Raw genomic sequence first — 56,497 nt, 5'->3', positions numbered from 1 at the left:
CCCGGGTCGGGCTCGTCGGGCAGCTCGCCGGCCAGCACCCGGCGCTCCAGTTCGTCCCACCAGGCGGCCAGCTCGGCCTGCTCGGCCTCCTGCCACGGCGTGCCCGTCGCGGCCGCGGTTGCGTCGGAGTCGAACCCGGCGAAGGCGCAGGCCAGCTGGCGAGCCATCTCCGCGGGCACCAGTTCCCCGTCCACCTCACCCGGGGCGTCCCCGCCGAGCGTGGTGGCCACCGAGGCGACGATGGTCAGCAGCACCCGCACCGGCGGCAGTTCGGTCTCACCGGGGCGCAGCACCAGGTCCAGCAGGGCGTCGACCATCTTCTGCCCGCGGGTGCGCACCGGCCCAGCGGGCTCGTCGACGATCGTGTCGGCGCACTGCACCAGCGCGGCGTGCAGCGCCTTGGCCTCCGGCAGCGTGCACACCACCGTCACCGCCGCCATCCCGTCGGCCCGCTCCGGCCGGATGGAGATGCCGCGCTCCTTCAGTGCCTTGGTCAGCCGCCGCGCCGCCGCGGCCGCATCCCGCTGGGCCACCAGCGTGCGGGCCTTGTCGCCCAGCTGCGCCGGGCTGGTCACCCGGTGCCGCTCCGCCATCCAGGCCAGCAGATCGGCCTCGATCTCTGCGCGGAGGGTGTCACTGGCGATCGGGGCGACGTGCTGGCGCAGGTGCCACAGGTGCCCGCGGTGCAGCAGCCCGGACTCCAGCGCCTGGAGGGGTGCCCGGCAGCCGCTGCACCAGGGTGAGGGATTCCTCGAGCAGGTCCTGCGCGGCCTGCTGGGTCAGGTTCAACGCGATCGCCAACTCCGGAGTGGCCCACTCCGACAACGGGCGCAGGACCTCCGGGCGCGCCGCCCACCGCTCGGCGCTCATCGCCCCACGCTCGCCCTGCTGGCGGTCCACCGACGCCGGCCGGGACGCGGCGAACTCCGCCACCGCCCGCGCCTTGACCGCCGTCTGCCGCGAGATCTCCCGATCCGCGGCCTGCACTGCCCCCAGCGGCCCGGTCGCCCACCCGACGACAGGCGCGTCAGCGGCTACAGCGCTATAGGCCGCCCTGTCGTCCACGTGTTCGATCATACGACCTGGGTATCTGCTTGAGTGAAGTAGACTTCGCGGATGGAGCAGCCCCGTCCAATCGCCGGGTCGGACTATCCGGGCACCTATCAGGAGCTGCTGGCCTGGTTTCCAGACGACGCTGCCTGCCGGGCTTATCTGGAGAGGTTGCGGTGGCCGGAAGGGTTCTCGTGTCCGGTGTGCGAAAACCGCGATCACTGGCGGACCAGCCGTGGGCTGCTGATGTGCGCCGCTTGCCAGAGAAAGACATCGGTCACCGCGGGCACCATCTTCCACCGCACTCGCACTCCACTGGCGACCTGGTTCGCGGCCATCTGGTTCATCACGTCGCAGAAGAACGGGGTGTCGGCGCAGGGTCTGCAGCGAGTGCTCGGTTTCGGGTCCTATGAGACGGCCTGGGCGTGGATGCACAAACTGCGGCGGGCGATGGTGCGCCCCGACCGCGAGCAGCTGGCCGGCGACGTCGAGCTGGACGAGATCTTCGTCGGTGGCCGCTCCACCGGCCGGCCCGGCGCCGGCACCAGCAAGGTGCCCATCATGGTCGCTGTCGAGCGCGGCGCGGGCCGGCGACTGGGCCGGGTGCGCATGCAGGTCGCCGATCGCCCCAACATGGCCGCCATCGTGGAGTTCGCCCACGATGTCGTGGCGCCGGGATCGACCATCCACACCGACGGCACGCGCCTGTTCCGCCGCCTCGGCTCGATGGGCTTCCCACACGAATACACAAACAGCTACCAGGCCGATGATCCGAACACGGTCATGCCCGGCGTCCACCTCGTCTCGTCACTGCTGAAGAGATGGCTGACCGGCACGCTGCACTACGCGGCAAGCGCCGAGCACCTCGACTACTACCTCGACGAGTTCACCTTCCGATTCAACCGCCGGAAGTCGGCCGAACGCGGCCTGCTCTTCTATCGGCTACTGCAGCAGGCGGTCGGCGCCGACCCGCATCCCCTGAAGGAACTGATCGGAGGCCGCCGACCTGGTCTACTGCACTCAAGCAGATACCCAGGTCATACGTTCGAGCGGGACGCTGGTGCAAGGGGAAAGCGCAGGTCAGCGGGGCGGAGCTTGAGGTCGTTGGTCGGCCCCCGCGAGACCGGTCGGCAGGCGAGGCGGGTGCTCAGGCCGGGGGCAGGTGGACGACGCTGGCCGCGATACCGGCGAGGTGGACCAGCCGCAGCAGCTCCGAGCGTCGGAACGCCGGCCCTCCGGAGCGGCCGAGGACCACCGCCGTCTGCGGGCTGACGAACGGGGTGGCCATCATCTCGATGGCCATCTCGCGCCAGCGCTCCGGCAGCCAGTCGGCCTCGCTCGGCAGCAGTCGAGCGCTGGACAGCGGCAGCCAGGGCAAGGTCATCCCGTCGAAGGACGGCGCGGCGTCGGACGCGGCGAGCACCTCGCACGGGCCGTCGGCGTCCCCGGAGAGGACGACGGCCCAACCGCTGTGGAACACCCGCGGCAGCTCGGCGGCCAGCAGCTTCGCCCCGGTGCCCTCGGCCGCCCGGGACAGCGCCTCCAGCAGCTCCAGCTCGCGGTGGGTGTCCAGCGGCCCGGCGAAGGGGCGCAGCGACTCGACCTGCACGCCCGGCACGGCCTGCGCAGCGGTGATCAGGTTGTCGGGCAGCCGATCGGGGGGCAGGTCCACGACGATGTCGTCGACCGCGACGTCCCCACCCCGCTCGAGCACGTCGACGGAGACGATGTCGATGCCCGCCTCGCCCAGCGCCGTGGCCACGGCGCCGAGGATGCCGGGGCGGTCGGGCACGACCAGCCGCAGGAGATAGGACACGGTGCCTCCGTGTTCGAGGGTCGGCCGATCTCCGTCGATCGCGGGCGGCGACAGCTTCCCCCATCGAGCCCCGACCGGTCGAGCGACCTCCCCGGACGGCCTCCGGCCGACCGGCGCCGCGGGCCCGGCACGTACAGTGGCTGGGTTCCGAACGTGGTGACGAGCGCCCGTCGAGCGCCGACCGAGGAGAGTCCCGCCCCAGCATGAGCACCCCCTCCCCGCAGGAGACGACCGGGTCGCAGGCGCCTGCCGCGCTCGGCCGCGAGGACACCACCGGACTCGGGCGTGGCGGCACCGCCGGACTCGGGCGCGAGGACGTCGCGCACCTGGCCCGACTGGCCCGGCTGGCCCTCACCGACGAGGAGCTCGACCACTTCGCCGGGCAGCTGTCGGCGGTGCTCGACGCGGTCGCCGAGGTCGGCAAGGCCGACGTCGACGACGTCCCCCCGATGACCCATGCGGTGCCGCTGACCAACGTCACGCGTGAGGACGTCGTCACCCCGAGCCTGCCGCGCGACGTCGTCCTCACACAGGCACCGGCGGCCGAGGACGACCGCTTCCGCGTGCCGCAGATCCTCGGGGAGGAGGAGTGAGCACCCCGGTGAACACCGACCTGACGACCCTGGACGCCGCCGAGCTCGGCCGCCGGCTGGCGGCCGGCGAGACCAGCTCGGTCGAGCTGACGCAGGCCTACCTCGACCGGATCGCCGCGCAGGACGACGTCCTCGGCGCCTACCTGCACGTCGACCCCGAGGTCGCGCTGGCCCGCGCCGGTGAGGTCGACGCCGCCCGTGCCGCCGGCGAGGAGCTCGGCCCGCTGGCCGGCCTGCCGGTGGCGCTCAAGGACGTCTTCGTCACCGAGGGCGTGCCCACGACCAGCGGCTCGCGGATCCTCGAGGGCTGGCGGCCGCCGTACGACGCGACCGTCGCAGCCAGGCTCAAGGCGGCCGGCACGGTGCTGCTCGGCAAGACCAACATGGACGAGTTCGCGATGGGCTCCTCCACCGAGAACTCCGCCTACCGCCCGACCCGCAACCCGTGGGACCCCGACCGCATCCCCGGCGGCTCCTCGGGCGGGTCGTCGGCCGCGGTCGCCGGCGGGCTGGCCCCGTGGGCGCTGGGCACCGACACCGGCGGCTCGATCCGCCAGCCGGCCGCGCTGACCGGGCTGGTCGGGCACAAGCCCACCTACGGCGCGGTCTCCCGCTACGGCCTGATCGCGTTCTCCTCGAGCCTCGACCAGGCCGGTCCGATGGCGCGCACGGTCCTCGACGCCGCCGTCCTGCACGAGGCGATCGGCGGGCACGACCCGCGCGACTCGACCAGCATCGACGCCCCCGTGCCGGTGCTCGTCAAGGCCTCGCAGGAAGGAGCACGCGGCGAGCTGGCCGGCCTGCGCGTCGGCGTCGTCCGCGAGCTGGGCGGCGACGGGCACACCGACGGCTACGACGCCGGGGTCCTCGAGCGCGTGCGGGAGACCGTCGAGCTGCTGGCGGGCATGGGCGCCGAGGTCCGCGAGGTGTCCTGCCCGGCGTTCGACCTCGCCCTGCCGGCCTACTACCTGATCGCGCCGAGCGAGGCCTCGTCCAACCTGGCCCGCTTCGAGGGCATGCGCTTCGGCCTGCGGGTGGGGGACGACGGCAGCCACTCCCTCGAGGAGGTCATGTCGCTGACCCGCGAGCAGGGCTTCGGCCCCGAGGTGAAGCGGCGGATCGTGCTGGGCACCTACGCCCTGTCGGCCGGCTACTACGACGCCTACTACGGGCAGGCGCAGAAGGTCCGCACGCTGATCACCCGCGACTTCACCAGCGCGTTCGACGACGTCGACGTGCTGGTCAGCCCGACCAGCCCGACGGTCGCCTGGCCGATCGGCGCGCGCGTCGACGACCCGCTGGCGATGTACGCCGCCGACCTGTGCACCCTGCCGGCCAGCCTCGCCGGGCTGCCGGCGATCTCGGTGCCGTGCGGGCTGTCCGAGGGCCTCCCGGTCGGCTTCCAGGTCATGGCCCCCGCGCTGTCCGACGACCGCTGCTACCGGGTCGCCGCCGCGGTCGAGGCGGCCCTGGACGCCGCCCGCGGCTCCCGGCTGCTCGACGAGCTGGCGAACCGGGAGGCCGCCGCGTGAACGGCGCGCTCAAGGCCGCATGGGCCCTCACCGCGTTCGTCGTCCTCGTGGGCCTGATCGGCTGGATCGCCACCGGCGAGGCGTTCTTCGCCGTCTTCATCGTCCTGGGCCTGGTGACCGCTGCCGGGGCGTGGCTGAGCGGCCGCAGCACCGGTCCGAAGGAGAACAAGACCCCATGACCGACACCCTCGTCGACTTCGACGAGCTCCTCACCCGCTACGAGCCGGTCATCGGCCTTGAGACCCACGTCGAGCTGGGCACCGCGTCGAAGATGTTCTGCGGCTGCGCCACCACCTTCGGCGCCGAGCCCAACACCCAGACCTGCCCGGTCTGCCTGGGCCTGCCCGGCTCGCTGCCGGTGGCCAACGCCGCCGCGATCGAGGCGACGATCCGCATCGGGCTGGCGCTGGGCTGCCGGATCGCCTCGTGGTGCCGCTTCGCCCGGAAGAACTACTTCTACCCGGACATCCCCAAGGGCTTCCAGACCAGCCAGTACGACGAGCCGCTGTGCACCGCGGGCCACCTGGACGTCGAGGTGGACGGCGAGACGTACCGCGTGGAGATCGAGCGGGTGCACCTCGAGGAGGACACCGGCAAGAACCTGCACGTCGGCGGGTCCACCGGGCGCATCCACGGCGCCTCGCACTCGCTGGTCGACTTCAACCGGGCCGGCATCCCGCTGGTCGAGATCGTCACCCGGCCGATCCCCGGCGCCGGCGCCAAGGCCCCCGAGGTCGCCCGCGCCTACGTCACCGAGCTGCGCGACATCATCCAGACCCTCGGTGCCTCCGACGTCCGGATGGAGCAGGGCAGCCTGCGCTGCGACGTGAACACCTCCCTGGCGCCGGTCGGCAGCCTCGAGTGGGGCACCCGCACCGAGACCAAGAACGTCAACTCGCTGCGCAGCGTCGAGCGGTCGGTCCGCTACGAGATGCGCCGGCAGGCCGCCGTCCTGGACGCCGGTGGCCGGGTGCTGCAGGAGACCCGCCACTTCCACGAGGACACCGGCAGCACCTCGCCCGGGCGCAGCAAGGAGGAGGCGACCGACTACCGGTACTTCCCCGAGCCCGACCTGGTGCCGGTCGCGCCGGACGCCGAGTGGGTCGAGAAGCTGGCCGCCGAGCTGCCGGAGCTGCCCGCCGCCCGCCGCGCGCGGCTGCAGGAGGAGTGGGGCCTGTCGCCGACCGAGATGGCCTGGCTGGTCAACGCCGGCGCGCTCGGCCTGGTGGACGCCACCGTCGCCGCCGGTGCCACGCCGGCCGACGCCCGCAAGTGGTGGCTGGGCGAGCTGGCTCGCCGCGCCAATGACGCCGGGGTCGAGCTCGCCGAGCTCGCCGTCACCCCGCGGCAGGTCGCCGAGCTCACCCGCCTGGTCGCCGAGGGGACCGTCAACGACCAGCTGGCCCGGCAGGCGCTGGACGGCGTGCTGGCCGGCGAGGGCGACCCGGCGCAGGTCGTCGAGGCCCGCGGCCTGGCGGTCATGGGGGAGTCCGACGAGCTGGTCGCTGCCGTGGAGGCCGCGATCGCGGGGGCGCCCGACGTCGTCGCCAAGGTCCGGGGCGGCAAGGTGCAGGCCCTCGGCGCGCTGGTCGGCGCGGTCATGAAGGCCACGCGCGGCAAGGCCGACGCCGCGACCGTGAAGCGGATGCTCGAGGAGCGCGTGCTGTAACACCGTCGGCCTACCGGCCGACACCGCGGCCACGTGCCGTCCCCTGCTGAGTTGAGCCGCTGCGTCGTCCCCGTCGGGACCTCTCCGGGGCCCACTCGGGCGCGACAGGGACTACAACGGGCTGTTCCGGGCTCCGCCGGGCGGGAAGACGCGCAGCACCCGGTCGTCGTCGGGGGCCGGGGTGCCGACGCCGTCCTTGTTGGACGTCGTGATCCACAGCGCGCCCTCGCCGTCGAGGACGACGGTGCGCAGCCGGCCGTACCGGTCGGTGAGGAACTCGGTGGGCTCCTCGCTGACCGCGCCGCCGCCGTCGAGTTGCACCGTGTGGATGCGCCGGCCGTCCAGCGCTCCGAGGAAGACGGTGCGCCCGGCGACAGCGCAGCCGCCGAGCCCGCCCTCCGCGGGGTCGAACTCCACGACCGGGTCGGTGCTGTCCGGCCCCGCCGTCGGCCAGCCGGCGTCGCCGCCCGCGGTCACGGCGTTCAGCTCGTCGGGCCCCTGCGCCGAGTCGTCGGTGGCGTAGAGCGACTGGTCGCCGCCCACGCACAGGGCAGTGACGTCGGAGTGGCCGGTGCTGTGCACGGGGCCGGCGCCCAGGGGGCGGCCGAAGACGTCGACGTGCAGCACCTTGCCGGCCAGCGAGGCGGGGTCCTGGGCCAGGGCGGCGTTCCCGGTGTCGCCGGTGCCGACGAACAGCGTGCCGTCGGGGGCGAAGACCAGCCCGCCGCCGTTGTGGGTCTCGCCGCGCGGGATGCCGGTGAGCACGGGGTTCGGGGTGCCGCCCATCGGAAAGCGGACCACCCGGTTGTCGGTGGCCGTCGAGACGTAGGCGTAGAAGAGCCCGTCCTCGGCGAAGGTCGGCGAGAGGGCCAGGCCCAGCAGGCCACCGTCCCCCGCGGTGTCGATGCCGCCGACGGTCATCAGCTCGCGGGCGGGGGAGTGGTCGGGGAAGACCTGCAGCAGTCGCCCGGTCTCGCGCTCGCCGACGACCGCGCTGCCGTCGGGCAGCACCACCAGCCCGGTGGGCACGGTCAGCCCGGAGGCCACCACGTTCGGGTCGCCGGCCTCCTCCTCGGACTCCGGGTCGGCCGGGTCGCCCGGACCGGGTGCCTGCGGGGACTCCGGAGGCGGGCCGACCTGCGGCGGCGGGCCCTCCGGCTGCGGTCGGAAGGGGCCGGCCGGCTCGTAGCCGTCGCTGCCGCACCCGGCCAGGACGACGGCCAGCAGGGCGGCGCCGGCCAGGCTCCGTCCCCGTCGCGCCCGCTGCCGGCTCACGCCTCGCACAGTACGTGCGCGAGCTGGGAGCACGGCGGCATCAGGCGGGGCCGGGCGCCGGGATGCGGCCACCGGAGACGGCGGACAGGCGGGGCAGGTCGCGGACCCGGAGCACCGGCAGTCGCAGCTCGGTGCCGCGGGTGGTCACCAGCGACAGGTCGCCGCGCTCGCGGACGCGGATGCCGGCCACCTCGTCCCAGGGCACGGCGCGCGAGCCGGCCAGCGAGCGCACCGTGACGCCGCTGTCGCCGACGTCCACCCCGGCCCGCAGCACGTACGCCGCGGCCAGGACGGGGACCAGCAGGAACACCAGCGTCCAGACGGCGGCGAACGCCAGGGGCAGGACGCAGACCACCAGGAAGACGACCGGCAGCAGCGCCACCCGGTTCATCCGCAGACGCGCTGTCGCCACGTCCGCACATCCTCCCAGACCGGCTCAGGCCGACAGCCGCGCCAGCCGGTCGGCCGCGTCCCCGCCCTCGGCGGCGGTGTAGACCACCAGCTGCAGGCCCGGGGCGTCGGCCGGCGTGAGCTGGTGGTGCTCGAGCAGCAGCGTCCCGACCCGTGGGTGCTCGAAGCGTCGCTCCGAGGAGCTGAACCGGTCGACGTCGTGGCTGGCCCAGCCGGTGCGGAAGTCCGGGCTGGCCACCTCGAGCCGGGCCACCAGGTCGACCACCTCCGGGTCGGCCAGCCGCGGGCCCACCTCGGCGCGGAACTGGGTGAGGAAGCGGCGGCTGTCCCCGGTCCAGTCGGCGAGCAGGTGCCGCACGGCCGGGTCGGTGAACACCAGCCACAGCAGGTTCCGCTCGGCCGTGGGCACGGCGGCCACGCCCGGGTAGAGCCGTTCGTAGGCGCGGTTCCAGCCGACGATGGTCCAGCCCGCGGTGATCGCGTAGGCGGGGGAGGGGCCCAGCGCGTCGAGCAGCCGCTGCACGTGGTCGGGCATGCCGTCGGCGGCACCGGCCGGGGCGGCGCCGCCGTGCCCGGTCAGCCGCAGCACGTACTCGTGCTCGGCCGGTGACATCCGCAGGGTGCGGGCCAGCGCGTCGACCACCTGCCGCGAGGGCCGGATGTCGCGGCCCTGCTCGAGCCACGTGTACCAGGTGTGGCTCACCCCGGAGAGCAGCGCGACCTCCTCCCGGCGCAGCCCCGGCGTCCGCCGCGGGCCGACGGCGGGCACCCCGGCGACCCGCGGGTCGACCTGGCGACGGCGGGAGCGGAGGAACTCGGCCAGCTCGCGCCGGGCGGTGGCGGACACGGCTGCTCCTCACGGCCCGGTGGTGGTGTCGGTACCAGTATCACCGCTCTCTCGGCGCGGGCGGAGAACCGGCCTAGGCTCTCGGGACGTGACGACCGTGGAGGAACCCCGCACCACCGCCGACGTGAAGCCCCGCAGTCGCGAGGTGACCGACGGCATCACCCGGGCGCCGGCCCGCGCCATGCTGCGCGCGGTCGGGATGGGCGACGACGACTGGGAGAAGCCGCAGGTCGGCGTCGCCTCGTCGTGGAACGAGATCACCCCGTGCAACCTCTCGCTGGACCGGCTGGCCAAGCGGGCCAAGGAGGGGGTGCACGCCGCCGGCGGCTACCCGCTGGAGTTCGGCACCATCTCCGTCTCCGACGGCATCTCGATGGGTCACGAGGGCATGCGCGCCTCGCTGGTCTCCCGCGAGGTCATCGCCGACTCGGTCGAGACGGTGGTGTTCGCCGAGCGCCTGGACGGCACCGTGCTGCTCGCCGGCTGCGACAAGTCCCTGCCCGGCATGCTGATGGCCGCCGCCCGGCTCGACCTGGCCAGCGTCTTCCTCTACTCGGGCTCGACGCTGCCCGGCAAGCTCGGCGACCGCGACGACCTCACGATCATCGACGTCTTCGAGGGCGTCGGCGCGTGCGCCCGCGGGCTGATCAGCCGCGAGGACCTCGACGCGATCGAGAAGGCGGCCTGCCCGGGCATGGGCTCCTGCGGCGGCATGTACACCGCCAACACCATGGCCAGTGTCGCCGAGGCCCTGGGCATGGCCCTGCCCGGCAGCGCCGCTCCGCCGGCCCCTGACAGCCGCCGCGACGCCTTCGCGGTCGCCTCCGGCGAGGCCGTGGTCAACCTGCTGCGCCAGGGCATCACCGCCCGCCAGATCATGACCAAGGAGGCGTTCGAGAACGCCATCACCGTCGTCATGGCGCTCGGCGGCTCCACCAACGCCGTCCTGCACCTGCTGGCCATCGCGCACGAGGCGCAGGTCGACCTGACCCTCGACGACTTCAACCGGATCGGCGACCGCACGCCGCACCTGGCCGACGTGAAGCCCTTCGGCCGGTTCGTCATGACCGACATCGACCGCGTCGGCGGCGTCCCGGTGGTGCTGCGCGCCCTGCTCGACGCCGGCCTGCTGCACGGCGACGTCCTCACGGTGACCGGCAGGACGATGGCCGAGAACCTCGCGGAGATCGCCCCGCCGGACCTGGACGGCACGATCGTCCACGCGATGGACGACCCGATCCACAAGACCGGTGGGCTGACGATCCTGCGCGGCTCGCTGTCCCCGGAGGGCGCGGTCGTGAAGTCGGCCGGCTTCGACGCCGACGTCTTCGAGGGCACCGCGCGCGTCTTCGACGGCGAGCAGGGCGCGATGGACGCCGTCACCGACGGCACCCTGCAGGCCGGCGACGTCGTGGTGATCCGCTACGAGGGCCCGAGGGGCGGGCCGGGCATGCGCGAGATGCTCGCCGTCACCGGGGCCATCAAGGGCGCGGGCCTGGGCAAGGACGTCCTGCTGCTCACCGACGGCCGGTTCTCCGGCGGGACGACGGGGCTGTGCGTCGGCCACGTCGCGCCCGAGGCCACCGACGGCGGCCCGATCGCATTCGTGCAGGACGGCGACCGCATCCGGCTGGACCTCACCACGCGCACTCTCGACCTGCTGGTCGACGAGGACGAGCTGGCCCGCCGCCGGGCCGGGTGGACGCCGCTGCCCCCGCGCTACACCACCGGCGTCCTCGGCAAGTACGCCAAGCTGGTCAGCTCGGCGGCCCAGGGCGCGGTCTGCGGCTGACGCCGTCCGCCTCCCCCGGTCCCCGCCCGGGGCCCGGGGGAGGCGGTACCCCCAACGGGTGAGGGTGGGGCCCGCCCGGGTGTCGCCGGTCCGGATTCCTGCCGACTGAGCAGGTGTGGACAGGCTGAGGTGGTGGCTCCTCGGGAGCGCCGTGCCCGTGGGGACCGCCTGCGCGGTGTCCGCGAGCACGCCGGGACCGGGGTACGTTGGCGACTTCGCGCTGGCCGCGCTCGGCATCGCCACCGCGGTCGTGCTGTGGACCGCGGGGCGGTCGAAGCAGACCGGGTGGCGGGGCTGGCGGCTGTTCGCCCTGACCCCGCTGATGCCGGTGGTCGGCACGGTCATGGTCACGGTCGCCGCACCGGACTCCCCGCTGGAGCAGGTCGCCCTGCGCTGGCTGCCCACCGTCCCCGGCTACGTGCTCCTCGTCCTCGCCACCCTCACCCTCGTCGCCCCCTCGCGGCTGCGCGGCGGGGCCCGCCCGGCCGTCGAGCTGGCGCTGTTCCTCACCGCCTGCGTCCTCGTCGTCCAGGTGCTCGTGCTCGGCCCCGACCCGCGCTGGACGGACCTCACGCCGACCGCGGCCGTGGTCCTCGGCGCGGCCGTCGTCGTGACCTCGGCCGCCATGGCCGCGGCACTGCTCCTGCTCGGCGTCATCGAGAGCCGCCGCCAGCCCATGGCGCTGGTGCTGCTCGCCGCGACGTCCCTGCTCGCACCGGGCCGGGCGCTGGGCACCTCGGCGACGCTGACCGGCGAGGACGCCGTCGGCGACGTCGGCCGGTTCCTCATCGCCGGCGGCTTGGTGCTGCTCGGCGCCGCCGTCCTGCTCGACCCCGGCCCCTGCCCCGAGTCCGGCCCGCGCCCGCACAGCGGCCGCTCCACCCAGCTGCGCCAGCTGCTGCCGCACCTGGCGATGCTGGCCGCCCTGCTCACCTCGGCCGCCGCCACCCTCACCGGCCACCGGCCGGGCACCGTGCTGGTCGCCGGCGTGTTGCTCTGCGCGGTGCTGTCCCTGGTGCACCGCTGGCTGACCGCCCGCGACGAGCAGCACCTCGACGCCCGGCTGCGGCGCAGCGAGGCGTACTTCCGCTCCCTGGTGGCCGCCAGTGGCGACGCCGTGCTCATCCTCGACGGCCGGCTGCGGGTCACCTGGACCTCGCCGACCCTGGGGACGACGCTTGGCAGCGCCGCCGCGGTGCCGGTGGGCGCCGACCTGCTCGAGCTGGTGCACCCCGACGACGCGCTGCCCGTCGCCCGTGCCCTGCAACCCACGACCGCGGACGCGACGCCCCCCGGCGTGCTGGGCCTGCGGCTGCGGCACGCCGACGGCACCTGGCGGCACCTGGAGGCCAGCCTCTCCGACCTGCGCTCGGACACCGTCGTGGGCGCCGTCGTCCTGCACTGCCGCGACACCACCGAGCGGGTCGCGCGGGAGCGCGCGCTCGAGCAGGTCGCCTTCACCGACCCGGTCACCGGGTTGCTCAACCGCGCCGGCTGCGAGCGTCGGCTCGAGCAGGCCCTGGCCGAGGCCGGGACGACCTGCCGCAGCCTGCTGCTGATCGAGCTCGACGGCCTCGACGAGGTGCGCGAGGACGCCGGCCGCGACGTCGTCACCGCGGTGCTGGTCGAGGTCGGCCGGCGGCTGCGGGCCACCGTCCGCGGCGCCGACGCGGTCACCCGCGTCGGCGGGGGCGCCTTCGCCGTCCTGGCCGAGGGTGCGCCGCAGGCCGTCGACCTGCTGGCCGACCGCTGCCTGTCGGTCATCGAGCAGCCGCTGGACACCGCCGCCGGGCTCTTCGACCTCAGCGCCAGCATCGGCGTGGTCGACCTGGGCGCCGCCGAGTCGGTCACCGACCTCATGACCCGCGCCGAGCTCGCCGTCCGGGCGGCGGCGGCCACCGGCACGGGCACCGCGCTGCGCTACCGGCCGGCGCTGGGCAGCGCAGCCGAGCGGCGCGCCCGGCTGCGCGAGGACCTGCCCGGTGCCTGGGACCGCGACGAGCTCTCGGTGCTCTTCCAGCCGGTGGTCTCGCTGGGCGAGCAGCGGGTGACCGGCGTCGAGGCGCTGCTGCGCTGGCAGCATCCCGAACTCGGCGAGGTGCCGCCGGCGGAGTTCGTGCCGATCGCCGAGCGCGCCGGCGTGATCGGCGAGCTGCAGCGCTGGGCGCTGGAGACCGCCGCCGCGGCCGTGCTGCCCCTCCCGCACGGCGTCGCGCCGCTGCGGCTGGGGGTGAACATCTCCGCCTCGCACGTCGCCGCCCGCACCCTGGTCCGCGACGTCGCCGCCGTGCTGCAGTCGACCGGGTTGGCACCCGAGCGGCTGATCCTGGAGATCACCGAGGCGACGCTGATGTCCGAGGGCGAGCACGTGGCCGTCGACATCGAGGCGCTGCGGCTCATGGGCGTGCACGTGGCGCTCGACGACTTCGGCACCGGCCGCTCGTCGCTGGCGCACCTGACCCGGCTGCCCATCGACATCCTCAAGCTCGACCACGCGTTCGTGCTGCGAGTCGACCGCGACCCGAAGGCCCGCGCGCTGTGCGAGTCCGTCGTCTCGATCGCCGGGGCCCTGGGCCTGGACGTCGTCGCCGAGGGCGTGGAGACGCCGGCCCAGCTGGGCGCGCTGCGCGCCGCGGGGTGCGGCTTCGCGCAGGGCTTCCTGCTGGCCCGGCCGATGCGCCTGCTCGACCTCGTCGGCGTGCTCGACCACGGTGCCGGTCAGCTGTGGCCCGGTCTCGTGGGGTCCCGGTGACCGGCACCCGCCGATCCCGTGTCCTCGGTGTCCTGCCGGTCCTCGTCCTGCTCGGGCTGCTCGCCGCGGTCACGGCGACCCTGGAGCTGACCCGGTCCCCGCTGGCCCTGGTGGTCGTCCCCGCCTGCCTGGCCCTGGCGTCCGGCGCGGCGGCGGTCGTGGCCGAGCGCGGCGCCGGCCGCCTGCCGGAGCGGTCCGCGCGGCCGTGGCGGGCGCTGGCGTCGGCGATGGCGCTGCTGGCCGTGGGCCAGGTGCTCGCCACCGTCCGCGCCGGCGCGCACCTGGAGTTGGGCGGCGCGGAGGACGTGCCGATGCTGCTGGCGGTGCCGCTCGCGATCCTGGCCGTGCTCCGGCTGCTGCCCCCCCGGTCGCGGCGGTGGCCGGGCTCGCGCACGGTGCTCGACGGCCTCATTGCGACGCTGGCGGTCGCCGTCCTCGGCCACGTGCTGCTGGCCGCGCTCCTCTCCGGTGTAGAGGGAGCGGCCGACGGGCTGATCGCGGTCGGCTACCCGGTCGTCGGGGCCCTCCTGGTCGGCGTGGGGCTGATCACCGTGACCGGCGTCCGCGGCGCGCGCCGTGGAGCCGCGGCCTGGCTGCTCGCCGCCTCGGTCGCGATGGCGACCGTCGCGGTCGGGGGTGCGCTCGGCCGGACGCTGGGCAGCACCGCCGCCACCGTCGTCACCGAGCAGGCCTGGCTGGCCATGCTGGCCGCGAGCGTCCTGGCCGTGTGGTCCGACCCCGGTGAGCCGGCGACGCCGGACCACGACCGGCCGATCGTCCCGCTGCGCGGCCTGGTGCTGGCCTCCGGCATCGCGTCGAGCGTCCTGCTGCTGCTCCTCGCCGGCGTGCTGGCCGGGCGGCCGATCGACCCGGTCGAGGCCGGCGGGGGAGCGGCGCTGGTCGCCCTCACCTCGCTGCGCACCGTGCTGTGGGCCGGCGACGGCTACCGGCTCACCCGGCGCCTGCTGCGCACCGAGGGGTACTTCCGTGCCCTGGTGCACAGCGGCGACGCGGTCACCGTCGTCCTCAGCGGGAACGGCCGCATCGGCTGGGCCTCGGGCGCCGTGCAGGCCCAGCTCGGCTGGACCGACGCCGACCTCACCGGGCGGCTGCTCGCCGAGCTGCTGGACGACGCCGACCGCGACCTCGTCCCCCGCGTCGCGCAGGCCGTCCGCGGCGGCACCACGGTGAGCCTGCTGCCCACGACCGTGCGGCTGCGCGCCCGTGACGGCAGCTGGCGCGACGTCGAGCTCACCGGTGCAGCGCCGTCCGGCGCCGCCCCGGCCGGGGTGTCCGGCGCCGCGGACAGCGGCGGCCTGGTCCTGCACCTGCGCGACGTCACCGACCGCAGCGCCGGCCAGCGCGAGCTGGAGCGGATGGCCTACACCGACTTCCTCACGGGCCTGCCCAACCGGGCCCGCTTCATGGCGGCGCTCGGCGAGGTGTCCGCCGGCACCGCCCCGGGCTGCCTGCTGCTCGTCGACCTCGACGGTTTCAAGGCGGTCAACGACGTGGCCGGCCACGACGCCGGCGACCGGCTGCTCTGCGAGGTGGCCGAGACGCTGCGCGCCGCGGCGCGGGAGGACGACGTCGTCGCCCGGCTCGGCGGGGACGAGTTCGCCGTCCTCGTGCGGGCCGGCCGGGACGAGGCCACCGCGCTGGCCGAGCGGCTCGTCGTGCTGCTCGACCGCGACCACCGCCCACCGGCCCCCGACGGCAGCGGCCGCGGCGGGCTGGTCCTCCCGGTCTCCGGCAGCGTCGGCGTGGCCGAGCTGCGCGTCGGTGGGGACCCTGCCGAGGCCGTGCGCCGGGCGGACCTGGCGTTGCGTGCGGCCAAGGCCGCCGGCAAGAACTGCGTCCGGACCACCGGTGAGGCGCTCGACCGCGTCGTCGACCGACGCGCCCGGCTGGCCCGGGACCTCCCCGACGCGATCGCCGACGGCGGCCTGTCGGTGGTGCTCCAGCCGGTCGTCGGCGTGGAGGAGGGCCGCGTCCTGGGCCTGGAGGCCCTCGTGCGCTGGCGGCACCAGGAGCTCGGCGACGTCCCGCCGGAGGAGTTCGTCCGGGTGGCCGAGGACGAGGGCCTCATCGTGCCGCTGGAGCGCTGGGTGTTCGGAGCCGCGACCGCGGCCCTGGCACCGCTGCTGGCGCAGGGGCACGACCTCAAGCTCGGCGTGAACGTCTCCGTCCGGCACCTGCAGGCCGGCTGTCTCTCCGCCGACGTCGCGCGGGCGCTCGCCGCCTCCGGCGTGCCGGCCTCGCGCCTGATGCTGGAGATCACCGAGTCGGTGCTCGTCGATGCCGAGGACCGGGTCGATCGCGAGCTGGCCGCCCTGCGCGAGGCCGGCTGCGTCATCTCCATCGACGACTTCGGCAAGGGCCACTCCACCCTGGCCCGGCTCTCCCGGTTGCCCGTCGACGTCCTCAAGCTGGACCGCGACTTCCTGGCCCACATCGAGGACGACCCGCGCACCGCGGCCGTCGTCGCCAGCGTCGTCGAGCTGGGCCGCACCCTCGGCATGGACGTCGTCGCGGAGGGCGTGGAGACGCCGGGCCAGCTCGCGGCGCTGCGCCGGCTGGGCTGCCGGTTCCTGCAGGGCTACCTGCTCGGCCGCCCGGTGCCCGCCGCCGACCTGCCCGCGTTGCTGGTCCGGCCGGTCGCGGGCGTGCTGGCCGGCGACCGCACGCCGTCCCACGTCTGACGACACGCGCTCTCACTGAGTGGGACGCCCTGGTTGACGACGGGCCCGGTCGAGGCGCACAGTGGCCGCGTGTGCTCGGCCTGCCTGCTCCTCGTAATCGCCTAGCGCGTCGGTCCCTCCCACCGACGCGCTGACCCCTCCGTGCCCACAGGCACGGGGGGTCTTTCGTTTGCGGGCCCCGACCTCATCCGACTCCGCCGGCCCGCCGCAGGCGCCGCCGCACACCGCACGGCACCCATCGATGGCCCCGCCCAGGGGAACCCCAGCAAGGACCGACCAGCGCGATGCACGGCCAGGAGACGCCATGACCAGCACCACCCCGGGTGGGTCCGCCACCCGCGAGGCCGCCGAGGCACTGACGGGGGTCGAGACGACCGCCCGCTCGGTCGAGGAGGCCGCCGCCGAGCCGCTCACCGGCATCACCGGGGCGCAGAGCCTCGTGCAGTCCCTCGAGGCGGTCGGTGTCGAGGTGGTCTTCGGGATCCCGGGCGGGGCGATCCTGCCCGCCTACGACCCGCTGTTCGACTCCCGCGTGCGCCACGTGCTCGTCCGGCACGAGCAGGGCGCAGGGCACGCGGCCACCGGCTACGCCCAGGCCACCGGCCGGGTCGGCGTCTGCATGGCCACCTCCGGCCCGGGCGCGACCAACCTGGTCACCCCGCTGGCCGACGCCTACATGGACTCGGTTCCGATGGTGGCGATCACCGGCCAGGTCCCGAGCGCGGCGATCGGTACGGACGCCTTCCAGGAGGCCGACATCCGCGGCATCACGATGCCGATCACCAAGCACAACTTCCTGGTCACCGACGCCGACGAGATCCCGCAGCGGATCGCCGAGGCCTTCCACCTCGCCGCCAGCGGCCGCCCCGGCCCGGTGCTGGTCGACATCTCCAAGGACGCCCTGCAGGCCACCACCGACTTCACCTGGCCGCCGCGGCTGGACCTGCCCGGCTACAAGCCGACCACCCGCCCGCACGGCAAGCAGGTCCGCGAGGCGGCCGCGCTGATCGCCGCCGCCCGCCGTCCGGTGCTCTACGTCGGTGGCGGCGTCATCAAGGCGCAGGCGAGCGCCGAACTGGCCGAACTGACCGAGCTCACCGGCGCCCCGGTGGTCACCACCCTCATGGCGCGCGGCGCGTTCCCGGACAGCCACCCGCAGAACCTCGGGATGCCGGGCATGCACGGCAACGTCACCGCGGTCACCGCGCTGCAGAAGGCCGACCTGCTCGTGGCCCTGGGGGCCCGCTTCGACGACCGGGTCACCGGCCAGCTGTCGTCGTTCGCCCCCGAGGCCAAGATCGTGCACGCCGACATCGACCCGGCCGAGATCGGCAAGAACCGCAAGGCCGACGTGCCCATCGTCGGGGACGCGCGGGAGACGATCGCCGAGCTGGTCACCGCGCTGCGCGCCGAGCGCGACGCCGGCCGCACCCCGGACCTGTCCGCCTGGTGGGCGCAGCTGGACCAGTGGCGCCAGAAGTACCCGCTGGGCTACGACTGGCCCGAGGACGGCGCGCTGTCGCCGCAGTACGTCATCGAGCGGCTGGGCGCGATCGCCGGGCCCGACGCCATCTACGCCTCCGGCGTCGGCCAGCACCAGATGTGGGCCGCCCAGTTCATCAAGTACGAGAAGCCGGGCACCTGGCTCAACAGCGGCGGCCTCGGGACGATGGGCTACGCCGTCCCGGCGGCGATGGGTGCCAAGTACGGCTGCCCGGACACCACCGTGTGGGCCATCGACGGCGACGGCTGCTTCCAGATGACCAACCAGGAGCTGGCCACCTGCGCCATCGAGGGGATCCCGGTCAAGGTCGCGCTGATCAACAACGGCAACCTCGGCATGGTCCGGCAGTGGCAGACCCTCTTCTACAAGGGCCGCTACTCCAACACCAAGCTGCACCCGGTGGACGCCGAGGGCCGGCCCACGCCGGTGCGCATCCCCGACTTCGTGGCCCTCGCCGAGGCGCTGGGTTGCGTGGGGCTGCGCTGCGAGAGCAAGGACGACGTCGACGCCGTCATCGAGAAGGCGATGGCCATCAACGACGCCCCGGTCGTCATCGACTTCATCGTCGGGGCCGACGCCCAGGTGTGGCCGATGGTCGCCGCGGGGGCCAGCAACGACGACATCCTGGCCGCGCGGGACGTCCGCCCGGTCTTCGGCGACGACCAGGTCTGAGGAGCACCCCATGTCCCGCCACACGCTGTCGGTCCTCGTCGAGAACAAGTCCGGCGTCCTCGCCCGCGTCTCGGCGCTGTTCAGCCGGCGCGGCTTCAACATCGAGTCGCTCGCCGTCGGGCCGACCGAGAACCCGGACCTGTCCCGGATGACGATCGTCGCCGACGCCGAGAGCCAGCCGCTGGAGCAGATCACCAAGCAGCTGAACAAGCTCATCGAGGTCATCAAGATCGTCGAGCTGGAGGCCGAGGCCGCGGTCCAGCGCGAGCTGCTGCTGGTCAAGGTGCGCGCACCGATGGCCGACCGCACCCAGGTGCTGCAGACCGCCGAGCTGTTCCGCGCCCGCGTCGTCGACGTCAACACCGACACCGTGACCCTGGAGGCGACCGGCACGCCGGACAAGCTCCAGGCCCTGCTCGCCGTCCTCGCCCCGCTCGGCATCAAGGAGATGGCGCAGTCGGGCACGGTCGCACTGGGCCGGGGTCCGCGCTCGATGAGCGGCGCCGGTACGTTGCGCCCGGTCGAGCGCACCGCCTGATCCACCCCGGACCTGACCCATCCTCCGGCGTTTTCCGCGGAAACCGCCGTCCTGTACCGAAGGAGCACGTACCGCATGGCCGCCGAGATCTTCTACGACGACGACGCCGACCTCTCGATCATCCAGGGACGCACCGTCGCCGTCCTGGGCTACGGCAGCCAGGGCCACGCGCACGCCCTGTCGCTGCGCGACTCGGGCGTCGACGTCCGCGTCGGCCTGCCCGAGGGCAGCAAGAGCCGGGCGAAGGCCGAGGCCGAGGGTCTGCGGGTCGTGACGCCGGCCGAGGCCGCCGCCGAGGCCGACCTGGTGATGATCCTGGCGCCGGACCACGTGCAGCGGAACCTGTACAAGGAGTCGGTCGAGCCCAACCTGCAGGACGGCGACGCGCTGTTCTTCGGCCACGGCTTCAACATCCGGTTCGGCTACATCAAGCCCCCGGCCGGCGTCGACGTCGCCATGGTCGCCCCGAAGGGCCCCGGCCACCTGGTGCGCCGCGAGTTCGAGAACGGCAAGGGCGTGCCCTGCCTCGTGGCGGTCGAGCAGGACGCCAGCGGGCAGGCCCTGCAGCTGGCGCTGTCCTACGCCAAGGCGATCGGCGGCACCCGCGCCGGCGTCATCAGGACCACCTTCGCCGAGGAGACCGAGACCGACCTGTTCGGTGAGCAGGCCGTGCTCTGCGGGGGCGCCAGCGCGCTGATCACCGCGGGCTTCGAGACGCTGACCGAGGCCGGCTACCAGCCCGAGGTCGCCTACTTCGAGTGCTTGCACGAGCTCAAGCTGATCGTCGACCTCATGTACGAGGGCGGCATCGCCAAGCAGCGCTGGTCGGTCTCCGACACCGCCGAGTACGGCGACTACACCTCGGGCCCGAAGGTCATCGACCAGCACGTCAAGGACGCCATGAGGGACGTCCTGGCCCGCATCAAGGACGGCTCGTGGGCGGCGGAGTTTATCGCCGACCAGGACGCCGGCGCGCCGGACTTCAAGCGCCGCCGGGCCGAGGCCGAGGCGCACCCGATCGAGGAGACCGGGCGCAAGCTGCGCGGCCTGATGAGCTGGGTGTCGGCGTCCGACGACTACACCGGTACCGCCGCGCGCGGCTGACGAAGGACCCCCTGCAGGGGCCCGGGACGGGCCCAGAACGACAGAGGCCCCCGCTGCCGGCCGGCAGCGGGGGCCTCTGTCTTCCCGGCGGCTAGCGGTCGCGGGAGGCGGCGAACCACTCGCGGGACGGCGCCTGCAGCAGGAGCACCACCGCACCGACGGCGAGCAGCAGGAGCAGCGCGGGCAGGAAGCTGACCCCGCCGCCCTGCAGGACCCCGACGACGAGGCCGGTCAGGGCGACGACGCCGGTGACCGCCGAGGCGGCGATCAGCGGCCGGCCGGCCCGGCCCCGGAGCACCGACACCGCGCCCCACAGGCACGCCGCCGTCAGCACCAGGTAGAGGACGCCGAACAGCGCCAGCAGGCCCGCCTGCGCGCTGAAGGTGAAGGACACCAGGGCCACCAGGAACAGCAGCGTGGCCTCGGCGAAGCCCGCCACGCCCGCCATGAGGACGTGCGGCGGTCGCTGCGCGCCGCCGCCGCCGGGCCGGCCGGTCGGGGGCACCGGGCGCCCCCCGCCCGCGGTCACCGGCCGCGCCGCGCGCGGTGCGCGGCGTAGAACTGCGCGGCCGGCCGCAGGCACAACAGCACGACGATCGCCAGGGCCGCGAGGAAGAGCAGCAGGGAGAAGACGACCTCGCCGCCACCCACCTCGCCGGTCGAGAGCCCGGCGAGGACGCTGACCAGGAACAGCGCGGTGACCGCCACGGCGATCGCCCCGCCGACCAGCAGGAGCACGCGGCTGCGCCCGGTCAGTGCGCGCACCGCGCCCCAGATCATCAGCACGGTCCAGACCAGGGCCAGGACACCCGCGACCACGAGCGCGCCGGTGATCTGCCCGGTGTCGACCCCGCTGGTGTCGACGTCCTGGAGGGCCGGGTCGCTGGCGACCAGGTCCTCGAAGACCGTCCCGAACACCGCGCCGCCGAGGAGCAGGCCGAGGGACACCAGCACGCCGAAGGCGCCGAAGACGAAGCCGAGGACCGCGGCGACCACGACCGGCGCGGGTCGTGCGGGCACCGCCGTCTGGCCGTACTGGCCGTACTGGCCGTACTGGCCGTACTGGCCCTGCGGCGCGTACGGGCCGTAGCCGCCGGGCTGGCCGTACTGCTGGGCGTACCCGGGCTGCCCGGGCGGCCGGCCCTGGCCGTAGGGGGAGGGCTGGTACTGCTGACCCCCGTACGGCTGCCCGGTCTGCCCACCGCCCCCGGACTGCTGCGGCGGCTGCCCGTACTGCTGCGGGGGCGTGTACCGCGGGTCCGTGCCGGAGCCGGACTCGTCGTCGTGGGTGCTCATGCTCTCCTCCGTCGGCCGGCGCCCGCCGACCGTCCCGGCCAGGATGTCCGCCCGTCCCCACCCGGGCAAGCGAGCCCACCCCTCGGCGGGAGGTGTCACGGGAGCCCGCGGGATGGGGCTGACCGGGCCAGGGACGGCGCCGCTCCCTAGGCTGTGGTCCCGTGACCACGACCGCGCCCGTCGTCCTGATCGCCGAGGAACTCGCGCCCAGCGTGCTGGAGGTGCTGGGCCGCGACGTCGAGATCCGCCACGTGGACGGCGCCGACCGCGCCGCGCTGCTGCCCGCGCTGGCCGACGCCTCCGCGGTGATGATCCGCAGCGCCACGCAGATCGACGCCGAGGCGCTGGCCGCCGCCCCGAACCTGAAGGTGGTCGCGCGCGCCGGCATCGGCCTGGACAACGTCGACGTGGCCGCAGCGACCGAGCGCGGCGTCATGGTCGTCAACGCACCCACGTCGAACATCGTCAGCGCGGCCGAGCACGCGGTGGCGCTGCTGCTGGCCGCCGCCCGGCACATCCCGGCCGCCGACGCGTCGCTGCGCGAGGGCACCTGGAAGCGCTCGAAGTTCACCGGCGTCGAGGTCACCGACAAGGTGGTCGGCGTGGTCGGCCTGGGCCGGATCGGCCAGCTGGTCGCCCAGCGGCTGGCCGCCTTCGGCGTCACGCTGATCGCCTACGACCCCTACATCCAGCCGGGCCGTGCCGCCCAGCTCGGCGTGCGCATGGTGTCGCTGGAGGAGCTGCTCCGCGAGGCCGACTTCATCACCATCCACCTGCCGAAGACGCCGGAGACCCTCGGCCTCATCGGCGTCCCGGAGCTGGCCACCACCAAGCGCGGCGTGATCATCGTCAACGCCGCCCGCGGCGGGCTGGTCGACGAGGCGGCGCTGGCCGAGGCGCTGACGTCGGGCCAGGTCGGCGCGGCCGGCATCGACGTCTACGCCCAGGAGCCGTGCACCGACAGCCCGCTGTTCGGGCTGCCGAACACCGTCGTCACCCCGCACCTGGGCGCCTCGACCACCGAGGCGCAGGACAAGGCCGGCACCGCGGTCGCGCACTCCGTGCGGCTGGCGCTGCAGGGCGAGTTCGTCCCGGACGCGGTGAACGTCCAGGCCGGCGGGGTCGTCGCCGAGGACGTCCGCCCCGGCCTGCCGCTGGCCGAGAAGCTCGGCCTGGTGTTCACCGCCGTCGCCGGCGGGCTGGCCCAGTCGGTGACCGTCGAGGTACGCGGCAAGATCGCCGAGTTCGACGACTCGGTCCTGCAGCTCGCCGTCCTCAAGGGCGTCTTCTCCGACGTCGTGGCCGAGCAGGTCACCTACGTCAACGCCCCGCTGTTCGCCGACCAGCGCGGCCTCGAGATCGCGCTGATCAGCGACGTGGAGAGCCCCGACTACCGCAACCTCATCCGCGTGCGCGGTGCGATGGCCGACGGCACCGAGGTGACGGTCTCCGGCACGCTCTTCGGCAAGAACCAGGTGCCCAAGCTGGTCGAGGTCAACGGCTTCGACATGGACCTGGACGCCTCGGGCTACCTGCTGTTCTTCGTCTACACCGACCGGCCCGGCGTCGTCGGCACCGTCGGCGCGGCCCTGGGCGAGGCCGGCATCAACATCGCCGGTGCCCAGGTCAGCCGCACCAACCGCGGTGGCGAGGCGCTCATGGCGGTGACCGTCGACAGCCCGGTCCCGGCCGAGCTGCTCGGCGACATCGCCGGCCGGATCGGCGCGCGTGAGGCCCGCTCGGCGGACCTCACCCCCCGTTGACCTAGGGTCGTTCTCCATGCGCCTGGCAGTGATCCCCGGAGACGGCATCGGCCCGGAGGTGGTGGCCGAGGGCCTCAAGGTCCTCCGCGCGGTCGCCCCCGACGTCGAGAGCACCCCCTACGACCTCGGTGCCTCGCGCTGGCAGCGGACCGGCGAGCTGCTGCCGGACACGGTGCTCGACGAGCTGCGCCGGCACGACGCCATCCTGCTGGGCGCCATCGGTGACCCCAGCGTCCCGCCGGGGATCCTCGAGCGCGGCCTGCTGCTGCGGCTGCGCTTCGAGCTCGACCACCACGTCAACCTGCGCCCGGCGCGGCTCTTCGACGGCGTCCGCAGCCCGCTGGCCGCGCCCGGCCCCATCGACATGCTCTGCGTGCGCGAGGGCACCGAGGGGCCCTACGTGGGCAACGGCGGCGTGCTGCGCCGCGACACCCCGCACGAGGTGGCCACCGAGGTCAGCCTGAACACCGCCTTCGGCGTCGAGCGGGTCGTCCGCTACGCGTTCGAGCGGGCGCTGGCCCGGCCGCGCCGGCACCTGACGCTGATCCACAAGACCAACGTGCTCACCCACGCCGGGTCGCTGTGGTCGCGGACGGTGGAGGAGGTCGCGGCGGAGTTCCCCGAGGTCACCGTCGCCTACCAACACGTCGACGCGGCGTCGATGTTCTTCATCACCGACCCGGGGCGCTACGACGTCATCGTCACCGACAACCTGTTCGGCGACATCATCACCGACGTCGCCGCGGCGGTGACCGGTGGCATCGGCATGGCGGCCAGCGGCAACCTGGACACCTCCGGCACGCACCCGAGCATGTTCGAGCCGGTGCACGGCTCGGCACCGGACATTGCCGGGAAGGGCGTCGCCGACCCGACGGCCACGGTGCTGTCGGTGGGCCTGCTCCTCGAGCACCTCGGCCGCGGCGACGAGGCCCGCAAGGTCAACGCCGCCGTCGCCTTCGACCTCTCCACCCGCGACCCGGAGGGTCCGGTGCGCACCCAGGAGGTCGGCGACCGGCTCGCCGCGCTCGCCGGCGGCTGAAAGAGGACCCCGTCCCCCTCACCGGAGAAGGACCCCGTCCTCCCCACCCTTCGCAAGCTCAGTGCGGGAGCCTGGACGGGGCCGCGGCGAGCCTCCGGACGGGGCCGCCCCCCGTCGTCCCCGCGCCCGTGGTTGCCGGGGACGGCGGGGCGCGTGCTTCACTAGGGGGCGATGTCGCACTCCAGCACGATCATCATCGCCTAGCGCGCAGCCCACCTCCCCGGACTGCGCGCAGACCTCCCGTTCCCGGGGGGTCTTCTTCGTGTCTGGGGCAGGTCCGTCTCCCGGAGGACCCCGTGCCGACTCCGACCAGCACCGACTTCCACGTCTTCGACACCACTCTGCGCGACGGCGCCCAGCGCGAGGGCGTGAGCTACTCCGTCGCCGACAAGCTGGCCGTCGCCCGGCTGCTCGACGAGATCGGCGTCGGTTACATCGAGGGCGGCTGGCCGGGGGCACTGCCCAAGGACACCGAGTTCTTCGCCCGCGCCCGGACCGAGCTCAAGCTGCGGCACGCCCGGCTCGTGGCGTTCGGCTCCACCCGCAAGGCCGGCGTCCGCGTCGAGGACGACGCCCAGGTGCGCGCGCTGCTCGACGCGGAGACGCCGGTGGTGTGCCTGGTCGCGAAGTCCGACGTCCGGCACGTGCGCGAGGCGCTGCGGACGACGCTCGACGAGAACCTCGCGATGGTGCGCGACACCGTCGCCTTCCTCGTCGGGCACGGCCGGCGGGTGTTCGTCGACTGCGAGCACTTCTTCGACGGGTACGCCGCCGACCCCGACCACGGCGTCGAGGTGCTGCGGACGGCGTTCGCCGCGGGCGCCGAGGTCGGCGTCCTGTGCGACACCAACGGCGGCATGCTGCCGATGGGCGTGGGCCGCGTCGTGGCCGACGTCCGTGCCCGGGTCGACGGGAAACTGGGCATCCACTGCCAGGACGACACCGGCTGCGCCGTCGCCAACACCCTGGCCGCGGTCGAGGCCGGTGTCACCCACGTGCAGGGGACGGCGAACGGCTACGGCGAGCGCGCCGGTAACGCCGACACCTTCGTGCTGATCGCCAACCTGGTCACCAAGATGGGCCTGCCGGTCGTCCCCGAGGGCTGCCTGGCCGAGCTGCAGCGGGTCAGCCACGCCATCGCCGAGCTGGCCAACATCGCCCCCGACGACCACCAGCCCTACGTCGGCGCGTCGGCGTTCGCGCACAAGGCCGGCCTGCACGCCAGCGCGATCAAGGTCAGCCCCGAGCTGTACAACCACCTCGACCCCGAGCTCGTCGGCAACGACATGCGCATCCTGGTCACCGAGATGGCCGGCCGCGCGTCGGTGGAGCTCAAGGGCCGTGAGCTCGGCGTCGACCTCGACGGGCACGCCGACGTCATCGGCCGGGTCGTCGACCGGGTCAAGGTGCTCGAGGCCGGCGGCTGGTCGTTCGAGGCCGCCGACGCCTCCTTCGAGCTGCTGCTGCGCGCCGAGCTGCCCGACGCCGCGCCGCCGCTGTTCGAGCTGGAGAGCTACCGGACCTCCGTCGAGCACTGGGGCAACGGCCAGGTCATGAGCGAGGCCACGGTCAAGGTGCACGTCGACGGGCAGCGGGTCATCAGCACCGGCGAGGGCAACGGCCCGGTCAACGCCCTGGACAACGCGCTGCGCCAGGCGCTAGTCAGCCGCCACCCGCAGCTGGCCGACGTCTCGCTGGCCGACTACAAGGTCCGCATCCTGGGCTGGAAGGGCGGCACCAGCGCCACGACCCGGGTGCTCATCGACAGCACCGACGGGGTGGGGGAGTGGACCACCGTCGGCGTCCACGACAACATCGTCGAGGCCTCCTGGCACGCCCTGGTCGACGCCCTCACGTATGCCGTCCGGCACCGATGACGGTGACACCGCGGCCAGGTGCCGTCCCCGGCGCGCGCCGAGCCCACCCCGTGTCCCGGCCGGGGGACCCTGCGGGCCCCCCGCGACCGGGCCACCCCGGGGGCGGTGGTCAGCCCCTCGGCTTGACCTCACCCATGGGGCCGAAGCCGCTGACCTCCGGGGCGTCGATGTAGATGATCTGCGGCTGCTCGGCGACCAGGTCCGACATCCAGTCGAAGGCGGCCTTGGCGTGCGGCGTGGCCACGTGCGAGGCGCCGGCCTCGGAGTCCCGGAAGCCCTCGATGCAGACGAAGGTGTTCGGGTCCTCGACGCTGCGGGACCACTCGAAGAACAGGGTGCCCTCCTCGGCGTTCACCGCCCGGGCGTACTCGTCGGCGTGGGTCCGGAACTCGTCGATGCGGTCGGGCCGGACGGGCATCTTGATGACGATCAGGATCATGTCGGTCTCCTCTGTCAGGACTCGGTCACAGCGGATCGAGGCGGCGGCGCAGGAGGCAGAACACATTGCCCTCCGGATCCGCCAGCACGTACCAGCTCTCCGTGCCGGACTGTCCCACGTCCGCCCGGGTGGCCCCCAGTGCGAGCAACCGTTGCAACTCGGCGTCCTGGTCCCGGTCGGTGGGACTGACGTCGACGTGCAGCCGCGCCCCGCCCGGTGCCGGCTCGGCCACCGGGGCAAAGACGAGCGTCGGCGCCGGACCGCCGAAGCCGAGGACGGGACCGATCTCCACGCTGCCGTCCTCCTCCCGGCAGAGGACCTCGTACCCGAGGACCTCGGCCCAGAAGGCCGCCAGCGCCTCCGGATCGCGGCTGTCCACCACGAGCTCCGAGAAACGGCAGGCCATGGAGGCACGCTAGGTCCTCCTCGGCACGGCCGCGCGCAGGACGACGACTAGCCTCGGAGCGTGCGCATCGTCCGCTTCGCCTCGCCCTCGGGCATGTCCTTCGGCGTCCTCGACGGCGACGGCCAGGTCGCCCAGATCGAGGGCCACCCGTTCGGGACCATCTCCTTCACCGGCCAGCGGTACGCCCGGGCCGACGTGCGGCTGCTCTCGCCGATCCTGCCGAGCAAGGTGGTGGCCGTCGGCAAGAACTACGCCGACCACGTCAAGGAGATGGGCACCGGCGACGCCCCGTCGCAGCCGCTGCTGTTCCTCAAGCCGTCGACGACGGTGATCGGCCCGGGCGATGCCATCCGCATCCCGCCCGGCAGCACCAACGTGCACCACGAGGTCGAGCTGGCCGTCGTCATCGGCGCCCGCGGCGCGCGCCACGTGTCGCCGGAGCAGGCGCTGGGCAGCGTGTTCGGCTACACGATCGCCAACGACGTCACCGAGCGGGACATGCAGGCCGGTGACGGGCAGTGGACCCGCGCCAAGGGCTTCGACTCCTTCTGCCCGCTGGGCCCGTGGATCGAGACCGACCTGGCCGGTCTCGGCAAGGACCCCGCCGACCTCGAGGTCACCTGCACGGTGGACGGCGAGCTGCGCCAGTCCGGCCGCACCAGCCAGCTGCTCTTCGGCATCCCGACGCTGGTCTCCTACATCTCGCAGGTGATGACCCTGCTGCCCGGCGACGTCGTGCTCACCGGCACCCCGGCCGGTGTCGGCCCGATCCGGCCCGGCCAGCGGGTCGAGTGCAGCATCGAGGGGCTGGGGACGCTGACCAACGGCGTCACCGGCGCCGACGCCGCCTCGACCGCCGGGGGCGTGCGATGACCGCCCCTGCGGTGCGCACGCGGTTCTGCCCGTCGCCGACGGGCATGGTGCACGTCGGCTTGCTGCGGACGGCGCTGTTCAACTGGGCGCACGCCCGCCACACCGGCGGCACCTTCGTCTTCCGCATCGAGGACACCGACGCCTCCCGCGACTCCGAGGAGTCCTACCGGCACCTGCTCGACAGCCTGCGCTGGCTGGGCCTGGACTGGGACGAGGGCCCCGAGGTCGGCGGGCCGCACGGTCCCTACCGGCAGTCCGAGCGGCACGAGGTCTACCGCGAGGTCGCCCAGAAGTTGCTCGCGGCCGGGCACGCCTACGAGTCCTTCTCCACCAACGAGGAGGTCGAGGCCCGCCGGCTGGCGGCCGGCCAGGACCCGAAGCTCGGCTACGACAACGCCGACCGCTTCCTCACCGACGAGCAGAAGGTCGCCTTCCGCGCCGAGGGCCGCGAGCCGGTGCTGCGGCTGCGGATGCCCGACGAGGACCTCGCCTGGACCGACCTGGTCCGCGGGGAGATCCGGTTCGCCGCAGGCTCGGTGCCCGACTTCGTGATCGTCCGGGCCAACGGCGTGCCGCTCTACCCGTTCGTCAACCCGGTGGACGACGCCCTGATGGGCATCACCGACGTGCTCCGCGGGGAGGACCTGCTGCCCTCCACGCCGCGGCAGCTGGCGCTGTACGCCGCGCTGACCGACATCGGCGTGGCCTCCGGCGCCCCGCGGTTCGGCCACCTGCCGTACGTGACGGGGGAGGGCAACAAGAAGCTCTCCAAGCGCGACCCGCAGTCCAACGTCGACGTGTACCGCGAGCGCGGCTTCGTCCCCGAGGGGTTCGCCAACTACCTCGCGCTGCTGGGCTGGGCGATCGCCGAGGACCGCGACGTGTTCTCCATGCAGGAGATGGTCGAGGCCTTCGACGTCACCCGGGTCAGCGCGAACCCGGCCCGCTTCGACCTCAAGAAGGCCGAGGCGATCAACGCCACCCACCTGCGCGCGCTGCCGGTGGAGGAGTTCACCGAGCGGGTGGTGCCCTTCCTCGCCCGCGCCGGGCTGGTCGCCGAGCCGCCGACGGCCGAGCAGCGGCGCGTCCTCGAGGCGATCGCCCCGCTGGCCCAGGAGCGCATGATCGTGCTCTCCGACGCCGTCGGGCTGCTCGGCTTCCTGTTCGTGGACGACGTCGAGATCGACCCGGCGGCCGCGGCCAAGCAGCTGGCCGGCCCGGAGGCGGCCGAGGTGCTCGGCGCCGCGCAGGACGCGCTGCGCGAGCTGCCCGAGTGGACGACGCCGGCCATCGAGACGGCGCTCAAGGAGGCGCTCGTGGAGGGGCTGGGCCGCAAGCCGCGCCAGGCGTTCGGCCCGGTCCGCGTCGCGGTCAGCGGCCGCACGGTGTCACCGCCGCTGTACGAGTCCCTCGAGCTGCTGGGCCGCGAGCGCACCCTCGCCCGCCTCGCCGCGGCGAGGGCCGCCGTCCCCGGGTGACCGGGTGAGCGCGACCGGACCGCCCGGCTGGGCCGGCCCGGACGACGAGCCCTACACCGGGCCGCCGCCGACCGGGCCCTACGGCGCGCCGCCCTACGTCCCCGGAGCACTGCACGGCGTGCACGCGCTGCCGGCCGTGGGGACGGCGGCCGGGCCGGTCCCGTGGCCGCTGGGGCCGGTGCCGCTGCAGCCCGGGCCGCACACCGTCCCGCCGTGGGGGCCGCCTCCCGGACCGCCGTGGGCTCCCCCGCCCGGGATGCAGTGGCAGCCGGCGCCGGGCACCCCGCCGCACGACGAACCGGTCGAGTACCTGCAGGCCATGCGTTCGCGCGACTGGCGCTGGTGGCGGCCGCTGCTGGGCCTGCTGCTGTTCGCGCTGGTCTACCTGGTCGCGACCGTCGTGGCGACCGCGGTGGTCTTCGTCGGCGGCTTCGCGGCGGGGGCGCTGCCCGACCCCACGGCGATCGACCCGACCGACCTCGTCGACCCCGGCCTGCTGCTGCTGACGAACGTCTCGCTGATCGTCGCCATCCCCTGCGTGTGGCTGGCGTGGGCCGCCGCGCACGGGATGCCGATCGGCTGGTCGTCGTCGGTGCTGGCCCGGCTGCGGTGGCGGCTCCTGGCGCCGTACACGCTGATGACGCTGCCCACGCTGGTCGCGGGGCTCCTGCTCAGCGTCCTGCTGGGCTTCGTGGTCGGCGACTGGGAGGCCACCGGCCCGGTGGACGGGTTCGGGTGGTTGCTGCTCGTCGTGCTGCTGACCACGCCGCTGCAGTCGGCCGCGGAGGAGTACGTGTTCCGCGGCTACCTCAGCCAGGCCGTCGCCGGGTGGGTCGGCCGGCCGCGTGCGGGCGCGGTGGTGGCCGCGGTGCTGACCGCCGCACTGTTCTCGGCGGCCCACTTGCCGCCCGACGTCTGGACGTTCCTCGACCGGTTCGCCTTCGGGCTGGCCGCCTCGGCGGTCGTCTGGCTGACCGGCGGCCTGGAGGCGGCGATCGTGCTGCACGCCGTCAACAACGTGGTGGTGTTCCTGCTGGCCGGCTCGCTGGGGGAGGGGGTGGCCACCGACGCCGTCCCGGCCGGGACCGGTGTGCTCGTGGTGCTCATCGACCTGCTGGCCATGGCCGCCTACGTCGGCCTGGTCGCGCGCACCCGCCGGCGGCTGCGGCCGGAGGTGCGGACCGCCTCGTACGACCTGCGACCACCGTCACCCCGGGGGGTGCCCGGACCGCGCCCGGACATCGGGTATGCTCTTGTCCAGCGCCGCGAGGTGCAGCACCACCCTTGGGGTATGGGGTAATTGGCAGCCCGACGGTTTCTGGTTCCGTTAGTCTAGGTTCGAGTCCTGGTACCCCAGCGAGGAAGCCTGGTTCCTCAGCACACCGCACCACCCGCACGGCCCCGTCGTCTAGCGGCCCAGGACGCCGCCCTCTCACGGCGGTAGCGAGGGTTCGAATCCCTTCGGGGCTACAGCGAGCGAGAGCCCCCGGCCACCCGGCCGGGGGCTCTCGTCGTCCCCGGGGCCGGCACCCGGCGCAGGGGTTCCCGGCGCCGCGTGGCACCATGGTCCCGCACGGCCCCGTCGTCTAGCGGCCCAGGACGCCGCCCTCTCACGGCGGTAGCGAGGGTTCGAATCCCTTCGGGGCTACACCGAGCGAGAAGCCCCCGGTCACCCGGCCGGGGGCTCTCGCTGTCCCCGGGCCCACCGGAGTGGCCCCGTCGTTGGGGCGGGTCTAGCGTCGGGACGCCGTTCACGCACAGTCACGAGCGGCGGGAAGGCAGGTTCCACCCGTGATCCGGACGAGTCGTCGGCTGGCCGACGGCCGGGAGGTCCTCTACTTCGACGCCGGGGACACCGCACCGCCGCGCACCGCCGAGGACCCCCGCGACCTGCCCGCGGTGAGCACCCGGTCGCAGCTGCGCTGGGACCCGCTGCTCGGCGAGTGGGTGGTCCTGGCCTCGCACCGGCAGACGCGGACCTTCCTCCCGCCGGCGGACCTCTGCCCGCTGTGCCCGACCCGGCCCGGCCGCGAGCCCACCGAGGTCCCGGAGGCCGACTACCAGGTCGTCGTCTTCGAGAACCGGTTCCCGTCCCTGGCGACGGCGGTCGCGCGCGACGTCCCCCCGGCCGCGCCCGGCGCCCCGCTGAGCGAGCTGCGGCCCGGCTTCGGCCGCTGCGAGGTCGTCGTCTTCACCAGCGAGCACGACCGGTCCTTCGCCACGCTCGGCGCCGACCGGGTCCGGCTGGTCGTGGACGTGTGGGCCGAGCGAACCGCGGAGCTGTCGGGCATCGACGGGGTCGAGCAGGTCTACGTCTTCGAGAACTCCGGCGAGGAGATCGGGGTGACCCTCTCGCACCCGCACGGGCAGATCTACGCCTATCCCTTCGTGGCGCCGCGGGTGGAGAAGGTGCTGGCGTCGGTCGAGCGGCACCGGCGGGAGACCGGCGGCGACCTGTTCGCCGACGTGCTCACCGCCGAGCGCGCCGGGCCCCGCGTGGTCACCGCCAACGAGCACTGGACGGCGTTCGTGCCGGCCGCCGCCCGCTGGCCCTACGAGCTGCAGGTCTTCCCGCACCGCCGGGTGCCCGACCTGCCCGCGCTCACGGCTGCGGAGCGCGACGCCCTGGCGGAGGTCTACCTCGACGTGCTCGGTCGCTTCGCCCGCCGCTTCGACGCGCCCATGCCCTACATCGCCTCCTGGAACCAGGCGCCGGTCAGCCGCGGTCGCGAGGACTGGTGGCTGCACCTGCAGCTGTTCTCGTTGCGCCGGGCGCCCGGGAAGCTGAAGTACCTGGCCGGCTCGGAGTCCGGCATGGGCGCGTTCATCACCGACACGGTCCCCGAGGACGTCGCCGAGCAGCTGCGGAAAGTGCGGTGACGGCGGTCGACCGGGCCCGGGAGGCCTTCGCCGCGGCGTTCGGCGGGCCGCTCGAGGGGGTGTGGGCCGCGCCCGGCCGGGTGAACGTCATCGGCGAGCACACCGACTACAACGACGGCTTCGTGCTGCCGGTGGCGCTGCCGCAGACCACCCGGGCCGCGGTCGCCCGCCGGGACGACGGGCTGGTCGCCCTCGTCTCCGCGCAGCACCCCGGCGACCGGGTGGAGGTGCCGGTTGCCGAGCTCGCGCCCGGGCGGCCCGGCGGCTGGGCGGGCTACCCCGCCGGCGTCGTCGACGCGCTGCGCGACCGCGTGCCCGGCGGGGTGAGCGTGCTGGTCGACGGCGACGTCCCGGCCGGCATGGGGCTGTCGTCGTCCGCCGCGCTGTCCTGCTCGGTGGCGCTGGCGCTGCGCGACCTCGCCGCCCCCGACCTGGCCGTCGCCGACCTGGTCGACGTGGCGCGGCGGGCGGAGAACGACTTCGTGGGCGCGCCCACCGGCATCCTCGACCAGTCCGCGTCGCTGCTGTGCACCGCCGGGCACGCGCTGTTCCTCGACACCCGCGACCGCAGCACCGAGCAGGTGCCGCTGGACCTGCGCGCGGCCGGGCTGGAGCTGCTCGTCGTCGACACCGGGACGACCCACGACCACGCCACCGGCGGCTACGGCGACCGGCGTCGGGAGTGCGAGCAGGCCGCCGAGCGGCTCGGGGTGCGCGCCCTGCGCGACGTCCCGGACGTCGCCGCGCTGGCCCCGCTGGACGACGGCACGCCCGAGGGTGGGGTGCTGCTGCGGCGCGCGCGGCACATCGTCACCGAGAACGCCCGGGTGCTGGAGGTCGTGCGGATCCTGCGCGGGACCGCCGACCCCGGCGCGATCGGGCCGATGCTCACCGCCGGGCACGCCTCGCTGCGGGACGACTTCCAGATCTCCACCGTCGAGCTCGACACCGCCGTGGCCACCGCACTGGAGGCCGGTGCCGCCGGCGCCCGCATGGTCGGCGGCGGCTTCGGCGGCAGCGCCGTGGTGCTGGTCGACGCCGACCGCACCGACGACGTCGCGCGGGCGATCACCGACCGCTTCGCGCAGCAGGGCTTCACCCCTCCCCGGGCCTTCGCGGTCGTGCCCTCCGCAGGCGCCCGGCGCCTGGCCTGACCCACAGGCTCCCCGCCGGGCACCGACCCCTGGCCGTGCCGGCGGCTCAGTCCGCCAGCACGGTCACCGGCACGCGCTGCACCAGGTTGTTGGCCATGCCCTGCCGGTTCCAGACCGGCTCGGTGGGCTGGCTGCCCTCGGCGTCGGTCGCCCGGGCGAGCAGCTCCCAGGTCCCCGGCTCCGCCGTCCACGGGAACGACCAGGCCCGCCAGGCGAAGGGGTGCGCGGGGTCGGCTGGGGCCAGCTCGGCGGCCGACCAGGTGGCCCCGCCGTCCGTGCTGACCTCGACACTGGTCACCGGCGCGCGGCCGGACCAGGCCCGCCCGGTCAGCGTCACCGGTCCGGGCCGCAGGAAGCGCTCGCGGGTCATGAAGTCCGGCCAGCCGGGCGGGGTGAGCAGCGCGCGGGGCGCGATCCGGGTGACCGGCTCACCGGCGTCGCCGGCCTCCACCTTGAGCCGGTAGGCCGTGGCGTTCTGGAAGCCGTCGAAGGGCCGGTCGAGCACCTCGACGCGGGTCAGCCACTTGACGTGGGCCATGCCGTACCAGCCGGGCACCAGCAGCCGCAGCGGGGCGCCGTGCTGGGGCGGCAGCGGCATCCCGTTCATCGCCCAGACCAGCAGCACCTCCGGGCGCATCGCCTCGGCCAGCGGCAGGCCGCGCGCGTAGTCCTGCTCGACGCCGCGCTCCACGCCGTGGTCGGCGCCGGTGAAGACGACGTCGACCGCGCCGTCGGCGATCCCGGCCTCTTCCAGCAGTGGGGCCAGCGGGGTGCCGGTCCACTCGGCGGTGCCGACGGCCTCCAGCAGCCACGGCTGGCTGACCGGCCGCGGCTCGTAGCGGGCGCGGCCGTTGCCGGCGCACTCCAGCAGCACCCGGGAGGTGACCGACGGGCGGCGGTGCAGGTCCTCGAGGGTCAGGCGCAGCGGGCGGTCGACGGCGCCGCCGATCTGCAGGGACCAGGTGGCCGGGTCGACGGCGGGGATGTCGTAGTGGGTGAGCACGTAGTGCAGCCCCGGCGGCGTGACGTCGTAGCGCAGTGCCTCCAGCGGCATCCCGTGGTTGCGGGTGGCCAGCGCCAGCTCGTCGAGGCCGATGCCCTCCCCGGGCTCGGCGATCCGGGCGCGGCCGCGGTACGTGGGCTCGGTGGCGGTCATGGCCCCAGTCTCGCCCGGGGGACCGCGGAGGGGAACTGCCCGGACGGTCAGGCGGTCAGCGGCCCCGCGCTCCTCCTCGCGTTGGTCATGGGGTCCTCTCTCAGCGGGCGGCGCGGGAGATGGCGCCCGCGGCCTCGAGCACCGCGCCCACCACCTCGGGGGCGGGACGGCGACCCAGCCGCTCGACCGGCCCGGAGATGGAGACCGCGCCCAGGACCCCGCCCGCGGAGTCGCGCACCGGCGCCGACAGCGACGCCACCCCGGGCTCGCGCTCGGCGATGCTGTGCGCCCAGCCCCGGCGGCGGACGTCGAGCAGCGTGCGGGCGGTGAAGCTGGCGCTGGGCAGCAGCGGGGTGACCTCGTCCGCGGGGGCGAAGGCCAGCAGCGCGTGCGCGGCCGACCCCGCCGTCATCGGCAGCCGCGCCCCCACCGGCACGGTGTCGCGCAGCCCGTGCGCCCGCTCGGCGGCGGCCACGCAGACCCGGCTGGCGCCGTCCCGGACGTAGAACTGGGCACTCTCCCCGCTGGCGTCCCGCAGCGAGACCAGGTGCCGGCCGGCCAGCTCGGCGAGGTCGGCGACCCCGCGGCCGAGCTCGCCCAGCGCCGGGCCGGGCGCCCACGCGCCGGCCGGGGTGCGCCGGACCAGGCGGTGCCCCTCGAGCGCCACGGCCAGGCGGTGTGCGGTCGCCCGCGGCAGTCCGGTGCGCTCGACCAGCTCGGCGAGGGTCGCGGGCTCGGCGGCCACGGCGCGGAGGATGGCCACCGCTTTGTCCAAGACGGCGACGGGGTTAGGCTGTCCCACACAGCAATACTCGCATCCCACATGGTGAGATGGCCAGCGTGGTCGTCCACACAGGAGCGAGCCCTGACCCGGGAGGGACCAGCCGTGCCGAAGACCCTGGCGGAGAAGGTCTACGACGCCCACGTCGTGCGCAGCGCCGCGGGCGAGCCGGACCTGCTCTACATCGACCTGCACCTCGTGCACGAGGTGACCAGCCCGCAGGCCTTCGACGGCCTCCGCGCCGCCGGCCGCACGGTCCGCCACCCCGAACTCACGATGGCGACCGAGGACCACAACGTCCCGACGCTGGAGATCCTCAAGCCCATCGCCGACCCGGTCAGCCGCGCGCAGGTCGAGGCGCTGCGCAGGAACGCCGCCGAGTTCGGCATCCGGCTGGCCCCCATGGGCGACCGCGACCAGGGCATCGTGCACGTCATCGGCCCCCAGCTCGGGCTGACCCAGCCGGGCATGACCATCGTCTGCGGCGACAGCCACACCTCCACGCACGGCGCGTTCGGCGCGCTGGCCTTCGGCATCGGCACCAGCGAGGTCGAGCACGTGCTGGCCACGCAGACCCTGCCGCAGTACCGGCCCAAGCAGATGGCCGTGACCGTCGAGGGCGTGCTGCCCGAGGGTGTCTCGTCGAAGGACGTCATCCTGGCCGTCATCGCGAAGATCGGCACCAACGGTGCCGCGGGCCACGTCATCGAGTACCGCGGCAGCGCCATCGAGGCGCTGTCGATGGAGGCCCGGATGACCATCTGCAACATGTCGATCGAGGCCGGCGCCCGCGCCGGGCTGATCGCCCCGGACCAGACCACCTTCGACTTCCTGCAGGGCCGCCCGCACGCCCCGCAGGGCGCCGACTGGGACGCCGCCGTCGAGTACTGGCAGACCCTGCGCACCGACGAGGGCGCCGTCTTCGACACCGAGGTCGTCATCGACGCCGCCGAGCTCGCGCCGTACGTCACCTGGGGCACCAACCCCGGCCAGGGCCTGCCGATCGCGGAGTCGGTGCCCGACCCGGCCGCGATCGCCGACGAGGGCGAGCGCCGCGCCGCCGAACAGGCGCTGGCCTACATGGGCCTGGAGCCCGGCACGCCGCTGCGCGAGATCAAGGTCGACACCGTCTTCCTCGGCTCGTGCACCAACGGCCGCATCGAGGACCTGCGCATCGCCGCCGAACTGCTGCGCGGCAGGCACATCGACCCGGACACCCGGATGCTCGTCGTCCCCGGGTCGGTCGGCGTCAAGCTGCAGGCCGAGGCCGAGGGCCTGGACCGGGTCTTCACCGAGGCCGGCGCCGAGTGGCGCGGCGCCGGGTGCTCGATGTGCCTGGGCATGAACCCCGACCAGCTGAAGCCGGGGGAGCGGTCGGCCTCGACCAGCAACCGCAACTTCCAAGGCCGGCAGGGCAAGGGCGGGCGCACCCACCTGGTGTCCCCGTCGGTCGCCGCGGCCACCGCGCTGACCGGGCGGCTCACCGCCCCCGCCGACCTGGCCGACGCCCCCGTCCCGGCCGTCGTCTGACTCGCACTGGAGCCCTGAGAGCCATGGACGCCTTCACCACGCACACCGGCACGGCCGCGCCGCTGCGCCGCAGCGCCGTCGACACCGACCAGATCATCCCGGCCGAGTACCTCAAGCGGATCACCCGCACCGGGTTCGAGGACGGCCTGTTCGTCGCCTGGCGGAAGAACGAGCCGGACTTCGTGCTCAACCAGCCGGAGTACGCCGATGCCTCGGTGCTCGTGGCCGGCCCCGACTTCGGCACCGGCTCCTCCCGCGAGCACGCCTGTTGGGCGCTGCTGGACGGCGGGTTCCGCGTGGTCATCAGCTCGCGGTTCGCCGACATCTTCAAGAACAACTCGACCAAGTCCGGGCTGCTCACCGTCGTCCTGCCGCAGGCCGAGGTGGAGGCGCTGTGGGCGGCGGTGGAGGCCGACCCCACCACGTCGGTGACCGTCGACCTGCAGGAGAAGCGGGTCACCTACGGCGAGTGCAGCGTGCCGTTCGAGGTCGACGACTACACCCGCTGGCGGCTGCTGGAGGGCCTCGACGACGTCGGGCTCACCGAGCGGCACCTGGACGACATCGAGGCCTTCGAGGCCCGTCGTCCGGCCTGGCTGCCCAAGGCGCTGCCGGCCCTGCCGGCCTGAGGTCGGGGCCGGGGTCCCCGTCGGCCACCTTCACCGTCCTCCAGGCCAGCCGGGGTCGGCCATTGCCGGCGTTGTCCGTGGATTGCCGGTGCTGCCGCGCCGGCAATCCACGAGAAACGCCGGCAATGCGCCGCCCGGCTCGCCAGGACGGCGGCACCGGCTGCCCGGCCAGGAAGGCGTGCTCGCTGGAGGACCGCGGGGCCGGCCCCGCGATCCGTCAGCGCAGACCGGTGAACGCAGGGTCCTCGGCGGCGTCGGCCGAGAAGTCCCGGTAGTAGTCCGCGGCCAGCGCGCCCGGCCGCCCGCCCAGCACCCAGGTGCTGCCCTTGGCGGCCGGCGGGTGCGGCGCACCGGTGGTGCCGGCGAAGCGGACGCCGAGGGCCGCCAGCACCGACGGGATCGCCCCGCCCTGGCTGCAGACGACGGCCACTCCCGGTTGCTCGCGCGGCTCCAGCAGCCGCTCGACGGCGGCCAGGGCCGCCTGCGGGTCGGCGGCGAACTCCTCCTCGCCGAGCTCGGGCAGCGGGCGGACGTCGAGACCGGTCCGCTCGGCCAGCGGCTCGAGGGTCTCCCGGCACCGGACCCGCTCGGCGGTCAGCAGCTCGACGGGGCCGAACAGCGGCAGCACCCGCGCCAGCCGCGCCGCCTGCCGGCGGCCCTTGCCGTCCAGCGGCCGCAGCTCGTCGGGGCCGTCCCAGTCGGACTTGCTGCCGGCCTTGGCGTGCCGGACCAGGAGCAGCGAGGGCTGCCGGGGGACGTCGGTGCGCGCCAGGTCGGCCAGCACGGCGCGGTCGTGCGCGTGGCTGACCAGCGCGCAGGCCTCCTCGACCGGCAGCCAGCGCAGCTCGTCGACCTCGTCGTTGGGCTCGAAGTCCCCGCCGACCACCCGCATCAGCCAGTAGTCGACCCGCTTGGGGCCCTCGGGCACCTCGTACTCGGTGCGCACGCTGCGCCGTCCCACGACGACGTCCAGCCCGGTCTCCTCGACCACCTCGCGCACCGCGGTCTCCAGCAGGTGCTCGCCCTCGTCGGGCTTGCCCTTGGGCAGCGACCAGTCGTCGTACCTCGGGCGGTGCACCAGCGCGGTCTCGATGCCGCCGCGGTCCGTCGGGCGCCACAGGGCGCCGCCGGCAGCGCGGACCAGACCGCCGGTCTCAGCCGGCATGGTCCACCGTCGCCGCCATGAGGGCGGCCTGGTAGTCGCGGTCGCCGGTGCGGGTCCAGGCACCGTCGCTGCTCAGCTCCCAGCAGCGCACCCCCTCGGCCATCGCCGCGTCGAAGGTGTGCTGCAGCTGCCGTTCGGCCGTGTCGTCGCACACCCGCAGGAGCACCTCGACGCGGCGGTCGAGGTTGCGGTGCATGAGGTCCGCGCTGCCGATCCACCACTCGCCCTCGCCGCCGCCGGCGAACCACATGGTCCGCGAGTGCTCCAGGAAGCGGCCGACGATCGAGCGCACCCGCACGTTCTCCGACAGACCGGGGACGCCGGGGCGCAGCGAGCAGATGCCGCGGATGAGCAGCTCGACCGGGACGCCGGCCGACGAGGCCTCGTAGAGGGCGTCGATCATCTCCTCGTCGACCAGCGAGTTCACCTTGATGCGGATGCCGGCCGGCCGGCCCTCGCGCGCGTGGCGGGCCTCCCGCCGGATCTTCTCCACCAGTCCGGGACGGACGCCGTGGGGCGCCACCATCAGCCGGCGGTAGGTGGTCTGCCGCGAGTAGCCGGTGAGGGTGTTGAACAGGTCGGTGAGGTCGGCGCCCACCCGCGGGTCGGCGGTGAGGATGCCGAGGTCCTCGTAGAGCCGCGCGGTCTTCGGGTTGTAGTTGCCCGTGCCGATGTGGCAGTAGCGGCGGATCACGCCGTTCTCCCGGCGCACCACCAGCGCGGTCTTGCAGTGCGTCTTGAGCCCCACCAGCCCGTAGACGACGTGGCAGCCGGCGCGCTCCAGCGAGCGGGCCCAGCTGATGTTGGCCTCCTCGTCGAAGCGCGCCTTGATCTCCACCAGGACGACGACCTGCTTGCCCGCCTCCGCGGCGTCGATGAGCGCGTTGACGATGGGGGAGTCGCCCGACGTGCGGTACAGCGTCTGCTTGATGGCCAGCACGTTCGGGTCGGCGGCCGCCTGCTCGATGAAGCGCTGCACGCTGGTCGCGAACGAGTGGTACGGGTGGTGGACGAGCACGTCGCCCTCCCGCAGCGTCGCGAAGACGCTCTTGGGTGTCTCCCCCTCGGACAGGCGCGGGTGGGTGGCCGGGACGAAGGGCTCGTCCTTCAGCTCCGGGCGGTCGAGTGCGTAGAGCTCCCAGAGCGCCGCGAGGTCGAGCAGGCCCGGCACGTGGACGACGTCGGACTTGTCCACCTCGAGCTCGGAGATCAGCACGCCGAGGATCTGCGGGTCCATCGGCTCGGCGACCTCCAGCCGCACCGCCGGCCCGAACCGGCGGCGGGCCAGCTCGCGCTCGAGGGCCTGCAGCAGGTCCTCGTCCCGGTCCTCCTCGACCTCCAGGTCGGCGTTGCGGGTGACCCGGAACAGGTGGTGATCGATGACGTCGAGGCCGGGGAACAGCGCCGGCAGGTGCGCGGCGATGAGGTCCTCGAGCGGCAGGAAGGTCGCCTCGGAGTCCGCGGCCCCGACCCGCACGAACCGCGGCACGTTGTTGGGCACCTTGAGCCGGGCGAAGCGCGGGGCGCCGGTGTCGGGGTCGCGCACCTGGACGGCGAGGTTGAGCGAGAGCCCGCTGATGTAGGGGAACGGGTGCGCCGGGTCGACCGCGAGCGGCGTCAGCACGGGGAAGACCTGGTCGCGGAAGTACTCCCGCAGCCGCTTGACCTCGGCGTCCCCCAGGTCGGGCCAGCGCACGATGCGGATCCCGGCCTCCTCGAGGCGCGGGGTGATGTCCTTGGTGAAGACGTCGGCGTGCCGGTGCACCAGGTCGCGGGTCCGCTCGGTGACCCGCGCCAGCTGCTCGCGGATGGTCAGCCCGTCGGGCGAGCGCACCGTGAGCCCGGTGCTCTGGCGGCGCTTCAGCCCGGCGATGCGGACCATGTAGAACTCGTCGAGGTTGCCGGCGAAGATCGCCAGGAACTTCACCCGCTCCAGCAGCGGCAGGGAGTCGTCCTCCGCCAGCTCGAGCACACGCGTGTTGAAGTCCAGCCACGACAGCTCGCGGTTGATGTACCGGTCGGCGGGGGCGCCGGGTCTGGTCGGGGGCACGAGCTCATCGTGCCGCAGTCCGGTGGCCGGTGGGTGACGGACAGGAGGTCAGCCGGGCGGCCGGGCGGCCCCGCCCAGCAGCGCCGCGGTGTGCGGGCCGACGCCCAGCGCGAGGGCGGCCTGCAGGTCGTCGGGCGTGTCGACGTCCCGCTGCAGACCCGGCCAGCCGCCGGTCAGCGGGACGGCTCCACCGGCCGCGTGCCGCTGCGCCGACCCGGCCCCGAAAGCGGGGGAGAGGTCGCTGCCGACGGCGGTGAGCAGCGTCGTCCCGGTGCCCTGCGCGTCGGGGACGAAGCAGCGCGCCGCGACCTCCGCCGCGGCGAGGGCGGCGGTCAGCTCCGCCGGGCGCAGGGCCGGCAGGTCGGAGGAGAGCGCGGCCACCGCGGCGGCGCCGGTGGCGCGGGCGCCGTGGGCGAGCGCCGGGTTGAGGCCGCGGTCCGGCTCGTCGGGCACCGTGCGGGCGCCCAGCCGGGTGACCGCACCGGCCGCTGCCGGGTCGTCGGTGACGACGAGGACGCCGGCGACGGCGGGCGAGGCCAGCGCGGCGGCGACGGTGTCGGCCAGCAGCGCCAGGACCAGCCGGTCGTGTGCCGCCGCCGGCGGGCCGTCCAGGTCCGCGGGCAGCGGCGCGAGGCGGGTCTTGGCCAGCGGGAGCCGCTTCGCCGGGACGACGACCGACCACGCGCGCACGACGACAATGTGAGCACACCGCCGCGGGGACGCCGAGCGGACCGACCGGACCCCGGTGCACCCGGCGGACCGGACCAGGCCACGATGGGTCTCTCAGGACGACCCCGGCCGCACCGCGGCCGGGCAGGAGGGGAGGAACCGGTGACGCAGGACGGGTCTCCGGACGCCGGGGTGTCGCGCCGTACCGCAGCCCCGCCGTCCCGGTGGCGCACCCGCAGGCCGCTCCCGCCGGCCCTGGTGTTCTGCGTCGCGGTCGTCTACCCGGTCACGGTGCTGCTGTTCCGGATGCGCTACCGGCACGCCGAGCGCTTCCCGCGCACGGGGCCGGTGCTCGTGGTGGCCAACCACGTGTCGGTGCTGGACCCGCTGGCCTGCGCCCGGCTGGTCTGGGACTGCGGGCGCGTGCCGCACTTCCTGGCCAAGGAGGCGGTCTTCGCCGGGCCGGCCGGGCGGATCCTGCGCGCCGCCGGGCAGATCCCGGTCGCCCGTGGCCGGGTCGACGCACGCTACTCGCTCACGGCCGCCGAGGCCGACCTCGCCGCCGGCAACGTCGTGGTCATCTACCCCGAGGGCTCGGTCACCCGCGACCCCGACTGGTGGCCCATGGAGGCCCGCACCGGGGTCGCCCGCCTCGCGCTGACCACCGACGCCGCCGTCCTGCCGGTGGCCCAGTGGGGACCGCAGCGGCTGCACGACTACCACACCAAGCAGCTGCACCTGCGGCTGCGCGCACCGGCCGACTACCTGGTCGGCGAGCCGGCGGACCTCACCGACCTGCGCGCGCAGGTGCGCGGGGGCCGGCCGATGACCGGGGAGCTGCTGCGCGAGGTCACCGACCGGATGATGGCCTGCGTGCGCGACCAGCTGGCCGAGCTCCGCGGGGAGCCGGCGCCCACCACGACCGCCCCCCACCCCCGGCGCACGCTCCCCGGGGACCTGCCCGGGAGCGCCGCGTGAGCCGCAGCGTCGGCACGCGGGCGGCCGTGCTGGGGGCCGGCTCGTGGGGGACCACCTTCGCCAAGGTGCTCGCCGACGCCGGCTGCGCGGTGGTGCTGCACGCCCGCCGCCCCGAGCTGGCGCACGCGATCGGCGAGACCCGGGAGAACCCCGACTACCTACCCGGCATCCGGCTGCCCGACCGGCTGCGCGCCACGGCCGACGCGGCCGAGGCCCTCGCCGACGCGGAGCTCGTGGTGCTCGCCGTCCCCTCCCAGTCGCTGCGGGAGAACCTCACCGAGTGGGCGCCGCTGCTGCCCCCCGACGGGGTGCTGCTCTCGCTGATGAAGGGCGTCGAGCTCGGCACCACCAAGCGGATGAGCCAGGTGATCGCCGAGGTCACCGGCGCCGGGCCCGACCGGGTCGCCGCGCTCTCGGGCCCCAACCTGGCCCGTGAGATCGCCGAGGAGCAGCCGGCCGCGACCGTGGTGGCCTGCGAGGACCACGACCGCGCGGCGCAGGTGCAGGCCGCCTGCCACACCCCCTACTTCCGCCCGTACACGAACCAGGACCTGGTGGGCTGCGAGCTCGGCGGCGCGGTGAAGAACGTCATCGCGCTGGCGTGCGGCATCACCGAGGGCATGGGCTTCGGCGACAACACCCGGGCCTCGCTGATCACCCGCGGGCTGGCCGAGACCGCCCGGCTGGGCGCGGCCCTGGGCGCCGAGCCGACCACGTTCGCGGGGCTGGCCGGGCTGGGCGACCTGGTGGCCACCTGCAGCTCCCCGCTGTCGCGCAACCGCACCTTCGGCGAGCGGCTGGGCCGCGGCATGTCGGTGGAGGAGGTGCAGCGGACCACCCGGCAGGTCGCCGAGGGGGTGAAGAGCTGCCGGCCGGTGCTGGACCTGGCCGGGGCCCACGGGGTCGACATGCCGCTCACCGAGGCCGTCGTCCGGGTGTGCCACGACGGCGTCCCGGTGACACAGATCGTGAAGGACATCATGTCCAGGGAGGCGAAGCCGGAGTGATGGGGTCGATCGAGGGCGGGGCCCGAGTGGGCGACGCGACCTGGGGGGACGGCACCCGCGCGGTCCGCGCCGGCGAGGACGCCCCCGTGCCGGGCGCGCCGCTGCGGCCCTCGCCGGTCTTCGCCGCCCCGTACCACCTGGGCGACCGCCCGCCCCGTGCGGACGGCACCGACGCCTACGCGCGCACCGAGCACCCCACGCTGCGGGTCTTCGAGGCGGCGGTCGGCGAGCTCGACGGCGGCCGGTGCCTGTCCTTCGCCACCGGCATGGCCGCGATCAGCGCGGCGGTGCTCGCCGTGGTCCGCGCCGGCGACCGCGTCGTGCTGCCCTCGGACGGCTACTACACGACCCGGCTGCTGGCCCGCGACGAGCTCGAGCGCTACGGCGTGACCGTCGAGTACGTGCCCACGCCGGAGATCGGTGCGGTGGCCGCCCGCGGCGACCTCGACGGCGCCGCGCTGGTGCTGCTCGAGACGCCGAGCAACCCGCAGCTCGACGTCTGCGACATCGCCGCCGTCGCCCGCGCGACCCGTGCCGCCGGGGCGGTGCTCGCCGTCGACAACACCACCGCCACCCCGCTGGGCCAGCGGCCGCTGGAACTCGGCGCCGACCTCACCGTCGGCAGCGACACCAAGGCGCTGACCGGGCACAGCGACCTGCTGCTCGGCCACGTCAGCACGGGCGACGACGAGCTGTACGCCCGGCTGAAGTCCTTCCGCGACCACACCGGCGGCACGCCCGGCCCCTTCGAGGCGTGGCTCGGGCACCGCTCGATGAGCACGCTGGACCTGCGCCTGGCCCGCCAGGCGGCCACCGCGGGGGCGGTCGCCGACCTGCTCGCGGCGCACCCGGCGGTCAGCGGCGTCCGCTGGCCGTGGCGGCCCGGCGACCCCTCCCACGACCTCGCCACCCGGCAGATGCTGCGCCCCAACGGTGTCGTCTCCGCCGAGCTGCCCGACGCCGCGGCGGTGGCCCGGGTGCTGGGCGCCAGCCGGCTCTGGACGGCGGCCACCAGCTTCGGCGGGGTGCACAGCACCCTGGACCGGCGGGCCCAGTGGGGCGGGGACGCCGTCCCCGAGGGGTTCGTGCGGCTGTCCTGCGGCATCGAGGACACCGCCGACCTGGTCGCCGACCTCGCCGCCGCCCTCGACGCCGTCTGAGCCGGCTCAGACGGCCGCGGCGAGCTCTCCACGCCGGCGGTGGGCCGCCCGCGCGGTCAGCCACAGGCTCACCGCGACGTAGTACCCGAGGTAGGCCAGCGACAGCGCCACCACGACCGGGTGCGGGTCGGGCACCTGCAGCAGCAGGACCGCGTAGGTGACCAGCCAGAGCGCCGTCAGTGCCAGGCTCAGCCCGCGCAGCGCCGTCGTCCGCGACGGGTAGAGGTAGCGCACCGGCACGAACACCAGCACCGAGCACACGACGAGCACGGTGGCGACCACCGCCGGGTCCAGGTCGAGGACGATGGCGTAGAAGGCGACCACGTTCCAGTAGCTCGGGAAGCCGAGGAAGGCGTGGTCCTCGGTCTTCGCGTCGACCCGGCAGAACTGGTAGCAGGAGGCCAGCAGCGGCAGCGCCGCCACGACCGACCCCGCCGCGCCGCCGGGTAGCAACCCGGTCGTCCACAGCAGCACGACCGGCGCGAAGGCGTAGGTGAGGTAGTCGACGATGTCGTCGAGCCGGGCGCCGTCGAACCAGGGGATCGTCTCCTTGACCCGCAGCCGGCGGGCCAGCATCCCGTCGGTGCCGTCGACGACGAGGGCGACCAGACCCAGCCACAGGGCGGCCACCGCGTCGCCGTCGAACGCGGCCAGCACGATGAGCAGCCCGAGCACCGAGCCGATCGCGGTGTAGAGGTGGACGGCGGCCCCGGCCAGGCGCAGCCTGCGCGAGGGCGTCGCCGATCCGGCTGCGTTCATCGGAGCGAGGTTCCCACACCCGGGCGCGGCAGGTCCGCCCTGCCCGTCGTCCGGGCGCGACGGATGTCCTCCACTAGGGTCGGCCGCGATGAGCGGACAGGCGGGCAAGCGGCGGATCGCGGTCGTCTTCGGCGGTCGCAGCGCGGAACACCCCATCTCCTGCGTCTCCGCCGGGGCCGTCCTCGCGGCGCTGGACCCCGACCGGTACGACGTCGTCCCCGTGGGCATCACCCGCGACGGCGGGTGGGTGCTGACCGACCCGGGGCAGCGGCTGGCGATCGTCGACGGCGAGCTCCCGGAGGTGGCCGGTGGGACGCCGGTGACGCTGGTGGGCGACCCGAGTGGCCGCGGCCTGCAGCGCCTGGACGGCACGGGGGAGCGGATCGCCCTGGACGTCGTCTTCCCGGTGCTGCACGGCGCCTACGGCGAGGACGGCACCATCCAGGGGCTGCTGGAGATGAGCGGCATCCCCTACGTGGGCTCGGGCGTCTTCGCCAGCGCGGCGTCGATGGACAAGGAGTTCACCAAGAAGCTGCTCACCGCCGCCGGGCTGTCCCAGGGCGACCACGTGGTGCTGCGCGACGACTCCGGGGCGCTGTCGGCCGACCCCGACGTGCTCGACGCCGCCACCCGCGAGCGCCTGGGCCTGCCGGTGTTCGTCAAGCCCTCGCGGGCCGGCTCCAGCATCGGCATCACCAAGGTCACCGACTGGGTGCAGTTCCCCGAGGCCGTCGCCACCGCCGCCGCGGTCGACGCCAAGGTGGTCGTCGAGGCCGCCGTCCCGGGCCGGGAGGTCGAGTGCGGCGTCCTGGCCAGGCCCGGCGGCGGGCTGCCGCAGGCGAGCCTGCCGGCCGAGATCCGGCTGCACCCGGGCACCGACTGGTACGACTTCGCCGCCAAGTACCTCGACGACGCCGCGGACTTCGACGTCCCCGCCGACCTCACCCCCGAGCAGACCCGGGCGGTGCAGGAGGCGGCCTGCCGCGCGTACCTCGCGATGGACTGCCGCGGCCTGGCGCGGGTCGACTTCTTCCTCGGCACCGGCCCGGACGGCGCCGAGCGGCTGGTGGTCAACGAGGTGAACACCATGCCGGGGTTCACGCCGATCTCGATGTACCCACGGATGTGGGCGGCCTCCGGCGTCGACTTCACCACGCTGGTCGACCGGCTGGTCGAGGTCGCGCTGACCGACGCACGGACCGCGACCGACCCGGCGCTGGACGGCAGCCGGGCGTGAGCCCGGTGGCGGTGGTCCGGCGCGGCGGGCTGGCGCTGCTGCTGGCCCTGCTGACCGGCTGCGCCGCCTCGACGGACGGCGACGCGTCCGCCGCACCGACCGCGGCGACACCGGCCACGCCGGAGGAGCTCGAGGCCCTCGTCGTCCCCGACGTGCCCTCCGGCCTGCCGCGCGTGCCCGACGACGCGCTCACGCCGCCCGCGGGGGAGAAGTGGGTCGAGGACGTCGCCGGCTACGCCGAGGACGCCGCCCGCGAGCGCGAGGTCCTCGACGACTACGGCTACCGCTTCGGCTGGGAGCGCTACTGGGGCTCCGCCGGGTCCGGGCCGCTGACCGCCGTCGCCGCCCACCAGTTCGAGACGGCCGACGGCGCCGCCGCGTTCACCGCGGACCTGGCCGCGCACGAGGCCGAGGTCTACGGCGGCCTGCTGCGGGAGGACCCGCCGGACCTGCCCCCGGGGTGCCGGCTGCTGCAGCTCGACGAGGGCGCCCCCACGGCCGGGGTGACCGCGCCGGCCGCCTTCGCCTGGTGCGCGCGCGGGGCGTTCAGCCTGGCGGTCACCGCCGTCTCCGGGTCGGTGCAGGCGGCGACCGAGGAGGTGCGGGCGGTCGTGGCCGCCCAGCTGGAGCGGCTGCCGTCCCCCTGAGGACGGCTCAGCCGCCGGCGTCGACCGGCTGGACGGGGAGCGTCCCGGTGATGACCGGGCCGAGCGCGGCGACCGGTGCGGAGTCGGTGTCGGCGGAGACGGTGACCCGGACGTAGACCGGCCGGTCGACGGCGGTCCAGACGATGTCGTCCGGGTCGCTGGTGTCCACGAGCCAGTCGACGCCGTTGACCGTGATCAGCGGGGACGTCGGCTCGAGCGCGGCGGGCCGCTCGACGCCGCAGACCAGCACGACCGGCGGCTCGCCCCAGGCGTAGGCGTACGGGGAGTCCGACTGGACGGGGCGCGACTGCTCGCCGGCCAGTTCCAGCGGCAGGGCGCCCATGAGCGCCGGGCAGTTGGCGTCGGCCTCCGGGGTCACCGGCGGCACTTCGACCGGCAACGGCGGCAGGTCGGCCCGCTCGGGCACCGGCGTGCCGTCGACCTCGGCGACCGCGTCGTCGGATCTGTCGTCGGCGTCCTCCCCACCGAGGACGCGGCTGAGCACCAGCAGCACGACCACCAGCGGCAGGACGACGGCGGTGACGACCAGCGCCACCCACCGCAGCGGGTCGTCGGGCCGGGACGGCCGCGCCGGCTGCCCGGGCTCCGGGGTGGGGTTCTCGGTCAGGGCGCTCAGATGTTGACGACGGGGCAGGTCAGCGTGCGGGTGATGCCGTCGACCGACTGCACCCGGGCGACCACGAGCCGGCCGAGCTCGTCGACGGTCTCGGCCTCGGCCCGGACGATCACGTCGTAGGGGCCCGTGACGTCCTCCGCCTTGGTGACACCCGCGATCTCGTTGATGGTCGATGCCACCTGGGCGGCCTTGCCGACTTCGGTCTGGATGAGGATGTAGGCGTGGACCACGGGAGACCTTTCCTCGGGCGGCGCTGCTGGTGCGGCGTCCGCGCCGGTGGGCGGACAGTTGGGCAACCTACCGCAGCGAGCTGGAGGAGCCGGTGACTCGTCCCCGTCCGCTGGTCCCGCGCGACGACCCCGCCGACAGCGTGCGGGTCGTCGGTGAGTTCGGCGTGATCGCCCGCGTGCTGGCGCGCTCCGGTACCGCCCGGGTCGCCGAGGTCGGGCCCGGCGACGACGCGGCCGTGCTGCGGGTGCCCGACGGGCGCGTGGTCGCCACCACCGACGTCCTGGTGGAGGGCCGGCACTTCCGGCGCGACTGGTCGTCGGCCGAGGACGTCGGGCACAAGGCGGCCGCGGCCAACCTCGCCGACGTGGCCGCCATGGGCGGGGTGACGACCGCGCTGCTGGTCGGGCTGGCCTGCCCGCCGGACACCCCGACGACGTGGCTGGAGGGGGTGGCCGCCGGGCTGGCGGAGGAGTGCGCGCCGCTGGGGGCGGCCGTCGTCGGCGGCGACACGGTGTCGGCGGCTCCCGACAGCGGCGCCGTCGTCCTGTCGGTGACCGCGCTGGGCGACCTGGGCGGGCGGGCGCCGGTGCTGCGCTCGGGGGCCCGGCCCGGCGACGTGCTCGCCTTGGCCGGCCGGCTGGGCTGGTCGGCGTGCGGCCTGGCCGTGCTGCGGCGCGGGTTCACCAGCCCGCACGCCGCGGTGGCCGCGCACCGCCGCCCGGAGCCGCCGTACGCGGCCGGACCGGCTGCCGCCGAGGCCGGCGCGACGGCGATGTGCGACGTCAGCGACGGGCTGCTCGCCGACGCCGGGCATCTCGCCGAGGAGAGCGGCGTGCTCGTCGACGTCGACCGGGCCGCGTTGGTCCGGGCGACCCTCGAGCGGCCCGGCCCGCTGCAGCAGGTCGCGGCCGCCCTCGGCGGGGACCCGATGGCCTGGGTGCTCACCGGCGGGGAGGACCACGCGCTGCTCGCCACCTTCCCGGCCGGGGCCGACCTGCCGGAGGGCTGGGCGCCGATCGGTGTCGTGCGCGAGGGGGAACCCGGCGTGCGGGTGGACGGCGAGCCGGCCGAGGCGGTCGCCGCGGCCGTCGGGGCGGAGGGGACCGGGCATGCGCACTTCCGCTGAGGTCCGGCTGGCCGACGGCCGCCCGGTCGTGCTGCGGGCGGTGCCCTACGACGACCCGCTGGCCCGCCAGCTCGTCGGTCGCGTGCAGCAGGAGTACGTGACCCGCTACGGCGGCCCCGACGAGGCCGTCGTCGACCCGGCCGAGTTCGAGCCCCCGGTGGGGCTGTTCCTCGTCGCCGAGGTGGACGGCGTCCCCGCCGCGTGCGGGGCCTGGCGGGTGCACGCCCCCGGCGTGGCCGAGGTCAAGCGGGTCTACGTGGAGCCGGCGTTCCGGCGGCAGGGGCTCGCCCAGCTCGTCATGGCGGCCCTCGAGGAGAGCGCCGCCGCGGCCGGCTCCCGCTCGGTGGTGCTCAACTCCGGTTCGCGGCAGCCCGAGGCACTGGCGCTGTACGCCGCGCTGGGCTACACCCCCGTTGCCGGGTACGGCGTGTACGCCGACGCCCTCGGGGCGGTGTTCCTGGGCAGGCGGCTGGAGGACGAGCGGTGAGCGGAGCCGGTGTGGTGACGATCTCGGCCGCCTACGGCGCCGGCGGTGACCAGGTCGGGCCCGCCGTCGCCGCGCGGCTGGGCCTGGTCTTCCACGACCGCGCCATCCCCGCCCAGGTGGCCGGCCGGCTCGGCGTCCCGCTGGCCGAGGCGGAGGCGAACGACGAGAACGTCGCGCGCGGGCTGTGGCGGATCGTCGCCTCGCTGGGCACCATGCCCGACCCGATGGGCGGCGTCGTCCCGGTGACCGAGCAGCTCGACGAGCGGACGTTCCGCCTGCAGACCGAGCGCGTGGTGCGCGAGATCGCCGACGGGCCGGGTGGCGTGGTGCTCGGGCGGGCCGCCGCGGTGGTGCTCGGCGACCGTCCGACCGCGCTGCACGTCCGTCTGGACGGCCCTGTGGAGCGGCGGCTGGAACTGGCGGTGGCGCGCACCGGCCGCCCGTACGAGGAGGTGCGTCGGGAGCAGCGGGCCAACGACGCGGCCCGGGAGGGGTACGTGCGGCGGAACTACCGCGTCGACCCGGCGTTCCCGCGCAGCTACCACCTGGTCATCGACAGCACGGCTCTGCCGCTGCAGACGGTGGTCGACCTGGTGGTGGACGCCGCCCGCGCCCGCGGCATCGGCTGAGTCGCCCCTTCCGGCGAGATCGGCGATCTCGCCGAGGAAGGAGCGGGAGCTCGGCCGGCCCCACGAACGTGACGGAGCCCGGAGGTCCGAGGACCTCCGGGCTCCGTCCAGCCGGTTCGGCGACCGCTAGCCGCGCACGACCTTGCCCGCGCGGATGCACGAGGTGCAGGCGTTGATGCGGCGACGGTTGCCGGGGGCGACGAGCGCCCGCACGGACTGGATGTTCGGGTTCCAACGGCGCGGCGTCCGCCGGTGCGAGTGCGACACCGACATACCGAAACCGGGCCCCTTGCCACAGACATCGCACACGGCAGCCACGGTGGATCACTCCCAGAGATTCGTTCACGGACGGCGGCACGCCGACGCGCCCGCACACAGACCAACGGAGAGTCTAACCGGTCTCCGGCGCGGACGTCGCCGAGGTCCCCGGGACGGCGCCCACGGCCGGTCGCGTACCCGGTGCTGTCGGTCCGCGTGGGTACCCTCCGGCCGTGCTGCCGGCGCTCGACGACGCCGCGGTCGGCCAGTGGTGCCGGGCCGCGGTCGCCGCCCTGTCCGCAGCCCGCGGCCGCATCGACGACCTCAACGTCTTCCCCGTCCCGGACGGCGACACCGGCACCAACCTGCTCGCCACCGCCGAGGCCGCCCTCGCGGCGCTCGAGGAGGCCGGCGAGGACCGTCACGAGCCCGCCTGGGCGCTGCTGGCCCGCGGCGCGGTCCTGGGCGCCCGCGGCAACTCCGGCACGATCCTGGCCCAGCTCTGGCGCGGGCTGGCCGACCAGCTCGCCGGGCAGCCGCCGGCCGACGGGCCGACGCTCGCCACGGCCCTGCAGAAGGCCGCCGACACCGCCTACGGCGCGGTCGCCGACCCCGAGGAGGGGACGTTCCTCACGGTCGCCCGGGCCGGCGCCGAGGCGGCGGTCGCCGCGGTCGCCTCCGGGCGCACCGCCCTGGGCGAGGTCGTGCGCGCCGCGGCCGACGGCGCCCGTGCGGCCCTCGAGGCGACCCCGGGGCAGCTGGCCGTGCTCCGCGACGCCGGCGTGGTGGACGCCGGGGGAGCGGGGCTGTGCCTGGTCCTCGACGCGCTGGTGACCACGGTGACCGGCGTCGAGCCCGACCGCCCGTCGCTGGCCCGCCGGTCCGAGCGCGGGCACCACGGCCACGGCCACGGCGATCTGCCGCACCAGCCGCCCGCCGGGCCGGGCAGCGAGGTGCAGTACCTGCTGGCCGACAGCGACGAGGCCGCCGTCGCGCGGCTGCACGAGCGGCTGGCCGCCCTCGGCGACAGCCTGGTGGTCGTCGGCGTCGACACCCCCGGCGGGCGCGAGTGGAACGTGCACGTGCACGTCGCCGACGTCGGCGCCGCGATCGAGGCCGGCATCGAGGCCGGCCGGCCGTACCGCATCTCGGTGACCCCGCTGGCCCCGGTGCGGTCGCCGGCGCCCGCGCCCGACACGCGGGCGGTCGTGGCGATCGTCCCCGACGGCGGGCTGGCCGAGCTGTTCCGCGACGAGGGCGCCACCGTCGTCGGCTGCGGGCCCGACGGCGTGAGGGAGGACGACGTGCTCGCCGCCGTGCTGGGGTCCGGCGCGGCCGGCATCGTCGTGCTGCCCAACGACCCGACGCTCACGGCGCCGGCCTCCCGTGCCGCGGAGCGTGCCCGCGAGGAGGGCCGCGACGTCGCCGTCGTCCCCACCCGCTCGCCGGTGCAGGGCCTGGCCGCGCTGGCCGTCGCCGACCCGACCCGACGCTTCGGGGACGACGTCATCACCATGGCCGAGGCAGCCGCGGCGACCCGTTGGGCCGAGCTCACCGTCGCCGAGCAGGAGGCGCTGACCAGCGCCGGCCGCTGCGCCCCCGGTGACGTGCTCGGCTCCGCGGAGGGCGACGTCCTGCTCATCGGCGCGGAGCCGGTCGCGGTCGCCTGCGAGCTGCTCGACCGCATGCTGTCGGCCGGCGGGGAGCTGGTCACCCTCGTGGTGGGCCAGGACGCCGACCTCGCCGACGCCGTCTGCGCGCACCTCGCCAGCGGGTACCCGACCGTCGAGGTCACCCGCTACGCCGGCGCGCCCGAGGGGGTCCCGCTGCAGGTGGGGGTGGAGTGATGGCGGTGGAGATGACGACCCGGCTGGACCGGGTCCTCGGTGCGAAGACCGCGAAGGCGATGGCGGAGTCGCTGGGCCTGCACACCGTGCGCGACCTGCTGCGGCACTACCCGCACCGCTACGCCAAGCGCGGGGAGATGACCCGCCTCGACGACCTGCAGGTCGGCGACCGGGTGACCGTGCTGGCCCAGGTCCGATCGGTCGACAGCCGCCGGATGCGGCAGAAGCGCGGCACCCTCACCGAGGTCACCGTCGGCGACGGCGCCGGGACGATGAAGCTGGTCTTCTTCAACCACCGGCACGCGCGCCTGGTGCCCGGCGCCTGGGGGCTGTTCGCCGGCACGGTGAGCGAGTACCGCAGCAGGCTGCAGTTCGCCCATCCCGACTGCCACCTCATGACCGGGGACGACGAGGACGTGGACTGGGCCCGCGCGCTCATCCCGATCTACCCGGCCAGCAAGGAGGTCTCCAGCTGGGTGATCCAGCGCTCGCTGCGGCTGCTGCTCGACGCCTCCGGCGGCTTCGGGTTCGTCCAGGACCCGCTGCCCGAGGACCTGCGCACCCGGCTCGGGCTGCCGAGCCTGCCCGCCGCGCTGCTGGACATCCACCGGCCGACCTCCGACGACGACGTCGAGCGCGCCGAGTACCGGCTCAAGTGGGACGAGGCGCTCACCCTCCAGCTGACCCTCGCGGCCCGTCGCCGCGCCGCCGCGCTCGAGCCCGGCGTCGCCCGGCCCCGGCGGGCCGGCGGTCTGCTGGACGCCGTCGACGCCGCCCTGCCCTTCGCGCTCACCGAGGGCCAGCGCGAGGTGGGCGAGGAGCTGGCCGCCGAACTGGCCCGCGAGCAGCCCATGCACCGGCTGCTGCAGGGCGAGGTCGGCGCCGGCAAGACCGTCGTCGCGCTGCGGGCCATGGCCCAGGTCGTCGACGCCGGAGGGCAGGCCGCCCTGCTCGCCCCCACCGAGGTGCTCGCCGCCCAGCACGCGCGCAGCATCAGCGCGATGCTCGGGCCGCTGGGCCGCGCCGGCGAGCTGGACGGCGACCCGGCCGGCACCCGCGTCGTGCTGCTCACCGGTTCGCAGAAGGCCGCTGCCCGGCGGGAGGGGCGTGCCGCGGTCGCCGACGGCAGCGCCGGGATCGTCGTCGGCACGCACGCGCTGCTGCAGGCGGGCGTGGACTTCGCCGACCTCGGCCTGGTCGTCGTCGACGAGCAGCACCGCTTCGGGGTCGAGCAGCGCGACGCGCTGCGGGCCAAGGGCAACCGGCCCCCGCACGTGCTGGTCATGACCGCCACGCCGATCCCGCGCACGGTCGCGATGACCGTCTACGGCGACCTGGAGACCTCCACGCTGCGCCAGCTGCCCGGCGGGCGCGGCGGCGTGGCCAGCTCGGTGGTCCCCGTCCGGGCCAAGCCGGCCTGGCTCGACCGCGCCTGGGAGCGGCTGCGCGAGGAGGTCGCCGCCGGCCGTCAGGCCTACGTCGTCTGCCCGCGCATCGGTGAGGACGCCGGCAGCGAGGAGGAGCCCGACGACGCCGACGGCGCCCCGGCCGAGGAGGGGACGGGCCGCCGCCCGCCGCTGGCCGTCCTCGACGTCGCCGAGGAGCTGCGCGCCGGGCCGCTGGCCGGGCTGCGCCTGGAGGTCCTGCACGGCCGGATGACCCCCGAGGACAAGGAGGCGCGGATGCGCGCCTTCGCGGCCGGCGAGGTCGACGTCCTGGTCGCCACCACCGTCGTCGAGGTCGGCGTCGACGTGCCCAACGCCACCGTGATGGTCGTCATGGACGCCGACCGCTTCGGCGTCAGCCAGCTGCACCAGCTGCGCGGCCGGGTCGCCCGGGGCAGGCACCAGGGGCTGTGCCTGCTGGTCTCCGAGGCGTCCACCACCTCGGCCACCGGGCAGCGGCTGGCCGCGGTCGCCGGCACCTCCGACGGCTTCCAGCTGGCCCGCCTGGACCTGGAGACCCGCCGCGAGGGTGACGTGCTCGGGGCCGCGCAGTCCGGCCGCCGCTCGGGCATCAAGCTGCTGTCGCTGCTGGAGGACGAGCAGCTCATCGCCGAGGCGCGCGCCGAGGCCACCGCCCTGCTGGAGACCGACCGGGGCCTCGCCGACTTCCCGGGCCTGGCGATGGAGGTGGCCGCGCTGGCCACCGACGAGCGCGCCACGTACCTGGAGAAGGCATGACCCTGGAGAAGGCATGACCCTCGAGTTGGCATGACCCGGATCGTCTCGGGCGTCGCCGGCGGACGGCGGCTCAAGGTGCCGCCCTCGGGCGTGCGGCCCACCGGCGACCGTGCCCGCGAGGGGCTGTTCAACAGCCTCTCGACGCTGACCGACCTCGAGGGCGCCAGCGTCCTGGACCTCTACGCCGGCTCCGGCGCCCTCGGTCTCGAGGCGCTCAGCCGCGGCGCGGCCCAGGTGGTGTTCGTCGAGAACGGCCCGCGGGTGCTGCCGGTGCTGCGCGCGAACATCGACGCGGTGGGCCTGCCCGGCGCACGGGTGGTGTCCGGTTCGGTGCCCACCGTCGTCGCCGGGCCGCCGCCGGCCCGCTTCGACGTCGTGCTCGCCGACCCGCCCTACGCCACGCCGCTGCCCGAGGTCCTCGGGGTGCTCGAGGCGCTGGTCACGGGGGAGTGGCTGGCCGAGGACGCCCTGGTCGTCGTCGAGCGCTCCAGCCGCGAGGCGCCCTTCGAGTGGCCGACACCCCTGCGCGGACTGCGCGAGCGCCGCTACGGCGAGGCCGTGCTCCGGTACGGTCGCTGTCCGTGAGGCGAGCGGTCTGCCCCGGGTCGTTCGACCCCGTGACGAACGGACACGTCGACGTCATCACCCGGGCGGCGGCGCTGTACGACGAACTCGTCGTCGCCGTCCTGGTCAACCCCGGCAAGGCGGGGCTGTTCAGCGTCGACGAGCGCATGGCCCTGTTGCGCGAGGCGGTCGCCGACGTGCCCAACGTGACCGTCGACAGCTTCCAGGGCCTGCTCGTCGACTACTGCCGCACCAACGACATCCCGGTGATCGTCAAGGGGCTGCGCGCGGTCAGCGACTTCGAGTACGAGCTGCAGATGGCGCAGATGAACCGGGAGCTGGCCGGCGTGGAGACGCTCTTCGTGCCCACCGCCCCGCAGGTCGGCCACCTCTCCTCCAGCCTGGTGAAGCAGATCGCCACCTTCGGCGGTGACGTCTCGGCGCTGGTCCCCAAGGCCGTGCACGAACGGCTCGCCGCGCAGCGGGAGCAGGGCGCATGACGGAGGTCGTCTACCGGCTCTACGAGACCGTCGACGAGCTGAGCAGCGTCATCGAGAACGCCCGTAGCGTGCCGATGTCCGGCGGCTCGTGCATGGTGCCCCGCGACATCCTGCTCGACCTGCTCGACGACCTCCGGGAGAACCTGCCCGTCGAGGTGCACAAGGCCGGCGCGATCGTCGAGCAGCGCACCGAGATCCTCCAGCAGGCGCAGGCCGAGGCCGAGCGGCTGACCGGCCGCACCCGCAGCGAGACCGAGCAGGTCGTCGGCGCGGCCCGGCGGCAGCGCGAGGAGATCCTCGGCACGGCCCGCCGGCAGCGCGACGACCTGCTCGCCCGCGCCCAGGCCGAGGCCGAGGACCTGCTCGCCCGGGCCGAGGAGGAGGCCGAGCAGATCGTCGAGGAGGCCCGCCGGCACCGCGAGGCGCTCATCGCCGACGCGCAGGCCCAGCAGGCGGAGATCTTGGCGGCCGCGCAGGCCGAGCACGAGCGGCTCATCAGCGAGACCGAGGTCTACCGGGGCGCGGTCGACCGGGCCGACGAGCTCGGCGCCCAGACCGCGGCGGACGTCGCCCGGATGCGCACCGAGGTCGACGAGTACGTCGACACCCGGCTGGCCGACTTCGGCGGCACCCTCGAGCGGATGCTGCGCTCGGTCGAGAAGGCGCGGGCCAGCCTCCGCGAGTAAGAGCAAGAGGACCCCCTGCCCCCCACGGCTCGCAAGCTCGCCGCGGGCCCCTGCAGGGGGCCGGGGGGCCTGACGCGGGGCCGTTCCAGACCGTCACCACGCTCAGGGCGGGGCCGGCG

The 56,497-nt window shown here is 74.9% G+C and carries 52 protein-coding genes, 3 tRNA genes and 1 pseudogene (1 of these 56 cut by a window edge); 37 read left to right on the top strand and 19 right to left on the bottom strand.

Going from position 1 to position 56,497, the window contains the following annotated elements; translation table 11 throughout:
• Together CNO22_RS02555 and CNO22_RS28745 are read right to left on the bottom strand one after the other, a co-directional pair.
• Positions 1-644 carry the 5' end (the start) of an HNH endonuclease signature motif containing protein gene (locus CNO22_RS02555; RefSeq protein WP_408609686.1) on the bottom strand. The gene continues 949 nt to the left of window position 1, outside the view, so only the first 644 of its 1,593 coding nucleotides appear in the window; its start codon is at positions 642-644; its stop codon lies beyond the left edge, outside the window.
• Entirely contained in the window at positions 634-987 is a 354-nt protein-coding gene (locus tag CNO22_RS28745) for a hypothetical protein (protein ID WP_157936758.1), read from the bottom strand. The genes CNO22_RS02555 and CNO22_RS28745 overlap by 11 nt, the downstream gene beginning before the upstream one ends.
• A 147-nt stretch (positions 988-1,134) precedes the next feature.
• Between CNO22_RS28745 and CNO22_RS02550 the strand changes: the two are divergent.
• Positions 1,135-2,043: pseudogene (locus CNO22_RS02550) on the top strand (IS1595 family transposase); the annotation flags it as partial.
• A gap of 154 nt (positions 2,044-2,197) precedes the next feature.
• Here CNO22_RS02550 and CNO22_RS02545 read toward each other — a convergent pair.
• A complete protein-coding gene (locus tag CNO22_RS02545) occupies positions 2,198-2,866 on the bottom strand; it encodes an ACT domain-containing protein (protein ID WP_100497786.1) in 669 nt (222 codons plus the stop codon).
• A gap of 203 nt (positions 2,867-3,069) precedes the next feature.
• Here CNO22_RS02545 and gatC point away from each other — a divergent pair, with 203 nt between their 5' ends.
• Genes gatC through gatB form a run of 4 tightly spaced genes read left to right on the top strand, consistent with a single transcriptional unit; the run spans position 3,070 to position 6,660 of the window.
• A complete protein-coding gene (gene gatC, locus CNO22_RS02540; protein WP_100497785.1) occupies positions 3,070-3,459 on the top strand; it encodes an Asp-tRNA(Asn)/Glu-tRNA(Gln) amidotransferase subunit GatC in 390 nt (129 codons plus the stop codon).
• A complete protein-coding gene (gatA, locus tag CNO22_RS02535; RefSeq protein ID WP_198588056.1) occupies positions 3,456-4,991 on the top strand; it encodes an Asp-tRNA(Asn)/Glu-tRNA(Gln) amidotransferase subunit GatA in 1,536 nt (511 codons plus the stop codon). Before gatC ends, gatA begins: the two co-directional genes overlap by 4 nt.
• Positions 4,988-5,170, top strand: a complete 183-nt coding sequence (locus CNO22_RS02530) for a hypothetical protein (RefSeq protein ID WP_100497784.1) — start codon at positions 4,988-4,990, stop codon at positions 5,168-5,170. The genes gatA and CNO22_RS02530 overlap by 4 nt, the downstream gene beginning before the upstream one ends.
• Positions 5,167-6,660: an Asp-tRNA(Asn)/Glu-tRNA(Gln) amidotransferase subunit GatB gene (gatB, locus tag CNO22_RS02525; protein WP_100497783.1), complete on the top strand. Its 1,494-nt coding sequence runs from the start codon at positions 5,167-5,169 to the stop codon at positions 6,658-6,660. Before CNO22_RS02530 ends, gatB begins: the two co-directional genes overlap by 4 nt.
• 111 nt (positions 6,661-6,771) lie before the next feature.
• Here gatB and CNO22_RS02520 read toward each other — a convergent pair whose 3' ends face one another.
• The 3 genes from CNO22_RS02520 to CNO22_RS02510 are packed head-to-tail and all read right to left on the bottom strand — an operon-like array spanning position 6,772 to position 9,193.
• A complete protein-coding gene (locus CNO22_RS02520; RefSeq protein WP_100497782.1) occupies positions 6,772-7,935 on the bottom strand; it encodes a PQQ-dependent sugar dehydrogenase in 1,164 nt (387 codons plus the stop codon).
• A gap of 40 nt (positions 7,936-7,975) precedes the next feature.
• Positions 7,976-8,347 carry a PH domain-containing protein gene (locus CNO22_RS02515; protein ID WP_100497781.1) on the bottom strand — a complete coding sequence of 124 codons (372 nt, stop codon included), beginning with the start codon at positions 8,345-8,347 and terminating at the stop codon, positions 7,976-7,978.
• A 24-nt stretch (positions 8,348-8,371) separates the two neighbouring features.
• Positions 8,372-9,193, bottom strand: coding sequence for a helix-turn-helix transcriptional regulator (locus CNO22_RS02510; protein ID WP_100497780.1), 822 nt, complete (start codon positions 9,191-9,193; stop codon positions 8,372-8,374).
• 88 nt (positions 9,194-9,281) lie between these two features.
• On the opposite strand from CNO22_RS02510, the gene ilvD reads away from it, so the two are divergent.
• The 6 genes from ilvD to ilvC all read left to right on the top strand — a co-directional run bounded on the left by ilvD (position 9,282) and on the right by ilvC (position 20,257).
• Positions 9,282-10,985: a dihydroxy-acid dehydratase gene (gene ilvD, locus CNO22_RS02505; protein ID WP_100497779.1), complete on the top strand. Its 1,704-nt coding sequence runs from the start codon at positions 9,282-9,284 to the stop codon at positions 10,983-10,985.
• Between the two features lie 151 nt (positions 10,986-11,136).
• Positions 11,137-13,737, top strand: coding sequence for a putative bifunctional diguanylate cyclase/phosphodiesterase (locus CNO22_RS02500; RefSeq protein ID WP_157936757.1), 2,601 nt, complete (start codon positions 11,137-11,139; stop codon positions 13,735-13,737).
• The gene (locus CNO22_RS02495) at positions 13,734-16,439 is read left to right on the top strand and encodes an EAL domain-containing protein (RefSeq protein WP_100497777.1); all 2,706 of its coding nucleotides are present in this window, start codon (positions 13,734-13,736) and stop codon (positions 16,437-16,439) included. The genes CNO22_RS02500 and CNO22_RS02495 overlap by 4 nt, the downstream gene beginning before the upstream one ends.
• Positions 16,440-16,743: 304 nt before the next feature.
• Entirely contained in the window at positions 16,744-18,615 is a 1,872-nt protein-coding gene (locus tag CNO22_RS02490; protein ID WP_100497776.1) for an acetolactate synthase large subunit, read from the top strand.
• Positions 18,616-18,625: 10 nt separating this feature from the next.
• Positions 18,626-19,153 carry an acetolactate synthase small subunit gene (gene ilvN / locus CNO22_RS02485; RefSeq protein ID WP_100497775.1) on the top strand — a complete coding sequence of 176 codons (528 nt, stop codon included), beginning with the start codon at positions 18,626-18,628 and terminating at the stop codon, positions 19,151-19,153.
• Between the two features lie 75 nt (positions 19,154-19,228).
• Entirely contained in the window at positions 19,229-20,257 is a 1,029-nt protein-coding gene (ilvC, locus tag CNO22_RS02480) for a ketol-acid reductoisomerase (RefSeq protein WP_100497774.1), read from the top strand.
• Positions 20,258-20,348: 91 nt separating this feature from the next.
• Here the strand turns inward: ilvC and CNO22_RS02475 are convergent, their stop codons facing one another.
• Together CNO22_RS02475 and CNO22_RS02470 are read right to left on the bottom strand one after the other, a co-directional pair.
• Complete coding sequence (locus CNO22_RS02475) at positions 20,349-20,762, bottom strand: hypothetical protein (protein WP_100497773.1); 414 nt, start codon at positions 20,760-20,762, stop codon at positions 20,349-20,351.
• A gap of 20 nt (positions 20,763-20,782) precedes the next feature.
• On the bottom strand, positions 20,783-21,553 hold the full coding sequence (locus CNO22_RS02470; RefSeq protein ID WP_100497772.1) for a hypothetical protein: 771 nt from the start codon (positions 21,551-21,553) through the stop codon (positions 20,783-20,785).
• Between the two features lie 161 nt (positions 21,554-21,714).
• Between CNO22_RS02470 and serA the strand changes: the two genes are divergently transcribed.
• The 3 genes from serA to cimA all read left to right on the top strand — a co-directional run bounded on the left by serA (position 21,715) and on the right by cimA (position 26,232).
• Entirely contained in the window at positions 21,715-23,316 is a 1,602-nt protein-coding gene (serA, locus tag CNO22_RS02465; protein ID WP_100497771.1) for a phosphoglycerate dehydrogenase, read from the top strand.
• Between the two features lie 16 nt (positions 23,317-23,332).
• Positions 23,333-24,355, top strand: a complete 1,023-nt coding sequence (locus CNO22_RS02460; RefSeq protein WP_100497770.1) for a 3-isopropylmalate dehydrogenase — start codon at positions 23,333-23,335, stop codon at positions 24,353-24,355.
• Between the two features lie 296 nt (positions 24,356-24,651).
• On the top strand, positions 24,652-26,232 hold the full coding sequence (gene cimA / locus CNO22_RS02455) for a citramalate synthase (protein WP_100497769.1): 1,581 nt from the start codon (positions 24,652-24,654) through the stop codon (positions 26,230-26,232).
• A 109-nt stretch (positions 26,233-26,341) separates the two neighbouring features.
• On the opposite strand, the gene CNO22_RS02450 is transcribed toward cimA, so the two are convergent.
• Positions 26,342-26,671: a putative quinol monooxygenase gene (locus tag CNO22_RS02450; protein ID WP_100497768.1), complete on the bottom strand. Its 330-nt coding sequence runs from the start codon at positions 26,669-26,671 to the stop codon at positions 26,342-26,344.
• Positions 26,672-26,696: 25 nt separating this feature from the next.
• A complete protein-coding gene (locus CNO22_RS02445) occupies positions 26,697-27,077 on the bottom strand; it encodes a VOC family protein (protein WP_100497767.1) in 381 nt (126 codons plus the stop codon).
• A gap of 60 nt (positions 27,078-27,137) precedes the next feature.
• On the opposite strand from CNO22_RS02445, the gene CNO22_RS02440 reads away from it, so the two are divergent.
• The 8 genes from CNO22_RS02440 to galK all read left to right on the top strand — a co-directional run bounded on the left by CNO22_RS02440 (position 27,138) and on the right by galK (position 33,462).
• Positions 27,138-27,950: a fumarylacetoacetate hydrolase family protein gene (locus CNO22_RS02440; protein ID WP_100497766.1), complete on the top strand. Its 813-nt coding sequence runs from the start codon at positions 27,138-27,140 to the stop codon at positions 27,948-27,950.
• Positions 27,947-29,428 carry a glutamate--tRNA ligase gene (gene gltX / locus CNO22_RS02435; RefSeq protein ID WP_100497765.1) on the top strand — a complete coding sequence of 494 codons (1,482 nt, stop codon included), beginning with the start codon at positions 27,947-27,949 and terminating at the stop codon, positions 29,426-29,428. The genes CNO22_RS02440 and gltX overlap by 4 nt, the downstream gene beginning before the upstream one ends.
• 4 nt (positions 29,429-29,432) lie before the next feature.
• Positions 29,433-30,728 carry a CPBP family intramembrane glutamic endopeptidase gene (locus CNO22_RS02430; protein WP_100497764.1) on the top strand — a complete coding sequence of 432 codons (1,296 nt, stop codon included), beginning with the start codon at positions 29,433-29,435 and terminating at the stop codon, positions 30,726-30,728.
• A tRNA-Gln gene (locus CNO22_RS02425) sits at positions 30,714-30,785 on the top strand. The genes CNO22_RS02430 and CNO22_RS02425 overlap by 15 nt, the downstream gene beginning before the upstream one ends.
• Positions 30,786-30,825: 40 nt before the next feature.
• Positions 30,826-30,898: transfer RNA gene (locus CNO22_RS02420), tRNA-Glu, on the top strand.
• A 105-nt stretch (positions 30,899-31,003) separates the two neighbouring features.
• Positions 31,004-31,076 (top strand) — tRNA-Glu (locus CNO22_RS02415).
• A gap of 143 nt (positions 31,077-31,219) precedes the next feature.
• On the top strand, positions 31,220-32,308 hold the full coding sequence (gene galT / locus CNO22_RS02410; RefSeq protein WP_100497763.1) for a galactose-1-phosphate uridylyltransferase: 1,089 nt from the start codon (positions 31,220-31,222) through the stop codon (positions 32,306-32,308).
• Entirely contained in the window at positions 32,305-33,462 is a 1,158-nt protein-coding gene (gene galK / locus CNO22_RS02405) for a galactokinase (protein ID WP_100497762.1), read from the top strand. The genes galT and galK overlap by 4 nt, the downstream gene beginning before the upstream one ends.
• A gap of 46 nt (positions 33,463-33,508) precedes the next feature.
• Here galK and CNO22_RS02400 read toward each other — a convergent pair whose 3' ends face one another.
• Both CNO22_RS02400 and CNO22_RS02395 read right to left on the bottom strand, forming a co-directional pair.
• Positions 33,509-34,618: a sulfite oxidase gene (locus tag CNO22_RS02400; RefSeq protein WP_100497761.1), complete on the bottom strand. Its 1,110-nt coding sequence runs from the start codon at positions 34,616-34,618 to the stop codon at positions 33,509-33,511.
• 100 nt (positions 34,619-34,718) lie between these two features.
• Positions 34,719-35,381 carry an IclR family transcriptional regulator gene (locus tag CNO22_RS02395; protein WP_269799565.1) on the bottom strand — a complete coding sequence of 221 codons (663 nt, stop codon included), beginning with the start codon at positions 35,379-35,381 and terminating at the stop codon, positions 34,719-34,721.
• 123 nt (positions 35,382-35,504) lie between these two features.
• On the opposite strand from CNO22_RS02395, the gene leuC reads away from it, so the two are divergent.
• Positions 35,505-36,929, top strand: coding sequence for a 3-isopropylmalate dehydratase large subunit (gene leuC / locus CNO22_RS02390; protein WP_100497759.1), 1,425 nt, complete (start codon positions 35,505-35,507; stop codon positions 36,927-36,929).
• A 23-nt stretch (positions 36,930-36,952) separates the two neighbouring features.
• A complete protein-coding gene (gene leuD, locus CNO22_RS02385) occupies positions 36,953-37,558 on the top strand; it encodes a 3-isopropylmalate dehydratase small subunit (RefSeq protein WP_100497758.1) in 606 nt (201 codons plus the stop codon).
• Between the two features lie 217 nt (positions 37,559-37,775).
• Here leuD and CNO22_RS02380 read toward each other — a convergent pair whose 3' ends face one another.
• The 3 genes from CNO22_RS02380 to cofC are packed head-to-tail and all read right to left on the bottom strand — an operon-like array spanning position 37,776 to position 41,463.
• Entirely contained in the window at positions 37,776-38,723 is a 948-nt protein-coding gene (locus CNO22_RS02380; protein ID WP_100497757.1) for an NUDIX hydrolase, read from the bottom strand.
• On the bottom strand, positions 38,713-40,773 hold the full coding sequence (locus CNO22_RS02375) for an RNA degradosome polyphosphate kinase (RefSeq protein WP_100497756.1): 2,061 nt from the start codon (positions 40,771-40,773) through the stop codon (positions 38,713-38,715). The genes CNO22_RS02380 and CNO22_RS02375 overlap by 11 nt, the downstream gene beginning before the upstream one ends.
• 48 nt (positions 40,774-40,821) lie before the next feature.
• Complete coding sequence (gene cofC / locus CNO22_RS02370) at positions 40,822-41,463, bottom strand: 2-phospho-L-lactate guanylyltransferase (RefSeq protein WP_232806738.1); 642 nt, start codon at positions 41,461-41,463, stop codon at positions 40,822-40,824.
• A 141-nt stretch (positions 41,464-41,604) separates the two neighbouring features.
• On the opposite strand from cofC, the gene CNO22_RS02365 reads away from it, so the two are divergent.
• From CNO22_RS02365 to CNO22_RS02355, 3 genes are read left to right on the top strand one after another with little or no spacing between them, the layout of a single operon-like run.
• Positions 41,605-42,420, top strand: coding sequence for a lysophospholipid acyltransferase family protein (locus CNO22_RS02365; protein ID WP_100497754.1), 816 nt, complete (start codon positions 41,605-41,607; stop codon positions 42,418-42,420).
• Positions 42,417-43,427: an NAD(P)H-dependent glycerol-3-phosphate dehydrogenase gene (locus tag CNO22_RS02360; RefSeq protein WP_100497753.1), complete on the top strand. Its 1,011-nt coding sequence runs from the start codon at positions 42,417-42,419 to the stop codon at positions 43,425-43,427. Before CNO22_RS02365 ends, CNO22_RS02360 begins: the two co-directional genes overlap by 4 nt.
• Complete coding sequence (locus tag CNO22_RS02355; protein WP_100497752.1) at positions 43,427-44,587, top strand: cystathionine gamma-lyase; 1,161 nt, start codon at positions 43,427-43,429, stop codon at positions 44,585-44,587. Before CNO22_RS02360 ends, CNO22_RS02355 begins: the two co-directional genes overlap by 1 nt.
• A 6-nt stretch (positions 44,588-44,593) precedes the next feature.
• On the opposite strand, the gene CNO22_RS02350 is transcribed toward CNO22_RS02355, so the two are convergent.
• On the bottom strand, positions 44,594-45,346 hold the full coding sequence (locus CNO22_RS02350) for a CDP-alcohol phosphatidyltransferase family protein (protein WP_100497751.1): 753 nt from the start codon (positions 45,344-45,346) through the stop codon (positions 44,594-44,596).
• Positions 45,347-45,434: 88 nt separating this feature from the next.
• Here CNO22_RS02350 and CNO22_RS02345 point away from each other — a divergent pair, with 88 nt between their 5' ends.
• Complete coding sequence (locus tag CNO22_RS02345; RefSeq protein ID WP_100497750.1) at positions 45,435-46,583, top strand: D-alanine--D-alanine ligase family protein; 1,149 nt, start codon at positions 45,435-45,437, stop codon at positions 46,581-46,583.
• Positions 46,580-47,230 (top strand): hypothetical protein, encoded by a 651-nt coding sequence (locus CNO22_RS02340; protein WP_100497749.1) that lies wholly within the window; start codon positions 46,580-46,582, stop codon positions 47,228-47,230. The genes CNO22_RS02345 and CNO22_RS02340 overlap by 4 nt, the downstream gene beginning before the upstream one ends.
• A 7-nt stretch (positions 47,231-47,237) precedes the next feature.
• Here CNO22_RS02340 and CNO22_RS02335 read toward each other — a convergent pair whose 3' ends face one another.
• Positions 47,238-47,786, bottom strand: a complete 549-nt coding sequence (locus CNO22_RS02335; RefSeq protein WP_232806737.1) for a DUF3515 domain-containing protein — start codon at positions 47,784-47,786, stop codon at positions 47,238-47,240.
• A 77-nt stretch (positions 47,787-47,863) separates the two neighbouring features.
• Complete coding sequence (locus CNO22_RS02330) at positions 47,864-48,097, bottom strand: Lrp/AsnC ligand binding domain-containing protein (RefSeq protein ID WP_100497748.1); 234 nt, start codon at positions 48,095-48,097, stop codon at positions 47,864-47,866.
• A 92-nt stretch (positions 48,098-48,189) separates the two neighbouring features.
• Here CNO22_RS02330 and CNO22_RS02325 point away from each other — a divergent pair, with 92 nt between their 5' ends.
• From CNO22_RS02325 to CNO22_RS02315, 3 genes are read left to right on the top strand one after another with little or no spacing between them, the layout of a single operon-like run.
• On the top strand, positions 48,190-49,224 hold the full coding sequence (locus CNO22_RS02325) for a thiamine-phosphate kinase (RefSeq protein WP_232806736.1): 1,035 nt from the start codon (positions 48,190-48,192) through the stop codon (positions 49,222-49,224).
• The gene (locus CNO22_RS02320; protein WP_100497747.1) at positions 49,208-49,711 is read left to right on the top strand and encodes a GNAT family N-acetyltransferase; all 504 of its coding nucleotides are present in this window, start codon (positions 49,208-49,210) and stop codon (positions 49,709-49,711) included. Before CNO22_RS02325 ends, CNO22_RS02320 begins: the two co-directional genes overlap by 17 nt.
• Positions 49,708-50,340 carry a cytidylate kinase-like family protein gene (locus CNO22_RS02315; RefSeq protein ID WP_100497746.1) on the top strand — a complete coding sequence of 211 codons (633 nt, stop codon included), beginning with the start codon at positions 49,708-49,710 and terminating at the stop codon, positions 50,338-50,340. Before CNO22_RS02320 ends, CNO22_RS02315 begins: the two co-directional genes overlap by 4 nt.
• Positions 50,341-50,466: 126 nt before the next feature.
• On the opposite strand, the gene rpmB is transcribed toward CNO22_RS02315, so the two are convergent.
• Positions 50,467-50,649 carry a 50S ribosomal protein L28 gene (rpmB, locus tag CNO22_RS02310; protein WP_446423268.1) on the bottom strand — a complete coding sequence of 61 codons (183 nt, stop codon included), beginning with the start codon at positions 50,647-50,649 and terminating at the stop codon, positions 50,467-50,469.
• 182 nt (positions 50,650-50,831) lie between these two features.
• Between rpmB and CNO22_RS02305 the strand changes: the two genes are divergently transcribed.
• From CNO22_RS02305 to CNO22_RS02285, 5 genes are read left to right on the top strand one after another with little or no spacing between them, the layout of a single operon-like run.
• On the top strand, positions 50,832-52,445 hold the full coding sequence (locus CNO22_RS02305; protein ID WP_100497745.1) for a DAK2 domain-containing protein: 1,614 nt from the start codon (positions 50,832-50,834) through the stop codon (positions 52,443-52,445).
• Positions 52,445-54,628, top strand: coding sequence for an ATP-dependent DNA helicase RecG (recG, locus tag CNO22_RS02300; RefSeq protein WP_100497787.1), 2,184 nt, complete (start codon positions 52,445-52,447; stop codon positions 54,626-54,628). The genes CNO22_RS02305 and recG overlap by 1 nt, the downstream gene beginning before the upstream one ends.
• A 30-nt stretch (positions 54,629-54,658) precedes the next feature.
• Positions 54,659-55,213, top strand: coding sequence for a 16S rRNA (guanine(966)-N(2))-methyltransferase RsmD (rsmD, locus tag CNO22_RS02295; protein ID WP_100497744.1), 555 nt, complete (start codon positions 54,659-54,661; stop codon positions 55,211-55,213).
• Positions 55,210-55,692: a pantetheine-phosphate adenylyltransferase gene (coaD, locus tag CNO22_RS02290; RefSeq protein WP_100497743.1), complete on the top strand. Its 483-nt coding sequence runs from the start codon at positions 55,210-55,212 to the stop codon at positions 55,690-55,692. Before rsmD ends, coaD begins: the two co-directional genes overlap by 4 nt.
• Positions 55,689-56,378, top strand: coding sequence for a hypothetical protein (locus CNO22_RS02285; RefSeq protein ID WP_100497742.1), 690 nt, complete (start codon positions 55,689-55,691; stop codon positions 56,376-56,378). The genes coaD and CNO22_RS02285 overlap by 4 nt, the downstream gene beginning before the upstream one ends.
• The last annotated feature ends 119 nt before the right edge of the window (positions 56,379-56,497 follow it).

Origin of the sequence: Geodermatophilus chilensis (assembly GCF_002802985.1) — a bacterium.
In the GTDB taxonomy this organism is placed as follows: Bacteria; Actinomycetota; Actinomycetes; order Mycobacteriales; family Geodermatophilaceae; genus Geodermatophilus; species Geodermatophilus chilensis.
Note: the sequence above shows the minus strand (reverse complement) of the source record. Positions and strands in the feature narration are given on the sequence as shown.

Bases quoted from the DNA above. Each gene is read 5' to 3' on its own strand.
- CNO22_RS02450 (WP_100497768.1), bottom strand. From the start codon at position 26,671: ATGATCCTGATCGTCATCAAGATGCCCGTCCGGCCCGACCGCATCGAC.
- gltX (WP_100497765.1), top strand. From the start codon at position 27,947: ATGACCGCCCCTGCGGTGCGCACGCGGTTCTGCCCGTCGCCGACGGGC.
- ilvN (WP_100497775.1), top strand. From the start codon at position 18,626: ATGTCCCGCCACACGCTGTCGGTCCTCGTCGAGAACAAGTCCGGCGTC.
- CNO22_RS02400 (WP_100497761.1), bottom strand. From the start codon at position 34,618: ATGACCGCCACCGAGCCCACGTACCGCGGCCGCGCCCGGATCGCCGAG.
- CNO22_RS02350 (WP_100497751.1), bottom strand. From the start codon at position 45,346: ATGAACGCAGCCGGATCGGCGACGCCCTCGCGCAGGCTGCGCCTGGCC.
- ilvC (WP_100497774.1), top strand. From the start codon at position 19,229: ATGGCCGCCGAGATCTTCTACGACGACGACGCCGACCTCTCGATCATC.
- gatC (WP_100497785.1), top strand. From the start codon at position 3,070: ATGAGCACCCCCTCCCCGCAGGAGACGACCGGGTCGCAGGCGCCTGCC.
- CNO22_RS02445 (WP_100497767.1), bottom strand. From the start codon at position 27,077: ATGGCCTGCCGTTTCTCGGAGCTCGTGGTGGACAGCCGCGATCCGGAG.
- rsmD (WP_100497744.1), top strand. From the start codon at position 54,659: ATGACCCGGATCGTCTCGGGCGTCGCCGGCGGACGGCGGCTCAAGGTG.
- CNO22_RS02470 (WP_100497772.1), bottom strand. From the start codon at position 21,553: ATGAGCACCCACGACGACGAGTCCGGCTCCGGCACGGACCCGCGGTAC.
- CNO22_RS02285 (WP_100497742.1), top strand. From the start codon at position 55,689: ATGACGGAGGTCGTCTACCGGCTCTACGAGACCGTCGACGAGCTGAGC.
- CNO22_RS02380 (WP_100497757.1), bottom strand. From the start codon at position 38,723: ATGCCGGCTGAGACCGGCGGTCTGGTCCGCGCTGCCGGCGGCGCCCTG.
- CNO22_RS02355 (WP_100497752.1), top strand. From the start codon at position 43,427: ATGGGGTCGATCGAGGGCGGGGCCCGAGTGGGCGACGCGACCTGGGGG.
- CNO22_RS02345 (WP_100497750.1), top strand. From the start codon at position 45,435: ATGAGCGGACAGGCGGGCAAGCGGCGGATCGCGGTCGTCTTCGGCGGT.
- CNO22_RS02460 (WP_100497770.1), top strand. From the start codon at position 23,333: ATGCGCCTGGCAGTGATCCCCGGAGACGGCATCGGCCCGGAGGTGGTG.
- recG (WP_100497787.1), top strand. From the start codon at position 52,445: ATGGCGGTGGAGATGACGACCCGGCTGGACCGGGTCCTCGGTGCGAAG.
- leuD (WP_100497758.1), top strand. From the start codon at position 36,953: ATGGACGCCTTCACCACGCACACCGGCACGGCCGCGCCGCTGCGCCGC.
- gatB (WP_100497783.1), top strand. From the start codon at position 5,167: ATGACCGACACCCTCGTCGACTTCGACGAGCTCCTCACCCGCTACGAG.
- CNO22_RS02320 (WP_100497747.1), top strand. From the start codon at position 49,208: ATGCGCACTTCCGCTGAGGTCCGGCTGGCCGACGGCCGCCCGGTCGTG.
- CNO22_RS02490 (WP_100497776.1), top strand. From the start codon at position 16,744: ATGACCAGCACCACCCCGGGTGGGTCCGCCACCCGCGAGGCCGCCGAG.